Origin of the sequence: Nocardia sp. NPDC004568 (genome assembly GCF_040609955.1) — a bacterium.
GTDB lineage: Bacteria > Actinomycetota > Actinomycetes > Mycobacteriales > Mycobacteriaceae > Nocardia.
On record NZ_JBEXLL010000012.1, the window covers coordinates 56,813 to 109,723 of the forward strand.

At 66.9% G+C, this 52,911-nt stretch carries 22 protein-coding genes and 4 tRNA genes (1 of these 26 running past the window's edge); 12 read left to right on the plus strand and 14 right to left on the minus strand.

Translation table 11 applies throughout. The features are described from left to right. Positions 1-484, minus strand: the 5' portion of a protein-coding gene (locus ABZV91_RS08955) for an SIMPL domain-containing protein (RefSeq protein ID WP_355237708.1). Its footprint begins 182 nt before the window's first position; the window shows 484 of its 666 coding nt (coding positions 1-484); its start codon is at positions 482-484; its stop codon lies off the left edge, out of view. A 221-nt stretch (positions 485-705) separates the two neighbouring features. Here ABZV91_RS08955 and dxs point away from each other — a divergent pair, with 221 nt between their 5' ends. Then, positions 706-2,604: a 1-deoxy-D-xylulose-5-phosphate synthase gene (dxs, locus tag ABZV91_RS08960; RefSeq protein ID WP_355237711.1), complete on the plus strand. Its 1,899-nt coding sequence runs from the start codon at positions 706-708 to the stop codon at positions 2,602-2,604. A 42-nt stretch (positions 2,605-2,646) separates the two neighbouring features. On the opposite strand, the gene ABZV91_RS08965 is transcribed toward dxs, so the two are convergent. Both ABZV91_RS08965 and ABZV91_RS08970 read right to left on the minus strand, forming a co-directional pair. After that, a complete protein-coding gene (locus tag ABZV91_RS08965) occupies positions 2,647-4,002 on the minus strand; it encodes a ribonuclease D (protein ID WP_355237714.1) in 1,356 nt (451 codons plus the stop codon). Positions 4,003-4,040: 38 nt separating this feature from the next. After that, positions 4,041-4,676, minus strand: a complete 636-nt coding sequence (locus tag ABZV91_RS08970; RefSeq protein ID WP_355237717.1) for a DUF3000 domain-containing protein — start codon at positions 4,674-4,676, stop codon at positions 4,041-4,043. A 212-nt stretch (positions 4,677-4,888) separates the two neighbouring features. On the opposite strand from ABZV91_RS08970, the gene hemE reads away from it, so the two are divergent. The 3 genes from hemE to hemQ all read left to right on the plus strand — a co-directional run bounded on the left by hemE (position 4,889) and on the right by hemQ (position 8,201). Next, entirely contained in the window at positions 4,889-5,944 is a 1,056-nt protein-coding gene (hemE, locus tag ABZV91_RS08975; protein WP_355237720.1) for a uroporphyrinogen decarboxylase, read from the plus strand. Positions 5,945-6,058: 114 nt separating this feature from the next. Next, positions 6,059-7,411, plus strand: coding sequence for a protoporphyrinogen oxidase (locus tag ABZV91_RS08980; RefSeq protein WP_355237723.1), 1,353 nt, complete (start codon positions 6,059-6,061; stop codon positions 7,409-7,411). A 94-nt stretch (positions 7,412-7,505) separates the two neighbouring features. Next, positions 7,506-8,201, plus strand: coding sequence for a hydrogen peroxide-dependent heme synthase (hemQ, locus tag ABZV91_RS08985; protein WP_355237726.1), 696 nt, complete (start codon positions 7,506-7,508; stop codon positions 8,199-8,201). Positions 8,202-8,291: 90 nt separating this feature from the next. Here hemQ and msrB read toward each other — a convergent pair whose 3' ends face one another. The 4 genes from msrB to ABZV91_RS09005 form a co-directional block, all read right to left on the minus strand. Further along, positions 8,292-8,744 (minus strand): peptide-methionine (R)-S-oxide reductase MsrB, encoded by a 453-nt coding sequence (msrB, locus tag ABZV91_RS08990; protein WP_085995425.1) that lies wholly within the window; start codon positions 8,742-8,744, stop codon positions 8,292-8,294. Between the two features lie 38 nt (positions 8,745-8,782). Then, complete coding sequence (locus tag ABZV91_RS08995; protein WP_355237729.1) at positions 8,783-10,126, minus strand: glycosyltransferase family 87 protein; 1,344 nt, start codon at positions 10,124-10,126, stop codon at positions 8,783-8,785. A 107-nt stretch (positions 10,127-10,233) separates the two neighbouring features. Then, entirely contained in the window at positions 10,234-11,784 is a 1,551-nt protein-coding gene (locus ABZV91_RS09000; RefSeq protein ID WP_355237731.1) for an alpha/beta fold hydrolase, read from the minus strand. 82 nt (positions 11,785-11,866) lie between these two features. Next, entirely contained in the window at positions 11,867-12,631 is a 765-nt protein-coding gene (locus tag ABZV91_RS09005) for a pyrimidine reductase family protein (protein WP_355237734.1), read from the minus strand. Positions 12,632-12,666: 35 nt separating this feature from the next. Here ABZV91_RS09005 and zapE point away from each other — a divergent pair, with 35 nt between their 5' ends. Together zapE and ABZV91_RS09015 are read left to right on the plus strand one after the other, a co-directional pair. Further along, a complete protein-coding gene (gene zapE, locus ABZV91_RS09010) occupies positions 12,667-13,683 on the plus strand; it encodes a cell division protein ZapE (RefSeq protein WP_355237737.1) in 1,017 nt (338 codons plus the stop codon). 160 nt (positions 13,684-13,843) lie between these two features. Further along, entirely contained in the window at positions 13,844-14,653 is an 810-nt protein-coding gene (locus ABZV91_RS09015) for a tyrosine-protein phosphatase (RefSeq protein WP_355237740.1), read from the plus strand. 20 nt (positions 14,654-14,673) lie between these two features. Here the strand turns inward: ABZV91_RS09015 and ABZV91_RS09020 are convergent, their stop codons facing one another. After that, a complete protein-coding gene (locus tag ABZV91_RS09020; protein ID WP_355237743.1) occupies positions 14,674-15,207 on the minus strand; it encodes a GNAT family N-acetyltransferase in 534 nt (177 codons plus the stop codon). Positions 15,208-15,383: 176 nt separating this feature from the next. Between ABZV91_RS09020 and ABZV91_RS09025 the strand changes: the two genes are divergently transcribed. From ABZV91_RS09025 to ABZV91_RS09035, 3 genes are all read left to right on the plus strand, one after another. Beyond that, positions 15,384-17,951: an FAD-dependent oxidoreductase gene (locus tag ABZV91_RS09025; RefSeq protein ID WP_355237746.1), complete on the plus strand. Its 2,568-nt coding sequence runs from the start codon at positions 15,384-15,386 to the stop codon at positions 17,949-17,951. Between the two features lie 7 nt (positions 17,952-17,958). After that, the gene (locus ABZV91_RS09030; RefSeq protein ID WP_355237749.1) at positions 17,959-18,912 is read left to right on the plus strand and encodes a LysR family transcriptional regulator; all 954 of its coding nucleotides are present in this window, start codon (positions 17,959-17,961) and stop codon (positions 18,910-18,912) included. A 182-nt stretch (positions 18,913-19,094) separates the two neighbouring features. Then, positions 19,095-19,976, plus strand: a complete 882-nt coding sequence (locus ABZV91_RS09035; protein WP_355237751.1) for a hypothetical protein — start codon at positions 19,095-19,097, stop codon at positions 19,974-19,976. Positions 19,977-20,017: 41 nt separating this feature from the next. Here the strand turns inward: ABZV91_RS09035 and ABZV91_RS09040 are convergent, their stop codons facing one another. Next, a complete protein-coding gene (locus tag ABZV91_RS09040) occupies positions 20,018-20,602 on the minus strand; it encodes a helix-turn-helix domain-containing protein (RefSeq protein WP_355237754.1) in 585 nt (194 codons plus the stop codon). A gap of 77 nt (positions 20,603-20,679) precedes the next feature. Here ABZV91_RS09040 and ABZV91_RS09045 point away from each other — a divergent pair, with 77 nt between their 5' ends. After that, on the plus strand, positions 20,680-21,939 hold the full coding sequence (locus ABZV91_RS09045; RefSeq protein WP_355237756.1) for an FAD-dependent monooxygenase: 1,260 nt from the start codon (positions 20,680-20,682) through the stop codon (positions 21,937-21,939). 40 nt (positions 21,940-21,979) lie between these two features. Here ABZV91_RS09045 and ABZV91_RS09050 read toward each other — a convergent pair whose 3' ends face one another. Further along, positions 21,980-23,200, minus strand: coding sequence for a hypothetical protein (locus tag ABZV91_RS09050; protein WP_355237759.1), 1,221 nt, complete (start codon positions 23,198-23,200; stop codon positions 21,980-21,982). Positions 23,201-23,498: 298 nt separating this feature from the next. On the opposite strand from ABZV91_RS09050, the gene ABZV91_RS09055 reads away from it, so the two are divergent. Next, positions 23,499-24,605 carry a hypothetical protein gene (locus ABZV91_RS09055; RefSeq protein ID WP_355237761.1) on the plus strand — a complete coding sequence of 369 codons (1,107 nt, stop codon included), beginning with the start codon at positions 23,499-23,501 and terminating at the stop codon, positions 24,603-24,605. A gap of 66 nt (positions 24,606-24,671) precedes the next feature. On the opposite strand, the gene ABZV91_RS09060 is transcribed toward ABZV91_RS09055, so the two are convergent. The 3 genes from ABZV91_RS09060 to ABZV91_RS09070 all read right to left on the minus strand — a co-directional run bounded on the left by ABZV91_RS09060 (position 24,672) and on the right by ABZV91_RS09070 (position 24,935). Further along, positions 24,672-24,746: transfer RNA gene (locus tag ABZV91_RS09060), tRNA-Val, on the minus strand. Between the two features lies 1 nt (position 24,747). After that, positions 24,748-24,818 (minus strand) — tRNA-Cys (locus ABZV91_RS09065). Between the two features lie 44 nt (positions 24,819-24,862). Continuing rightward, positions 24,863-24,935, minus strand: a tRNA-Gly gene (locus ABZV91_RS09070). 320 nt (positions 24,936-25,255) lie between these two features. Between ABZV91_RS09070 and ABZV91_RS09075 the strand changes: the two genes are divergently transcribed. After that, positions 25,256-25,327: transfer RNA gene (locus ABZV91_RS09075), tRNA-Val, on the plus strand. Positions 25,328-25,771: 444 nt separating this feature from the next. Here ABZV91_RS09075 and ABZV91_RS09080 read toward each other — a convergent pair. Then, the gene (locus ABZV91_RS09080) at positions 25,772-52,876 is read right to left on the minus strand and encodes a winged helix-turn-helix domain-containing protein (protein ID WP_355237764.1); all 27,105 of its coding nucleotides are present in this window, start codon (positions 52,874-52,876) and stop codon (positions 25,772-25,774) included. Between the last annotated feature and the right edge of the window lie 35 nt (positions 52,877-52,911).

Sequence of the window (52,911 nt, forward strand, 5' to 3'; positions counted from 1 at the left end):
CGCGGCGGGCGTACTGCCGCGCCTTGTCCAGAGCGTTGTCCCAGGCGGCGTCGCGGGCGCGTGTCAGCAGGCGTTCCCGGTCGGCGAAGGTGTGCCGCAGTCCACCCAGGCGCGCGTCGTCGCCGCCGGCCGCCACGGCATGGGCCACCACCTCCGACGGGGCCGGCCGCGCGGGGTCGGCCGCGGCGGCGAGCGTGACCGTGAGCGTGCTGGTCGCGATATAGCCGATGACCCGCGAAGTACCGTCCTGCCAGGCCGTATCCGAGCGCACCGACAGCATGCCGGTGGCGATGTCGGCGCCGGGGACACCGTCTTCGCGCAACGCGGCCGTCAGCGCCGTCACACTCCGCCCCGCCCGATCGTAGGCCAGGCCGACGGTGCTCGCGCGACATTCGACGCCGATCGTGAGCACGATCAGATCGGGGGCGGCGCGGACGCTGCCGTAGCCGAATACGGTCAGCGTCCCCGCCTGCGGCTGGGTCATCCGATCTCCTCGCGGTCGGTGTCCGGCGCTCGACGGTGCGCCGCTGTACCGGGGCCCGCGGCCGGACGCGGTTCGCGCGGCACCCGTCATTCACCTTAGGCTGGACCGATACGCCGGACCGCGGTTCCGGCCCGGTGTTCGGCTCGCCGCCCGGGTGGTGCAGTCGGCCGCGGCTCCTAGACTGGTCGGATCAACTGCGCTATCCGGAGGGAGCGAATCAGGTGGGAGTGCTTTCCCGGGTCGATACGCCCGAAGACGTGCGTCGGCTCTCGGCATCGCAACTGCGGGAGCTGGCGGCCGAGATCCGTGAATTCCTGGTGCAGAAGGTCGCCGTCACCGGCGGGCACCTGGGGCCCAACCTCGGCGTGGTGGAACTCACCCTCGCCCTGCACCGGGTATTCGATTCGCCCGCCGATCCGTTGATCTTCGACACCGGCCACCAGGCCTACGTGCACAAGATCGTGACCGGCCGCAAGGATCGCTTCGACACCCTGCGCCGCAAGGACGGGTTGTCGGGGTATCCCAGCCGCGCGGAGAGCGAACACGACTGGGTGGAGTCCTCGCACGCCTCGGCGTCGCTGTCCTATGCCGACGGCCTGGCCAAGGCGTTCGCGCTCACCGGCCAGGACCGCCACGTCGTGGCGGTCGTCGGTGACGGGGCCTTGACCGGTGGTATGTGCTGGGAGGCGCTGAACAATATCGCCGCGGCCGAGGACCGCCCCGTGGTGATCGTCGTCAACGACAACGGCCGCTCCTACGCCCCCACCATCGGCGGGCTCGCCGACCGGCTCACCGCGCTGCGCACCCAGCCGGTGTACGAGCATATGCTCGACACGGGCCGTCGGTTCCTGAAAAGCATTCCGGGCGTGGGAGATTCCGCGTATTCGATGGTGCACGCGGTGAAGGCCGGGATCAAGGACGCGGTGAGCCCGCAGGAGCTGTTCAGCGATCTGGGTCTCAAATACGTCGGCCCGGTGGACGGCCACGATCTCGTCGCGCTCGAGTCGGCATTGCGGCACGCCAAGGATTTCGGCGGCCCGGTGGTGGTGCACGCGGTCACCCAGAAGGGGCACGGTTACGAACCGGCCGAAAATCATGTGGCCGATCAGATGCACGCTTGCGGTCCCATCGATCCGCTCACCGGGGAATCCGTGAGCAGTGGGACCGCGGTCAGCTGGACCTCGGTGTTCTCGAGGGAACTCATCGCCCACGCCGAACGGCGCGACGACATCGTCGCGATCACCGCCGCCATGCCCGGGCCCACCGGGCTGGCCGCGTTCGGTGAACGTTTCCCGGAACGGCTCTTCGATGTCGGTATCGCCGAACAGCACGCGCTGGCCTCGGCCTCGGGACTCGCGCTGGGCGGGCTGCATCCGGTGGTGGCCATCTACTCGACCTTCCTGAACCGGGCCTTCGACCAGCTGCTGATGGACGTGGCCCTGCTGAAACAGCCGGTCACCCTGGTACTGGACCGCGCCGGGATCACCGGTGCCGACGGCGCGAGCCACAACGGCATGTGGGATCTGTCGCTGCTCGGCATGGTGCCCGGTATGCGGGTTGCTGCCCCACGTGATGCCGCGACCTTGGCCGAGGAACTGGCCGAGGCGCTGGCGGTCGGCGACGGGCCGACCGCGCTGCGGTTCCCCAAGGACAGCGTGGGCGCCGAGATCCGGGCGATCGAGCGGCTCGACGGCGTGGATGTGCTGTGGCTGCCGAATCGGGAGGGGCCCTCGGCGCGGGCCCAGCGCGGTGATGTGCTGTTCGTGGCCGTCGGCGCCCTGGTCCCGGCCGCGCTCCAGGCCGCCGAGTTGCTGGAGGCGTACGGCATCAGCACCACGGTCATCGACCCGCGTTGGGTACTGCCGGTCTCCGATACCGTCGTCAAACTGGCCGAGAACTACCGTCTGGTGGTGACCCTCGAGGACAGCGGCCTGCACGGGGGGATCGGAGCGGCGGTATCGGCCCGGTTGCGGGCTGCCGGTCTGGACGTGCCCGCTCGCGATATCGGCATCCCGCAGGAATTCCTGGAGCCCGGCAGTATCGCGCAGGTACGTCAGGAACTGGGTCTCACCGCACCCGATATCACCCGCCGCGTCACCGGCTGGCTGGACGCACCCTAGCCGCCGCGCGGCCGGGCCTCGGGGGCGCCGCGCGGGCGGTCGTCAGCTCGGCGGCTGATCGATCAGGGCGGTGGCCAGCGGCCGCGCGGCGAGTTCGCGCTGCCAGGGGCGGGCGCCGTGACTCTTCAGGAAGCCGTCGACCGCCGCCGCAACCTCGCCGGCGGCTTCGGGCCCACTGCGGTAGTCGGGTAGCCCGTCCCAGCACAGCCGCCGCACCAGATCGGGCGACAGCAGGTTCTCCACCGGTACCGCCACCCGCTCGGAGATCCGGGTCATCACCGCGCGCGCCCGGGCCAGCCGGGCCGCGGCGGCAGGATCGCGACGTTCCCAGCGGTTCACCGGCGGCGGCCCGTCATAGGGCTGGCTCATCCTGGGTAGGTCCTCGTCCGCCAGAGCCCGCGCGCGTTCCACCGCGCCCAGCCATTCCCGGGAGTAGCGGCGCTGGCGCGGGCCACCGAACACCGGTAACTCCCGCAGCTGCCCGATCGAGGCAGGTTCGGCCTTGGCGGCCGCGATGATGGCGGAATCCGGGAGGAGCCGGGAGGGCGCGATATCGCGGCCGCACGCCAGGGTGTCGCGGGTGGTCCACAGTTCGCGCACGATCGCCAGCTGCCGGGCCCGGCGCAGCGTATGGATCCCGGAGGTCCGTCGCCAGCGGTCCGGTTTCGGCGCGGCCGGCTCGAGCAATCGGATATGTTCGAATTCCTGCGCGGCCCATTCGGCTTTTCCCTGCTCGGCCAGCGCGGCCGCCACGGCCGCACGGAGTTCGATCAGTAGTTCCACGTCGAGCGCGGCATAGTTGAGCCAGGCTTCCGGAAGAGGCCGGGTCGACCAGTCCGCGGCGCCGTGGCCTTTGCGCAGCGCCCGGCCGAGCAGCTGCTCGACCATGGCCGCCAGACCGACCCGGGGAAATCCGGCCAGCCGCCCGCCCAGTTCGGTATCGAACAGCTCCGCCGGACGCAGGCCCAGCTCGGCCAGACCGGGCAGGTCCTGGTCGGCCGAGTGCAGGATCCATTCCAGTCCGTTGATCGCCTCGGCCAGCGGGGCGAGCGCGTCGGCGACCGGAATCGGGTCGATGAGCACGGTGCCCGCCCCGGCCCGCCGCAACTGGATCAGGTACGCCCGCGACGAATACCGGAAACCCGAGGCGCGTTCGGCGTCGACCGCCAGCGGTCCGGAGCCGGCGGCGAGACGTGCGGCGGCCGCCGCCACGGCTTCGGCGGTGCGGCAGACCGGGGGAATGCCCTCGGCCGGGACCAGCAGCGGTTCCGCCGCGGGTTCGGCCGGACCGGGATCGGTGACCTCGTCGGATGGGCCCGGATCGGACGCCGGAGGCAGGCCGGTGCCACCATCCGGGTGGTCACCGGACAGGTGTTCGGGCTCCTCTACTACCGGCATAAAGGGCCACTCTACGTGGCCGCGGCTACGTCCGATATTCAACCACGGTCGGTCTCGCCGGCCGGTGTGGGCCGCAGATCGGTGATCCCCGCCGGCGGCAGGCCCGCCGCGTAGGCCAGGACTTCCCCGAACGCTTCCACATGGGGGCGCATCTCGGTGGTGCGGGCCGTCCACGAGGCCCGTAGTTCCAGCTGGTGCGCGCGGGGCGGACCGGCGATATCGCCGTAGCGCACCGAACTGGTGGAGGTCACCGTGCCGCCGAGCGCGGTGAACGGTCCGTCCCGGGATTCCAGGGCGTCCACCAGCCAGCTCCAGGCGACCTCCGGGAGCAGCGGATCGGCAGCCAGCGCGCCGTCGATATCGGCCTGGATATAGGCGACCAGCCGGAAGACGCCGTGCCAGGCCTCGTCCCCGCTGGGGTCGTGCAACAGGATGAGCCGTCCGAAGGCGTCGCCGTCGGAATCGATCGGTACCACGGGTGATTCCTCGTGGATCACCTCGGCGCCGAGCGCATAGGAGTACGGGGCGAGACGCTGCGGCGGCCGGATCGGGGACAGCTCGATCCGCGGGTGTACGGATGCGGTGCCCATCGCCGAGACGGCGGCACGAAACGCTGCGGGTTCGTCGCCGGGCCCGTCGTCGGGTGCGCCGTCGCGGATATCGAGCGGTGTCACGGGGAATGACGGTAGACCTGTAGCACCCGGGGCGCGCGGAGGCGCGCCGGGCGACCGTTGTTGCTGCGTGCGCGGGCCCGATCGTGGTAAACACCGCGCAACCCGGCCGGACGGCGGGTGCAGCCACCGCCCAGGACGGCGGATCGGTGGTCCCGGCGGTGCGGTGCGGCCTTGCGCGCCCGGCCCGGTGGGGCCGCATACGATGGCGGGTGATGAGCACATACACGCGCCGCCGGTTGTCCGATGCCCCGTTCCTGGCCGCCGCCACCGGCGCCACCCCGGCTCGGCGGCCGGTGTGGTTCATGCGCCAGGCGGGCCGGTCGCTACCGGAATACCGCGAGGTCCGGGCAGGTATCGGCATGTTGGAGTCGTGTTTCGATCCGGAACTCGTGTGTGAGATCACCATGCAGCCGATCCGCCGGCACGGCGTCGACGCGGCGATTCTGTTCTCCGATATCGTCGTTCCGCTCAAGGCCGCCGGAATCGACCTCGATATCGTGGCCGGCGTCGGCCCGGTGGTGACCACGCCGGTACGCACGGCCGCCGATGTCCGGGCGCTGCCCCGACTGCGGCCCGAGGAAGTGGGCGCGGTCACCGACGGGGTGCGGTTGCTGGTCGAGGAGCTCGGACAGACCCCGCTCATCGGTTTCGCGGGTGCGCCGTTCACGCTGGCGTCCTATCTGGTCGAAGGCGGCCCCAGCAAGAACCACGAGCGCACCAAGGCCATGATGCACGGTGATCCGACGGCCTGGCACGCGCTGCTCGGGGTGCTCACCGATATCACCATCGTGTTCCTCCGGGCCCAGCTCGAGGCCGGGGTGGACGCGGTGCAGCTGTTCGATTCGTGGGCCGGGGCGCTCTCGCTGGCCGACTACCGTCGCTATGTGCTGCCGCATTCGGAGCGGGTCTTCGCCGAGCTCGCCGAGGCCGGGGTGCCCCGGATCCATTTCGGGGTGGGCACCGGGGAACTGCTCGGCGCCATGGGGGAGGCCGGCGCCGATGTGGTCGGCGTCGACTGGCGGCTGCCGCTCACCGAGGCGGTGCGGCGGGTCGGGCCCGGGAAAGCGTTGCAGGGCAATCTCGATCCGGCGGTGCTCTTCGCGGGTTGGCCGGTGGTCGAGGCCGAGGCACGCCGGATCGCCGACGAGGCGGATTCGGCGCTGGCCCTGGGCGCCGCGGGGCATATCTTCAACCTGGGTCACGGGGTGCTGCCCGAGACCGACCCGGGTGTGCTGACCGCGCTGGTGGAGCTGGTCCACGAGCTGTGAGGCCGCGGCGACCGTCGTGAATCCCCTCCGGCACCGGAGGTTCCGGCACGGCCGGGTGCTCCGGGGGCGCGGGCCGCGGTCTCGCGATGTGCGGGCGCGGGATACGGTCGGAGGATGAGAATCGCGGTGGTCGGTGGCGGAATCAGCGGGCTGGTCGCGGCCTACCGGTTGCGCCGGTCGCTGGGGGCATCGGTCACGATCACGGTGGCCGATATCCGGGGCCGGGTCGGCGGGGTTCTGCGGACCGGCGAGATCGCGGGCGAACCGGTCGATCTGGGCGCGGAGGCGTTCGTCGGCCGTCGGCCCGAGGTTCCCGAGCTGCTGGACGAACTGGGTATCGCCGACCAGCTGGTACATCCGGCCGGACTGCGGCCGCTGATCTGGTCGCAGGGGCGGGCCCACCCGCTACCGGAGCGCACGCTGATGGGTATCCCCGCCGCTGCCGAGTCGGTCGAAGGCCTGGTCGATGCCGCGACGGTGAGGCGTATCGCCGCCGAACCCGCGCGCCCGCTCACGTGGCGGCCCGGTACCGATATCGATGTCTGCTCGCTGGTGGCCGACCGGTTCGGGGAGCAGACCGTCGCGCGGAGCGTCGATCCGCTGCTCGGCGGCGTGTACGCCGGTTCCGCCCGCTCCATCGGACTCCGCGCGGCGCTGCCCACCCTGGCCGCCGCGCTGGACCGCGGCGCCGGCTCGCTCACCGAGGCGGTCTCCGCCGCGCTGCCGCCGCCCTCCGGCGCGCCGGTGTTCGGGGCGCTGCGCGACGGTTACGGCGTGCTGCTGGACGCGCTGGCCGGCCGGACGGCGGCCACCACGGTCCGGGATACCGCTGTGACCGGTCTCCGGCGGATACCGGGGGGATGGGCGGTGGAACCGCTCGGAGAATTCGAGGCGGTCGTCCTCGCGACCCCGGCGCCGGTGACATCCCGGTTGCTGACCGATATCGCGCCCGCGGCGGCGCGCGCGGCCGCGGGAATCGAGCTGTCCTCCTCCGCGCTGGTCGCGCTGGAACTGCCGAAGGGCACCGCGCTGCCGCCGAATTCGGGCGTACTGGTCGCGACGGGGGAGTCGCTGCGGGCCAAGGCGTTCACGCTCTCCAGCCGGAAATGGGAGCATCTGGCGGCGCGGGAGACAGCTCTGGTGCGGGTCTCGTTCGGCCGGTTCGGTGACGACGCGGTGCTCGGTCTGTCCGATGCCGAACTCATCGATGCCGCCACCGCCGACCTCGCCGGCGTGACCGGGGTGCCGATCACCCCGCTCTCCGCGATCGTGCAGCGCTGGCCCGGTGGCCTCGCCCAGTACGCCCCCGGGCACACCGAACGGGTCGCCGAGATCGAGTCCGCGCTGTCCGGTTTCGCCGATCTCGCGGTGACCGGCGCCTATCTGCACGGGGTGGGCGTGCCCGCCTGTGTGGCGGCGGCGACGCGGGCGGCCACACATATCGCCGGCGGTGCGGCCCCGGCCTGACCGGCGCTCATCCGGGGTGGTGAGACCGGTCGGCCCGGGCCCGGATCGACCGGCCCCGCCCTCGCGACGATCCGGCGAGTGGCACGATGGGGCCATGGCGCGACTCGATTACCAGTCTCTCAACTCCACCATCCGCTATCTCATGTTCTCCGTGTACCAGGTGCGGCCCGGAGTGCTGGGGGAGGGCCGCGCGACAGCGCTGAAGGAGGCCCGCGAGTTCTTCGACGGGCTCGCCGATCGCGGCGTCGTGGTGCGTGGCGTCTACGACGTGGCCGGTATGCGCGCCGACGCCGATTTCATGGTGTGGAGCCACGCCGAGCGGGTCGAGGACCTGCAGGCCGCCTACGCCGATTTCCGGCGCACCACCGAACTGGGCCGGGCCAGCACCCCGGTGTGGAGCAATGTGGCGCTGCACCGGCCCGCGGAGTTCAACAAGAGTCATATCCCCGCGTTCCTGGCCGGTGAGGAACCCGGGAACTACATCTGCGTCTACCCGTTCGTCCGGTCCTACGAGTGGTATCTGCTGCCCGACGACGAACGCCGCAAGATGCTCGCCGACCACGGCAAGGAGGCACGCGGCTATCCCGACGTGCGTGCCAACACCGTCGCGTCGTTCGCGCTGGGCGACTACGAGTGGATCCTGGCGTTCGAGGCGCCGGAACTGCACCGGATCGTCGATCTGATGCGCGACCTGCGGGCGACCGAGGCCCGAATGCACGTCCGGGAGGAGACCCCCTTCTACACCGGGCCGCGGGTCGAACTCGATCAGCTCATCGCCGCACTGCCCTGACCGAGCCGGCGGCCACCCGGTGCCGGCCCCGTGGCCGGCGGCGTCGGCCGGGTGGTCGTCCTCCGTCCAGCTGCCGGGCAGCGGGACGGGTCACTCCGCTGTGCCGGTCGCGGGTTGCAGGCGCAGCGAGATCGAATTGATGCAGTACCGCTTGTCTGTCGGTGTGGGATAGCCCTCACCCTCGAAGACATGTCCGAGGTGGCTGTGGCAGTTCGCGCACAGCACTTCGACGCGGCGCATGCCCAGCGAATTGTCCTCGCGCAGCAGGACCGCGTCGGAATCGGCCGGATCGAAGAAGGACGGCCATCCGCAATGCGACTCGAACTTCTCCGTGCTCCGGAAGAGTTCGGCGCCGCAGGCCCGGCAGCTGTACACCCCCTCGGTGGTGGTGTCGGTGTATTCGCCGGTGAACGGTCGCTCGGTCCCGGCTTCGCGGAGTACCGCGTACTCCGCGGGGTCCAGCCGGGCCCGCCACTCCTGCGGGCTGAGCTGGATCTTCGGGGCGGGCAGGGAGGTATCGGTCGCGTCCGTTTCGGAACTCATGCCTCCACGCTAATACGTGTGCGGCGGTGCGTCCTCCATCAGCCGCGGACGGTCTGCGTCTCGCCGACGCGCGCACCGGCCGGTTCCCGTTCCACCGGTGTGGGCACCGGCGGGCGGCCGGGCCGGGCCGGCGCCGCGAAATCGTCGGCCCCGGTGTCCCGGGAATCCGGGGCGTCGGCCATCCACACCGGGTCCAGCCGCGGCAACCGGCCCGCGCGCCGGGCGGCCAGATACCGGTCGCCGAGTACACAGAACACGACGACCAGCAGCAGCCCCCAGCCGAAAGTGATCCGCAGGTATTCCAGGTTGCGGCCGATATCGGGCCAGCGGTCCGACAGCCATTTGTCGTAGGACAGGAAACCGAACACCGCCAGCCAGGCCGGCCAGTTGCGCAGGACGGAATTGCGCAGCACGACCGACATGAGGAAGGGGAACAGCATCATCGAGTAGTACATCTGGCCCAGCGAGGCCAGCAGCCACGAGGCGGTGAGCAGTACCCCCGAGGCGGTGGTGACGAAGAACAGCTCGTCGTCACGGTAGTACCGGTACAGGATCCACAGCGAGACCAGGACCAGGACCGCCATGGTGAGCCGGATGGTCCAGGTCAGCCAGGGCGGCAGACCGTAGTACTCCGCGTTGCCGGGAATAGCGCTGTTGAAGTAGTCACGGGTCTCGAACAGGTATGGCGCGGTCCGGGTGAAGAAACGCTCCGGATCCCGCGACAGCGGCCAGGCGACGGCGGTCAGCGCGATCGGCACGGCCACCGCGGTGGCGACCAGCGTCCACTGTTTGCGGACCACGGCGATCAGCAGCAGCGGCGCCAGGGTCGGTTTGACGGCCATACTCAGGCCGAGCACCACACCTGCCCAGACATCTCGTCGCCGCAACAGCAGAATCAGGAACAGCATCTCCGCCAGCAGCAGGCATCCGTTGACATTGGTGAACACCAGCGTGTTGATCACCGTCTCGGACAAGAACATCGCCAGCAGCAGGACCGGGGCGGCGATCGAGCGCAGCGTGTAGTTGAACAGCCGCAGCAGCAGGTACCAGGCGATCAGGATGGCGACCGCGTTGAGCAGGATGAACAGCCACCGGGACTTCTCGTAGTCGATCACCGCGATGGGCGCGATCAACAGGGTGCCGCTGGGCGGGTAGAGGTAGTGCGGGTCGACCGAATCGAAATTCGCCGTGTAGACCTCGCGCCCATTCAGGAAATCCAGCGAGGCCTGGTAGACCGGCTTGTAGTCATCGGTCACGAAACCGTTGACAGCCTTGATGAACACCCGGTTCAGCACGGTCATGACCGCCAGCGGCCAGAGCGCGAACCGGATCACGTCGGCGGTTGTTCGAGCAGTGCGGGGCTCGAGCTGTCGAAGGAACACCACGGCACGGTACACCGGGCGGTGCCGTGGTGTTGCCGGGACCCACCCTCGCCGCGCCGGTCAGGCCCGCCTCGGGCCGTGCTCGAGGCGCTGTCGTGCGGTGCCGGTCAGGCGGGGCAGGCGGTGCCGTCGCCGGGCAGCCGGCCGTCCTTCAGATACTCCACGAGCGCGGTCTGCGCGCATCCGGAATGCGCGCTCACCGGGTGACCCCATCCCTGCCAGGTCATGGTCGAGGTCCGAGCGCCCGCGGCACCGAGGGCGCCGGTCACCGAGGCCTGGGCGGTGCCGGTCACCGGATCGGCCACGCCGGTGAACACCAGCACCGGCAGCTCGAGTTTCTTCAGCGCCGCCGGCGCCTCGGTCACCGGCCACGCCGAGCAGGCCAGCATCGACAGCGCGGTCGCCCGGCCGAATGCCGGGTACTTCTGGGCCCAGATACCGGAGAGGTCGGTGACCTGGGGCGCGGGCGGGGTCTGCGGCATATCGGTGCAGCCGTTGACGAACTGGCCGTCGGTCGCGGTGGCGGTCTCCTGCTGATCGATCAGCGTCTGCAGACCGCCCGGGTCGCCGCGACCGGCCGCGGACAAGGCGTCGGCGAGGGCGCCGACCCGGCCGGTCTGGTCCGCACGCGGGCTGCCGAGAAAGCCGGTGACGGCCGTGCGCACCGCGTTTGCCGAGATGTCGCCCAGCTGCCCGTCGGCCGCTTTCTGCACCAGCGCGGTGACCGCGGCGCGCGGATCGGGTCCGAGCGAACACGCGAGACCGGCGCACTGCTGGGCGAACGCCGACAGCGCTGCCTCCGCGCCCTGGACCGCGGTCTCGGTCCGGGTGACGGTGTCCACGCCCACCGGTGTGGGGGAATCGAGGACGAGCCGGGCCAGCCGGTCACCGTACTTGCGGGCGTACTCCAGCCCCACCAGCGCACCGCTGCCGGTCCCCAGCACGGCGATATGGTCGACGTTCCACTCGCGGCGCAGCTGCTCGATATCGTCGGCGGCGTGCGCGGCGTCGAAGGTGCCGTCGTAGGGCTGCAGGAAGTCCCGGCAGGAGATGGTCCCGTTGCGGGACAGATCGGACATCCCGGTCACCGCGTCACCGCCCGGGGTGAACTGGGCGTTGTCCTGCAAACCGCTCCGGATATCGGCGGGCAGGCAGTCGATGGCCTGGGAGGTGCCGATACCGCGGCGGTCCACCGCCACCAGGGGGTGCGCGGCGAGCAGGGCGCTCGCCGGACCGCTGGCCAGCCCCGCGAGGGTGGCGCCGGAGGCATGGTCCACCCCGGAGGTCAGCACCAGGGGCGCGGCGTCGGGCGGGGTCTGCGGCAGCCGGGCGCGTACAGCGCCGGTGCGGAAATTGCCCAGCACCGAACCAGCGCTGTCGATCGGGGTGGAGAAGTCCGCGCATTCCAGCACCAGTCCGGCGGGTCCCGGGCCCATCCCGGTCCGATCGAACGTTTCCCGGGTGCATTCGCGCCACGGGAGGTCCTGCTTCGGGACCTCGGCGGCGGGCGGCGGCGGGACCTGGGCGGAGGTGGTGGAATCGCCTGGTACAGGCGGACGTTCGACGGCGACGTGCGGGCGGTCCGACGGTCCGGCCCCGCATCCGGCGATCATGATCAAGAGTGCCGAGGCCGGCACCACTGCCCGAGTCCAGCGCATGCGCTATACCCTGCCAGGTCCGGATCGGATCCGCCTGAGCGGGACGCCCCGCGCCCCGCCGCACCCGCCCGGCGCCCGGCTCTCAGGCGCGCACCCAGCGGGTGAGCACGGTGCCGTCCGGATCCAGCAGCACATGCGCCGGGGCCATGCGCATCGCGAATTCCTCGTGCGATACCGAGATCCGGCGCGCCGCCCCGCCGACCAGCAGTGGCGCGGTGGTCAGGCAGAGTTCGTCGACCGCCCCCGCCCCGGTCAGCGAGCCGAACAGTTGCGGTCCGCCCTCGCACAGCACCCGCCGCAACCCGCGCGCGGCGAGCGCCTCCGGAACCGCCCGCGGCGCGATCACCTCGTCCCCGATCTCGATCACCTCGGCACCGGCGTCGGCGAGCGCCCGTACCCGCTGGGCGGGCGCCGCCGCGGTGGTGAGGATCAGCGTCGGGGTCCGGGCGGTGGTGATCACCCGATGGTCCGGATCCAGCGCGGCCGAAGCGGTCACGATCGCGATCGGCGGTGGATCGCCCGCGGGGTGGCCGCCGATGCCCCGGGCGGACAGGGCACGGCGCAGGCCCGGGTCGGTCTGCGCGCCCCCGTAGTTCTCCGCGCGTACGGTGCCCGCCCCGACCAGCACGACGTCGCACAGTTCGCGCAGCAAGTGGAACACCCGTTTGTCCGCCGGGGTGCCCAGGGCACCCGATACGCCGCCGGGCCCGGTGACGGCGCCGTCGATACTGGAAACGAAATTGACCCGCAACCAATTGTCTTCCGGGTCACCCGGATAGGCGTACAGATCGGCGAGCGCGTCGTTGTCGAGGTCTGTGAGCTGGATCGCATCGGGGATACGCTGCATACCAACAGCTCATACCACGTCACTAGGCTACGTCCATGCCAGATCGCCTCGTCGACCGCCGTCCGGAGGTCCCCGCCGACCAGCTGGTCGCCCAAATGGTACCGCCGCCCATGTTCGACGAGGTCGGTTTCGATACCTACATTCCCGATCCGAACGAGCCCAGCCAGGCCGCGGCGGTCGCCTCGGCCCGCTCCTTCGCGGAGAAGGTCGCCGGTATCCACAAGGCCGGGCAGAAGAAGTCGTTCTTCGGGAAGAAGAAGCCGGCCCAGGGCGCGGGCCTGTACCTGGACGGCGGGTTCGGTGTCGGCAAGACCCACCTGCTGGCCTCGATCTTCCACAGCGCGCCGGCGCCGAAATCGTTCGGCACCTTCGGCGAGCTCACCAACCTGGTCGGCGCCCTGGGTTTCGGTAACGCGGTCGAGCGGCTGTCGGCGAACAGCGTGCTGTGCATCGACGAATTCGAACTGGACGATCCGGGCGACACCATGCTGGTCTCCCGGCTGCTCACCGAACTCTCGGCGAGCGGCGTCTCGGTCGCGGCCACTTCCAACACCCTGCCCGGTCAACTCGGCGAGGGCCGGTTCGCGGCGCAGGACTTCTTGCGCGAGATCAAGAAACTCGGCTCGATCTTCGACACGGTGCGGGTGGACGGCCCCGACTACCGGCACCGGGATCTGCCGCCGGCGCCCGAACCCAGCAGCGACGCGCAGTTGACCGAACGGGCGGCGACCATCCCCGGCGCGACGCTGGACGAGTTCGACGCCCTGCTGCGCCATCTGAGCACCCTGCACCCGTCGAAATTCGGCGCCCTGATCGAGGGAGTGCCGGCGGTGTTCGTCTCCGGTGTGCACCCGGTCAACGATCAGGCGGTGGCCCTGCGCCTGGTGGTGCTGGCCGACCGGCTCTACGACGCGGGCACCCCGGTGACCGTCTCGGGAGCGAAACTCGACGAGATCTTCTCCCAGGAAATGCTCGACGGCGGCTACCGCAAGAAATATCTGCGGGCGATCTCCCGGCTGCTGGCGCTGTCCCGGTTCGAGGTGCCGGCCTGAGCGCGGCCCGGAGGTAGCCGGGTCGTTCCCGGCCGCCGGACCCGGATCCGCGCGGCGTGCCACGACGCGCCGTTTTCGGGTTGCCCCCGGACTCGGGGGTTGGTTTGCTGGGTCCGGCACGCCGCGCGGGGGTGCCGGCGAGCACGATGGGAGTCCGCTCATGGTTCATCGTTCGGCGCGCGTACCGGCCGCTGTTCTCACCGGTGCCCTGATCGCGTTCGGCCCGGTGGTGGCGGCGCAGGTCACCGCGGCGCCGGCGGCCGCCGACGTGCTCACCGTCGACCGCTCGCTCCACCTGGCCGGCGCTCCCAATGCCCGCGATCTCGGTGGCTATCGCACGGTGGACGGGCGCACGGTACGCGCCGGTATCGCCTTCCGCACCGATCAGCTCAACAATCTCACCCCCGCGGATCTGGCGGAACTGACCCGGCTCGGGGTTCGTGAGGTCGACGATCTGCGCACGGTCTACGAGCGCGCGCTCGGCCCGGACCGGATTCCCGCGGGTGCGCGCGCCAACTGGTACGACATGATCGGCGCCGCCCCGCTGCCGGAACTCGTCTCGACCCTCGCCGGGGGTAGCGACCTGTACCGGGCGTTCATCACCGCCCCGGGCGCGAACCAGGCGGTGGCCGGCGTATTGCGTGATATCGCCGAGTCCGGGCAGGGGCCCGCGGCCGGCGCGGTGCTCTTCCACTGCACCGCCGGTAAGGACCGGACCGGCTGGACCGCCGCGGTACTGCTCACAGTGCTCGGTGTGGATCGGGCGACGGTCACCGAGGACTATCTGCTGTCCAATCACTACCGCGGTGCCGCGGCCGGTGATCCGGTGGGCGGGGTGCAGCGCGAGTGGCTGGACGCCGCCTTCGATCAGGTCGTGGTCACCTACGGCGGTTTCGACCGCTATGTGCGCGAGGGCCTCGGGCTGAGTTCCGCGGAGATCGACGCCCTGAAACAGCGCATGCTGGACTGAGACCGCGGCGCGGCCGGCGCTCAGAATTCGAGTCGCAGCAGGTAGTCGTGATGCACCTGGCGCCCGACGGTGAAGCTCCGGGTACCCACCTGCTCGAAGCCGTACTTGGCGTAGAAACGTTGCGCTCGCAGATTCTCCTGGTTCACACCGAGCCAGACACCGGCGTAACCGGAGCCACGGGCCTGATCCAGCGACGCGTGCATGAGCGCGCTCGACACCCCGGTGCCGTGATGGCCCGGCAGTACGTACATCTTGCTGATCTCCAGCACCGGATCCAGTGCCACCGCAGCCGCCACGGCCGGATCGGACGGCGGCCCACTGTGCAGGATGGCGTAGCCGACGATCTCGTCGTCGGCGACCGCTTTGAGGACCGTGCGCGCCGGATCGGACAGGTATTCGCCGAACCGTTCACCGGAGAGCACCTCCGCCAGGAACACCTCGATATCTTCCATGGCCGAACCCGGTGGGCAGGCCAGCGGGAACGTCGCGGCGGCGACATCGCTGAGCGCCTCGGCGTCCCACAGTCCGGCCCGGTCCACGGTGACAGTGGTCATATTCCCATGAGACCACAGCGGTGCGGTTCCCCGGCGTGTCCGCTGGTCCGGCGGGCGCGGGGCCGCCCCGCGGACAGCTGGTCCGGGCTTCCGGCGGAACTCCGGCGACCTGCGGCGATAGGCGTAATGGAGCCTTCAGCTTTGCTGCCGGACACATCCGACGTAATCTCTCGCCCATGAGGAGCGGGAACCGCATCGCGATCGTCGGTGCGGGTATCGCGGGTCTGGTCTGCGCGAAGGTCCTGAGTGAGGATGGGTTCGCGGTCGAGGTGTTCGACCGAGCCCCCGATATCGGCGGCGTGTGGAGCGAGACTCGCCGTTACCCGGGCTTACGCGCGCAGAGCAGCAAGTACACCTACCACTTCTCCGACCATCCGATGCCCGCCGACTATCCGCGGGTGCTCGACGGAGCCCGGATGCAGGAGTACCTGGCGAGCTATGTGCGCGCCTTCGGGCTGACCGAGCGTCTCCGGCTGCGTACCGAAGTGGTCGCGGCCGATCCGGTCGACGGCGGCTGGCTGCTCGAGATCCGCGATCTCGACGGTGTGCACCGCACCTCCTGCGATCACCTCGTCATCGCCAACGGTTTGTTCAGCGAACCACAGCTTCCCGATTTCGCGGGGATGACCGAATTCGGCCGTGCCGGAGGGCAACTGGGTCACAGCACCCAGTTCCTGGATGTGGACGCGGTGCGCGACCGCTCGGTCGTGGTGGTCGGCTACGGTGCCGCCGCCTGCGATCTGGCCACCGAGATCAGCCGGGTGGCCGCGGAGACCACCGTGGTGGCGCGTCGGCTGCTGTGGAAGATGCCGCGCCGGCTGGCCCCCGGGCTGGACGCCGAACGGGTGCTGCTCACCCGCACCGGTGCCGCCCATTTCCGGCATCCCGAGCCCGGCCGGTTCGAACGTCTGCTGCGCGGTCCGGGTCGTTCCTTCCGGGAGAGCAACCTCGATCTCGTCGAAGCGCTGGTGGCCCAGCGGTCCCGGGCCGCGGAGCTGGGGCTGGTGCCGCCGGTGCGGTTCGAACACGCGCACGAGGCGGCGTTCGGGCTGGCCGCAGATGATTTCGCCGATCAGGTCGCGGCCGGCCGGATCACCGTCTGCGGCGGGACCGAGGTCGCCGCGTTGGGCGGCGGCCAGGCCGGGCCGTACGCCGAACTGTCCGACGGCCGGCTGGTCCGTGCGGATATCGTCGTCTGCGCCACCGGTTTCCAGCAGCGGGTCCCCTTCCTGACCCCGTATGTGCAGCGCCAGCTCACCGACGATCACGGTAATTTCCGGCTGTACCGCCAGATCCTGCCGTTGCAGGTACCGCATCTGACCTTCGCCGGTTACAACTCGTCGCTGCTGAGCGCGGTGGGGGCGGAAGTCGGCGCGCACTGGACCTCCGCGCTGCTCACCCGGAGCCTGTCCCTCCCGCCCGCGGAGACGATGAGCGAGCGGATCGAGGCCCGCCTGCGCTGGATGCACGAGTACACCGGCGGTCACCACGCGCACGGTGCCTCGGTGACGCCCTACGCCCTGCGCGATATCGATGAACTGCTCGCCGATCTCGGGGTGAAGTTGCCCCTCGCGGCCCGCACCGCGCAATGGGTGCGGCCGGCCCGGCCCGCCGACTACAAGGTGGTGTCCCGCCGGAAACGGGGCCCCGTGGTCCAGCCTCTCGGGTCGGCCTCCTTCGGCGCGCCCTCGTCGGAGCCGCACCCCCAACCGCAGCCATCGGCGTCACCGCGGACCGGCGCGACCGAACCGATCCACACGGGCGCCGCCCGCCCCGATTCCTCCGCCGGACACCCGGTGGCCTCCGAATCTCCGACGGTGCAGCTGCCCGAGTCGGCGCTCCCCGGCGCCGACGAGCGGACCAGGATTCTCGCGATGCCCGCGGCCCGCCCGGCCGGACCGGGTCCGCAGCCGGCCCCCGGAGAATCTCCGCAACCGGCGCCTCCGCCCCGGCCCGCGCCGGTGGACACCCGGTGGCCGGGGAACGCCCCACAGCCACCGAACACACCGCAGACACCGAACACACCCCTTCCGGAGAACGCGGCGTCGCCCTCCAACGGACACGCGAACACGCCCCCCGCGGCACCGCAGCAGTCGGCCGTGGACGTCGCGCGGGACGCGGCGCGACGGGCCGCGGCCGAGAAGCGCGCGGCCGGTATCGCCGCCCGCTCCAACAGCCCCACGATCCGCCTCGATATGCGTGCTGCCCAGGCGGCGGCGGCCGCCGCGGCTGCCGACAGCTCCGAGCCGCCGGTGACCGGGCCGGGGACGTCCCCAGGTGCCCCCACGGGCGCGGAACCCGGGCCCGCCGCCGGGCAGGCGACGGCTCCGGATACGGCCACCACGGATCCGGAGAATGCCGAACCGGCGCAGGCCGACCGGGCACCGGCAAGCGGTGCCGCGGAAACGGAGTCGGTGGTCACCGACGCGGCACCGGCCGGTGCCGCGGAGTCGGGTGCCGCCACCGGTCCGGCTTCCGGGACCGCGGATCCGGTGTCCGCTGGGAGAACCGATCCGGCACCGGCACCCGGAACCACGGAACCGGTGTCCGCCGAGAGGACCGACGCGGCTCCCGGGACGGCCGAACCGGTGTCCACCGAGAGTTCCGGGCGGCCGTCGGGTACCGGAGCCACCGGTTCGCCGTCCGCGACCGATCCGGAGACGCCGGGAACGGCGACCGCCGGCGCGGAATCGGCGACCTCCGCACCCGAGACACAGGCCACCGGCGCATCCTCGCGAACCTGATCCGGCCGTGCCGGATCTGGATCTGAACCTCCTGGTGGCCCTGCACGCCCTGTTGGAGACCAACAGCGTCACGCAGGCAGCCGAACGGCTGAACACCTCGCCGCCGGCGGTGAGCCGTACGCTGGCGCGGTTGCGCCGGGTCTACGACGATCCGTTGCTGGTCCGGGCCGGGCGTCGGCTCGTCCCGACCCCCCGCGCACTCGAGTTGCGTTTCGAGGTCGGGGCGCTGGTCGAACAGGGACGGGCGCTGCTGGCCACACCCGATACGGTCGACCCGACCGCCCTGGTACGCGAGTTCGCGCTGCACGTCGACGACGCGGTACTACCCGAACTCGCCGCCCGGCTGCTCACCGAGGTCCGCGCCCGGGCGCCGGGAGTGACCTTGCGATTCGTGCCCGGCGAGACGGCCGGTTCGGCGAGTGCGCTGCGGGACGGCCGGATCGACGCACAGGTCGGGGTGATCGCGCAGGCCGATCCGCAGACCCGGGTGGAACGGGTACGCGGGGACCGGTTGATCGGTGTCGCCGCGCCCGGGCATCCGCTGGTCACCGAGCGGGTGACCGTGGCCGCCTACGCCGCGGCGGCGCATATCAGTGTGTCGGCGCGTGGTATCGCTCGCGGCCCCATCGACGACCGGCTCGCCCTGCACGGCCGCACCCGCCGCGTCGTGGCCACTGTCCCCGATCTGACAACGGCGTTGCTGGCGGTGCGTTCCGGTGCCGCTGTATGTCCGGCCCCCGCGGTCGTGGCGGCCACGGCCCTGCCCGCACTGGGCCTGTACGCGTTCGAGATCCCGTTGCCGCTGCCGGAAGTGACGATTTCGCTGGCCTGGCATCCACGCAATACCCCCGACCCGGCGCACGCGTGGTTGCGCAGTCTGGTGCGTTCGGTCCTGACAGCCGCCGATCCGGTGACCGGGACACCGCCGGGGGTGAGAGTCGAGTGGGTCCCATCTGGGTAACTGCTGGGCAGAAACCTGGCGTCGACCGGCCTCTGTGGAGCACCCTGGAATACGTCGGTGTGGTGTCGGGCCGGCATTGTGGGACGGGTTAGATGGGTGGTCGCATGCAGACGAAGCGGCGGACTGATATTCGGTGCGGGCGTCGGACGATGTTGTCCGAACTGGGTATATCCGACGGCCCGATGAGTACGGACACCGCGGAGAAGACCACCTCCGGGTACGGCTGCGGCTGCGCGCGCTGTGTGGAAGCGCAGTGGGACGCACAGCGACTCAAGTATTGGCTGGCGAGCCGGCTGCTCGCGTTCGGCGCGGACGAGGCGGTGGTGGACCGGCGCTGCGGCCCGGTCACCGTCGACGTGTGGTGGCGGCGCGGCGCCGAGCAGTTCGCCATCGAGGTGCGCACCGGTCCACTGACCCAGGAACTCGCGCAACAACATACCGACCGGCTGCGTGCCCTGGGTTGCCCGAACGTGCTGTGGTTGTGCGCGCCCGGTTTCTGGGTGTCCCAGTTGCCCGCCCTCGGTATCGCCGATCTCGCGCCGCCCTCGTGTGAGTACCGCGCCGTGAGCGGCATGCTGGAAACCGGCCCCACCGGTCTGGTCGTGCCGCGCGCGCGACCCTACGAATTGCGGGAGTTCTTGCGGGAGTGGGTGGCCGGAGAGGTCGCCTGGGGCTACCGCGATCATGTGCGGAAGGGATGGGCGGCCGTGACCGACTGGGAGAAGCACACCAGGACGCAGGCGCTGCTGCTCGAACAGCAGCGGCTGGAACTGATGTCGCAACGCACCGCGCTGGCCGTGGCCAGGCAGGCCGTGCGGGAGAAGCAGCGGCAGATCGCCAGGACCGTCGCCCGGATGGAGCGGACGGCGCAGCGGGCCCGCGCGCAGGCCGAGGAAGTGGCGGCGGTGGATCGCCGGATCGCCGATGAGCGGCGGGTACACCGCGCGTTGGAGGACACCATCCGGCGCCTGCACAAAACCATCGACAACTGGCAGCTGATCACGGTTTTCGTCATGCTGTTGCTCGCGACCTTCATCGCGGCGACCATGCTGGTCAAACCCTGACGTCGACCGCCCGGCCCGGTTCCGTACCGGCCGGGCGGATCTCAGCGGACGGGGTTCGCCTCGTCCGCCGCGGGGTTTCCTCTGTCCAGGGCGGCGCACGCCGCGTCGAGCGCGGCGGTCCGCAGTTCTTCCACCGGCGTATCGGCGAGCAGGACCAGGCAGTCGCCGAGTCCGCCCAGCGCGACGAGGGCGCGGGCCCGATCGCCGAGTCCGGCGTCGGGACCGACCAGCAGGGTCGTGAGCCGACGGCGCCAGTCGACGACACGATCGAGGAATCCGAGTTCGGCCAGCGGCGCGATATCGCGCAACAGCAGCGCGGTGACCGCCCGGTGCCGGTAGGACACATCGAAATAGCGACCGAGTAGTTCTCGCGCGTCCACCGTTCCCTCCCCGGCGCGGGTCTCGTCCGCGGCGATCGCGGCCTCGGCCTCGTCGAACAGCGGTTGTATCAGGCTGCGCAGCAGGTCCTCGCGTGAGGAGAAGTGGTAGTACAGCGCGGGTTTGGTGAGTCCGAGTCGTTCGGCGATCTGGCGCAGGCTGGTCTCCCGGATGCCGTGCGCGGTGAACAGTTCGAGCGCGGCGGCCTGTAAGCGCTCGCGGGTTTCGCTGGATCGGGGTCTCGCCACCTTGTCACCCTAGCGTGTTGACCGCCCGGTAAGTAAACTCACTTACCTTCCGATAAGTAAACAAACTAGGGGATCGTATGGACGTCCTGATTTCCGGTGCGAGCGTGGCCGGGCCCGTCCTCGCCTATTGGCTCGATCGGTTCGGTTTCACGCCGGTGGTCGTCGAGCGCGCCGCTTTCCCGCGGCTGGGCCTGGGCGGTCACGCGGTGGATCTCTTCGCCCCGGCGACGGCGGTGATGGGTCATATGGGTTTGCTCGAGACGCTGCGGGAGGCGAGTACCGAATCGACCGCGCTCCGGCTCGAACGGCCGGGCAAACGGTCCATCACGGTGGACCTGCGCGATATCTCGGATGCTTTCGCCGACGGGCGGCACCTCGAGATCATGCGCGGCGAGCTGGCCGCGATCCTGCACGCGGCGACCGCCGGCCGCGTCGACTACCGCTTCGGTGATTCGATCGCCGAACTCGGCGATCACGGCGACGGCGTGGCGGTGCGGTTCGACAGTGGCGATCGCGCTCGGTTCGATCTGGTCATCGGGGCCGACGGAATGCATTCCAGAGTCCGGGAACTGGTTTTCGGACCGGAGCGGCACTGGCGGCAGCACCTGGGCGGCTACTTCGCGGTGGGCACCCTCCCGAACCATCGGGAACTCACCGGGCTGACACTCCTGTACAACGCCGTGGACCGGATCGCCGCGATGTATCCGGTCCGGCAGACCGGTCTGGCTCGTGCGGTGTTCCTGTTCCGGCGCGGGGAGGAACCGGAGTTCGACCCTCGTGACATCGATGCCCAGCGCCGGCTGTTGCGCGCGGAATACCGCGACGAAGGCTGGGATATACCGCTGCTGCTCGACGAGATGGACCGCGCCGAGGATTTCTATCTCGATTCCATCGCCCGGATCCGGCTGGACAGCTGGTCGCGTGGCCGGGTGGCGCTGGTGGGCGATGCCGGGTACGCACCCGGGCCGGCGGTCGGGGGCGGTACCTCGCTCGCCGTCGTCGGTGCCTACCTCCTCGCCCGCGCTCTGGCCGAAGCGGATGGTGATCACTCGGTGGCCTTTCCCGCCTACCGGGCCCCGGTCGAGGCGTACGCCCGGCGCTGTCGCGAGGTGGCGCCCGCGGTGCTGCGCCGGGGTATTCCCCGCTCCCGGGCCCAGTTGCGGTTCAGCGAAACGGCGATGCGTCTGCTCCCGCACATCCCACACTCGATCCGGACCCGTCTGATGGCCGGCAGCGCGAGCAGTACGCTCTCGTCGTTCACCGTGCCCGATCCGCCCGCGCGTACTCCGCCGCCACGGCCCGGTGGTTTCCGCGCCGGTCCCGCGCCGCTGCCGTGAAGCCTTCCCGCCGGGGCGAGGGCTCCGGACGGCGCGACCGCTACCCGGCCGTCAACCGGAACGGGCCCCGATCCCACCGCCATTCGTTGCGGATCACCAGGGCGATCAGGTCCACGATGTCGAACCCGCTGTCCGCCCGCAGCTGTCGCAGCGCGGGCAACCGGACCGGTCCCTCGGCGAGCATTTCGGTGAGCCGCTTCTCGACCCCCGTGGGCACGGGGTGGGCCGCCAGCTCCGGTTCGCCGAGACGACTGCCGGTCCAGAGCAACCAGCCCCAGCCGTTCTCGTGCGCCCGGGCGCGAGCCGCCGCGGATTTCCTCCGGTTCACATGAAAACCGATATGTCCCAGCGGTTGTTCGTCGATCAGTACCAGGCGGCCGTCGGTGAGCTCGGCGACCACGGTCGGGAAGTGCAGCTGTTCGGTGCCGTCGACCCGGTACCCGACGGCATCGGGATACTCCTGGAAGTTCCGGATCCGGTCGTCGGCGTCGAGCAGACGGAGCAGCCGGGCCTCGAGCCCGGAGTCGAAACCGATATCACGTCCGGGTTTGGCGAGATAGAACCGGCCGCGACCGTCGTCGTCCACATCGAATGTCCGTGCCGGGCCGGTGGGCAGTGGTGCGGGCGAAGCGGTTCCGCTGGGCCAATCGATCCGATCCGGCCAGGGTGCCGGCGGTCCGGCGGGTTCTCCGTCGGTGCGCAACCGGGACAGCAGATGGTTGGTCTTCTTGCGCCAGCCCACGATGCGCTGGGTGACGAAACCCGCGATCCGTTTCGCATCGGCCGCGGTATGCCCCGCCAGCCGCAATTTGAGATACGAAAGATCGTTGACCGCGATATCGGTATCGGTGGCGTAGGTTTCGGCCAGCAGTGCGCGAGTCAGGGCCGAATCCCGGGTGCCCACCGGGTAGCGCCGGGCGTACTCGGGAACCGGCAGCCGGCCGGCGCGTGCGGTGTGCCGGAGTAGTTCGCCGACCGCCTTGGTGTGCAGCTGGCGGGCCCGGTCCCGCGCGAAATCCAGTCGCGCGCCGATACGGGTGAGCGTTTCGGGGCGGTCCCCGGTGATGCCGAGCCGCAGGCGCAGAATCGTCGCGGCTCGTTCCCGGTCGGCCGCGTAATCGTCCACCAGTTCGGCCAGGGCGTGGCCGCACTCCTCGAGCTCGAAGGACAGATGCTCACGGAGATCGTCCGGGAACGATTCCCCGGTGTCCGTGGCGGCCGGACCGTCCGGCATCACGTCGCGGGCTGGTTCCGTCTGCACACACACCCCCTGTCGGGACCCGGCGGACCGGTCGGCTCGAGTTCGTGCGGGTCAGCTTAACCTTGTCCGCCGACAACCCCTGTGGTCGCGGTGACCGCCCGGCCGATGGTCGCGTACCGGCTGCTCGTGGTCCTCCTGTGCTCTAATGAGGTCTGCCGAGTAATCGCCCTGAGCAGTACCGGACCCATCGGCCGACGTGCGCGACGCGCACTCCGCCGGCTGAGCCCGCCACGACCCGCCGCCGCGATCCCCGGTTCCACCGGATTCGGCGCGCCGACCCCACGATGTGGAGGATTTCGTGCTGCACACCGATATTCCGACTCGCGGCGAGATCGAAGCGCTCGCCACCCTCACCGACGACTGGTGTGTATCGATCTACACCCCCACCGAATCGGACGTGGCCGATCCGGACCGCAATCGGATCGCTTTCTGGGATCAGGTCCGGCAGGCACTCGACCAGGTCACCGACGCGGCGGCGCGAACCGCCCTGGAGGAGGAATTCGACGCCCACATCGACGACGCCGAGTTCTGGCGCTACCAGTCGCGCACCCTGGTCGCCCTCGCCACACCGACCCGGATCCGCACCTTCCGGGTGCCCAACGAACTGAACGCCTCCCTCACGGTCGGCGATCGTTTCTACCTCAAACGCCTGCTCCGCGCGGTCACCTTCCCGCAGGTCGCGTTCGTCCTGGCGCTGGCCGAAGGCAGCGTCCGGCTGGTGGAGGTCACCGCCGACAAACCCGCGTACACGGTGCGGATACCCGGTCTGCCGGCCGGCGCGGCCGCCCACGCCGGCAAATCGAGCCTGGGTGATCGGGCGCCGAAGCGTCGTGTCCAGGGCGAAGAGGGTCGCAAGATGCGCGTCCGTCAGTACGCCCGCGCCGTCGATACCGAGCTCCGCGATTTCCTGTCCGGCCGCCACGTACCGCTCATCCTCGCGGCCACCGAACCGATCGACTCCCTGTTCCGCTCGGTGAACAGCTACGACGGTCTGCTCGCGGAGAGCATCTCCGGCAACCCGGAGCACGCCTCCGACCAAGAACTGGCCGAACGTTCCCGTGCGGTGCTGGACCGCCACTACGCCGCGCAACTGTCCGAACTGATCGAACTGCTGGACCGCCGGCGCAGCGAGGGCCGGGCCGCCACCGATATCTCCGATCTCGCCCGCGCGGCCACCGCGGGCGCCGTCGACACCCTGCTCGTGGATATCGACGCGTCGGTGCCGGGCACCGTAGCCGCCGACGGCGCGGTCACATTCGCCGAACAGGAGCCGATCGACGCGCCCGGCATCCTGGACGAGATAAGCCGCCGCGTTCTGCTCACCGGTGGCCGGGTGCTCGCCGTCCGTGCCGCGGACCTGCCCGCCGGGACACAGATCGCGGGCATACTCCGCTACGCGGCATAGCCGCCCCGAAAGGCAGTAGAGGCACTTTCCGAAGTGTTCGGAAAGTGCCTCTGAAGTGCTTTGAACTGGTGCGCGATACTGGGATTGAACCAGTGACCTCTTCCGTGTCAGGGAAGCGCTCTCCCGCTGAGCTAATCGCGCGAGGTGGAGACGGGAATCGAACCCGTGTGCACGGCTTTGCAGGCCGTTGCCTCACCACTCGGCCACTCCACCGCGCAAAGGGGGAAGGCATTCTATGCGCCTGGCCCTACCTCTCGAGCGGATGACGGGATTCGAACCCGCGACCCTCACCTTGGCAAGGTGATGCGCTACCAGCTGCGCTACATCCGCATTTTGCATCCCCGGTGGCCGTTTCCGTCCTCCGTGGTGCGAGACAGAACATTAGCCGACGTTCGGCGAAACCTACAAATCGCCTGGTAGATGCGGGTAAATAACAGACTTGTTATTTCCGTCGGCGTCGGCGCCGGCTCCGGTCTGCGCCGACTCGGCGGGCAGGTCGGGGACCGCGGCGACTGTCGCGAGTGTGCCCGAAGGTTCATCCCCGGCCCACCAGGGGAAGGGCAACCGGCTGATTTGGTGGCGAGCGGGTGGTGCGTGTTAAGGTTCCTACTCGTTCGGAGGTCTTCGAAGCCCACCGAGCGGTACGTCCCGGTCTCATAGCTCAGCGGGAGAGCGTCCGCCTCACACGCGGAAGGTCGCTGGTTCGATCCCAGCTGGGACCACCGAAATGCCCCCTGACGTTTTTAGTTCAGGGGGTATTTCATGTTTCAGCTGCAACTGGACGAATGTCCAATTTCGGCCTGTATTGGCCACTGTGTGCCGGTGTCAGGGCACGCGGGGCAGGGCAGGGACTCCACCGGGAACGGCGCCGTCATAGCGCCGTGGCACGGTAGTTTCGGAGTGAGCGACCATCACCTGGGCTCGTATTGCGCCGTCCGTCACCAGGTGGGCACGGTCTTCGTCGGCACCACACGTCATCGTTGGCATCGTGTGTTTGCGAAAGGGGTCGTGGGTGCGGAGTCTCGGTCTCGAGTGGAGTGGTGTCCGACATCGGATTCTACGGACCGTTGTCGTCTCTACTCTGGGCGGTGGTCACTGCCCAGGTGGTTTCGAGGGGCGCCCGGCATTGTGTGAACCCGGGGGAGACCCGTGGGTGCCGCCGGATGCTACTCGAATGTCGGCAGCATCGCCCGGCCCGGTAGCGTTTGGATCACCCCCTCATGGTCGTACAGAACCGCAACCTTGGTGGTCAACGGTAACGGGATGGCGTAAGGACGCAGTCCGTGCTCGTAGACCTGTGATTCTCCATCGGCCGGATCGTAGTATTCGAGCCGGCCTTGGTGGTCCTTGCTGTGCGACAACACCATGGAGCGGGAACCTCGCATGATCAGGTAGCTTGATCCCGGCGGCATCAGCAGCAGCTCGCGCTCGCGCAGGTCCCACGAACCGATGGTGCAAAATTCTCCGCCGCAGGCGCGTTGCGCCGCTTCCGAAATCGGCGTATCGAGCTCTTCTATCTGCAGTCGACCGAATGTCCTGCCGGTCTGTTCACTCACCTGTTCCAGGCATTTGCTGAAATTCTCGACTGCCGTCGCTAGGGACTCCGTGTCCGATGGCGTGTCCGGAGCAGGGGTCTGCGATACATCGGAACTCTCATCTCCCACCGAGGTATGGGGCGCTTGCCGGGGGACAGCTGTCGGCTCGACAGGTCGATACAGGTCGGGGTTCACCCCGCTCGGCGTTCTCCGCTCCTGTGCCGCCTGTTCGTACGCATAGGCGAAGGCGAGCAGGGAAGCCTCGCTATAGGGCTCTCCTACCAGGGTCATTCCGAAGGGACGGCGGGTCTCGGGATCATATCCGATGGGTACCGTGACCGACGGATACAGTGCTCGGGCCGCGAACAGGAATCCGGTATCGGCAATGAAAAGGAGGGCGTCGAGCCGGAGGTTGATGAGCTGAGCAAAGATCAGGCTCCCGGCGCCCTGTATACCGAGCCCGCGGTGGACCCGGTGCACCGTGGCGACCGTGGGGTCATCGAGGTCGACAGCATTGGACGCCTCCAATAACAACTGCCCGAAATCCATCGTGCCCTCCTCGGCATGTTCGCGGTTGAATCGCAAGATATCGTCGAGCGTCTTCATCGGCGCATTCGCGGGCAGCCGGGCGAGGTATCGGTTGAGGTCGCGTTTGAACTCGTGCATCAGAATGCCGGGCGCTCGGTGGGGGACGAGCGGCTTCAGTTGTACCATGACAGCACCTCGGTCCTGCAGGACAGCCTGGGCGTTCGTGAACGCGGTGAGCATATTGCCGGTTTCGTAGGTGGGAACGGCTCCGATCCGTTTGCCCTGCAGCGCGTCGATGGACAAACCGGCAGCGTAATCGATTCTGCGTTTCTTCGCGATATTCGGGCTGCCGGAAGGATGATTACCGTAGAAGTCGAGGAGACGCTGGACGGACATATTGAGATATTTTATTTCGTCTGTCGACGGGTCTTCCGGGTCGTCTCCGGCCATGGCGTTGAGGAGCACAGCTGCGTCCTCCACGGAGGTTGCCATCGGGCCGGGCATGTCCTGCGTGTCCGAGATCGGCAGCAGTCCGGCCCGGCTCACCACACCGACTGTGGGCCTGACGCCGACCACTGAGTTCCATACCGCTGGACTGGTGATGGAGCCGAAGGTGTCGGTACCCACGCTCGCCGCCGCCAGACCGGCCGCAACCGCTACCGCCGACCCTGAGCTGGACCCGGCGGGGGGCAGGCTCGAATTGTACGGATTGACTACTTGCCCGCCGAGGGAGCTGTACCCGGGCGGCATATCGTCGGTGGTGAAATTCGCGAACTCGGTGAGGTTGGTCTTGCCCAGAATCACCGCGCCGGCCAGGCGCAGCTTCCGCACCAGGAATGCGTCCTCGTCCGGGACCGAATCACGGAGCGCCAGTGCGCCACCTGTGGTCGGCAGGCCCGCCACATCGATGTTGTCCTTCACCACGATCGGGATGCCGTGCAGGGGACTATGGACGATGCCGCGCTGGCGTTCCGCATCCCGCCACGCAGCATCCGACACCGCATCCGGGTTCAGCGTCAGAATCGCATTCAGGCGGGGGCCGTCCCGATCCACGGTCTCGATCCGATGCAGGTACGCGTGGACCAGATCCACGGAAGTGACCTGGCCGGCGGACATCATCTTCTGCAGTGTGGCAATATCGAGACGCTCCAGGTCGATTCCCGCACCCCTCAAGTAGTCGCCGATATGGGCATAACCCTCGGGGTAGAGCGGGCTGCCATGAGCCAGGGCATCGAGATACGCCTCCACCGTCGCCTTCGACGGCCGGTGTAGTCCCGCCTCGAGATCGCCGACCACATCCGACGACACGCCTGACCTATCAGCAAGTTGCTGCTGGGTGAGACCGGCGTTCTCGCGCAGCCGACGAAGATCATCCCCGATATGGTGATGGCCCTTCGTATTCCCCAACGCCGCTGATGTCAGGGCACGAAGATGCGCCTCCCACACATCCACCGACCGCGCTCCGTGCCCGGCCTCATGGCTGTAGACGGAGTACGCATCCAACCCTGCCGCCTCGACCAGTTGCGTCTGAGTCCACCCAGCCTTCTGACGCAGATCCTTCAAGTATGAGCCGCGGTGCGATGGGCCGACAAGGTCGGGGTGGAAGCGCAGGGCAATCGGAATATAGAGCTGGCGAGCGCCGGGAACACTCCGCAGCAAGGCCCGCCACTGTCCGGTGGTCGGATCCCGATCGCCACGCTCAAAGTCATTCCAGCTGCCTTGTGGAGCGTTGATGAGATAGTCCATCTGCTCCGGCGTCAAGGCCAGATAATCGCGCATCGCGGACAACCACTGACGGGCGTCATCGAAGGAACGGGGATGCGGAGGCGGTGCATCGGATTCCGTGGCATAAAGATCGGGATCGGCCCCGATCGCTTTCAGCCAGCGCCGCACCTGCTCCTCGCTGAGGTGCTGCATGCGCGCGTACTGCGCCGGGCTCTGGGTCACCGCCCGCGATACTCGCGTCCAATACCATTGCCGAAACCTTCTCTCCTCGAGAGAGACAACCCCGATCTCTGGCTCTCGTTCGACACCACCGCCCGAGGCGGGAGTTGCGGAGGCAGCGCCGGAACCGGAACCGGCCTGTTCTGCGACGGCAGGCACAGGCCAACCGAGTGCGACCGGTAACCATTCGATCAACTGCAACGCAGCACGCCGATACGAATTCTTCACGGTGGTTTCGGTACTGTTCAACGCAGTCGCCATCTGAGCGAAGCTCTGATCCTCCAACGCCCGCAATTCGATGCATCTGCATTCGTATTCGGTGAGCCTTTCGAGGCAATGCCGCAGTGCCTCCGGATGCTCGGTCGCCGCGTCACGGATTACCATGGACATCTCCTGTGAAGACAGCGAACGCCCGTGGGCGAGCAACTGCGACAGAGTGGTCGGGCTGGTCAGCTCTTCGGGAAGCAACTTGGCCAAACGACGCAGTACCCGACGCTCGGCCCGCATGACCGTATCCATCGATTTGCCCAGCATGTGGACCATCTCGTCACGACTACGCCCCCGCAGATATCGCAGCTCGGCATACCGACGCTGCTTTCTGGGAAGCCTTGCGATACAACGCCGCATTGCCTCCGGATGGAGGAATACAGCATCGCTGACCAGTATCGATGCGTCCTCGAGGTCCAATGCTCCGGCACGAGTCAGCAAGGCAGCCAACCGCGCGGGGCGATCGAGCTCTGTGGAAAGCTTCAGATATTCGTCGATCTGCTCCGACCAATCCCTGCCGTCGATCGACCTCATCGTTTCGAAGTGAGTGGTGCGAATAGTCGCCATATGTGCGATCGCACTGGGCAGTATCGCGCTTTGCAGGCGGGATGAGCCGGGTTCTTCCCGTGCGGCCGCCGACAACTCGTCTGTCATTCGCCGGAGGTGCTCTGGAAAGTGGTGCAGAAAGTTCAGGAAGCCGTCCCGGTCGCTGTCCCACTGTGACGGCAGGCCGCCAGATACTTCGATGGGTAACGCCCTGACGAGTTCGACCACAATACTCGCCGCGCGATGTAATTCATCGGCGTACGGAACACGGGTCGTGACGTCACGTTCCAGTTCGGTCCAGCCCGCGCGGTCGGATCGGTCGTTCGGCAGTTGTGGTATGTCGTGCAGGAACCGGTGGCTTTGTTCCCACACCAAGACATTGAGTATTCGCACCGTGTCGATCATGTTCTGGATCGGCAGTGGGTCGCCGCGCCGAAAGGCCGCCAATTGCGCCTCGGCCCGCACGTGCCGGTCGATCATGAGCTGCCGGGCAACCTTATCGTCGAGTTCGGCGGCCCACTCGAGAAGCAATTGGTAGGAGACGCCTACCGGCACGCCTTCGTCAGACCATGGTGTCGACCCCTGCCATGCCGTCACCGGCTTGCCCGGCTGCTCACGCGCGCGCTTATCCGGGTCATCGGCGGACCGGGACCCGACCAGCGGACTCCCGTCGTCGCCCGGGGTCGGCCTATCGGGCGCCAGTTCCTCCAGCGCCTCCGCAGGTGTCGCCTGGTTCGACGGAGACCACGCTGTCACGCTCCCCGCGGGTACCGGTCCGGCCCATCGTGCAGTGCTGGATGAGCCGGCATCGAGGAGTTCTGACGCGTTGTGTCCTGCCGCCAACGGTGCGACGTACTCCGTCGTGCCCTCTTGGTCCGGTACTGAATCGGCATCCGGCACCTGCCCTGCCTCGGGCAACTCGTGTCCGTCACCCTGATCGACGTTCCCGGCTTCGTCGTCCGAGCGCGTACCGATCGCCGGACCTTCCTGCGTATCCCCGTCTTCCTCCGTTTCCCGGCCCGGCCCACCGGGCAGTGACTCGTCCGGCGCCCCGCGCAGCTCGCCGCCGATCGATGCCGGCGACTCGGCCGCTGCCGGCAACATCGCCACACGATTGAACCGATAGCCGGGTGCGACCGTCTCGACAAGCTGGGCATACTCCTCGCCCGCCTTGCCCAGTTTCTTCCGCAGACCACGAATCTGAGACCTGAGTCGATCGGAAATCCAAGAATCGAGCCCATCGGATCTATCCGCTACATCGCCCCAGACCGCCAGTTCGATCTCGGGCCCCGACAGGACTTTTCCAGCATTTTCCATCAGGATCTTCAGCAGATCGAACTCGATCCGGTCCAGGTCGATTTCTCGCCCGCCGGCCTGCACCCGCCGGGCGTCCGGCGACAGGCGAACGCCACTCCACTCCACCAGCGCCGGATCCGACCAAACCATCTCATCGATCTCTGCCCGGTCCGATGGCAAACCGTCGAAACGCCAACCCACATCCTTGAGATGCGTGATGTAGGTCTGATCATTTGTGAGATTCTGCAATCGCTTGATGTAGATATAGACGGTGGACCGGTCCACCGACCGCCCCCAGACCAGCTCTTGGAGACGTTCCGTCCGTACCACGAAACCGGCTCGCTGCATCAACACCTGCAGCACATCGGCGTCCCTCGGGGAGACCTGGGTCTTCTCCCCGTCGATCGACAGCGTCTGCGTCGCAGGCAACAGGTGGCAGCGACCCACCACGATCGCATCGGGCCACTCCAATCGGTAGCCCCTGCCCGGGACGGCTGCGATGAGCGAAGCATCCCCCAAAAGCTCTTGCAATTTCCGCATATGTTGCTTGATGGTGTTCGCCCGGGCGGATCCACCCCAGAGCTGCTTATTGATCTCTTCCGGGGATACGATCCGCCCCGCCTTGTGCGCAAGCAATTCCAGCAGGTCGAATTCCAGCTCAGGAAATTCAGCCTCATTCCCGTCCACCCACACCCGCCGCGCCGCCGGGGACAAGGCGACACGGCCCACCTCGAGTATGTCCGACAGTTCGACCGCGGCCGCCGCCTGGCTCAATTCGTCCTCGAATCGGTAACCGATGTCGGTTACCGAAGTGATCAAACCACCCACGCCCAGTTTCTTTTTGAGTCTGTGGACGAGCACGTGAACGGGTTTCTCATCGTCGAGTTCCTTTTCGAACACCGCCAGCTGGATATCCCTGGAGGAGACCACTTTCCCGCGTTCCAGCCACAGAGCTTCGAGGAGTACAAACTCTTGTGGCGTCAGGTGGGTCTCGTCACCTCCGATCGACACCCGACGCGCCGCTCGATCCGCTCTGATCCAACCGGCCAACCTACGAACAGCAGTCCGCTCCAGGTGCGCGACATAGTCCGGGGGCAGTCCAAGCGCGGTCGCCGTGTCTTTCACCGACGATCTGCCCAGGAAGCGACCAGCCAGACAGCCCCTCAACTCGGAATCGAGACTCGGATACCACCTCTCCCACTCTGCCGGTGTCATTGATCGCAACACCCAACGGAAGGTGTCAGCATCGCTGCCGGCGATGAACCCGGCCGCGACATGGGAATCGTGGGCGGACCGGAGACGGTCGCGCAGCCGTTCGAAAATCAGACCATCCGCGACCTCGAACAACCAGGCCGACACTGCCTGATCGCCACCTCCGGCCAACTGACGACCCGCCGCCCGAGCGACCGTGTCGTCAGTAATAGCCTCAGCAACCCCACGGTCCCCGACAACATCGAGGACGCGCCCGAATACCGCACGAACCACCCGCTGATCGATACGGTCCACCGGCAACCGGCCACCACCATCGGCCCGGGAATCGATCAGCGGACCCTCTTCGGCCTCCGGGACCGACCCACGACCCTCGAAACGCCAGCCCTCACCGACCCACGTAATAAATCCCTTATCCCCCAACAGGCTCCGCAGAACCAGCACATAGGATCTGATATTTTTTGGTGGGACAGAATTATTCCAGATTTGATCTCTGATCTCTGCGGGCGATATGACCGCCCCGGTCCGCCGCATGAAATATTCCAGCAGCTCGAAATTTTTCCCGACCACCGGGACCTCGGACTCGTCGACCGACACCGTCCGCGGCGCCGGCGTCAGCGTGACCCGCCCTACCTCGAGCGTATGCTCATGCTCCACCGCGCTCTGCTCGGCCCCGAAACGGTAGCCGCCCGGCGCTCCAGTGATCATCGATCCATCAACGCCCAGTTTGGCCTTGAGCCTACGTATGAGAACCTCAACCAGACTTTCCGGAACGTTGGCCGAGCGCAGCGACCTACGCCTCAGCATCTGCGCGATTTCCCTCTTGCTGACCACGCTTCCTCGTCGAAGCGTCAGTAAATCGAACAGCGCGAACTCGTTATCGCTCAATCGGATTTCATTGCCGTCGACCCAGACTATCCGTGCCGCCGCATCCAACCAGAAGCGACCGCGACGCTCCGCAACAGACATCGTGGAATGCACCGCTCGTGCCTGGGGAATCAGCGAGAAAAGCAACTCCAACTGCATACCCGCCGTGGAACGCAACGGCAGCCAGACCGGATCTTGGTCATCGCGCTGGAACTGAATCCACTCGAGTAAATACCTGTTCACCTCCTCCCGCAGATCCAGCAGATCAGCACGAAGTGGATCAGCCGCCAAAGTCTCGTCGATTTGCCGCAGCAAACCACCCATACGACGCAAGGGCGGACGGTGCACTACCCCGGGATCGAATAATTTGTCCGGATCCCGCCGCAAGGCTTCGGCTTGACCTCGTAGGAACGACATGGCGTACTCGGCGCCACGACCGAATTCACTCGCGGTGATATCCGCCGGCAAACGCTGGACCAGGTTGTCGAATACCGCAGCACGTTGCTCCAGTAAATCGATTGCCTCGGACCTGGTCACACTCGATGGCCGAACAGACCACTCCGGCACATCCATCATTGTCGACAAAGCGCCGAACCAGGAAGCGAATCTCCCGGTAAAAGCACCATCCGGCAGATCCATTTCGGTGTATATGCCGTGTCCGACCTTTTCCGCCAACCCCGGATCGACAGCGATATCGGGCGGAGCCGACGAAATCGGGATGCCGTGCCGCTCGGCGACCTCGGCAAACAAACCAATAACCCACCGGCCCAGTACGCGCACGAAGCGGTCTCCGGATGTGCCGAAGAACATGTACGCGCCGCCGAAGTCGATATTGTGTCCCGACCACCGGAAAAATGGCTTCAGCGCTTTGCTGCTACTCATCAATGTCAAGGTCTCCGGCCCGGGAACAGCCGAGGAGAACCTCTTTCCCGGCACCGGAACAGCGTCAGGGACCATCCCATCGGGTCCCGCCAGCGAACGGTGTTGCCCGGTGTAATGTTCGAACAGATCCACTGATCCCTCGCTCCGGGTCGGCGGCGCATTCAATACGGCACTATCGGGATCCGCGCTCACCACAATATGAAGCGAATACACTGACCGTAATTCCGGACACGAACTGAAATACTCTGCGAACGCCAACGCCGTACTCCGCCCCATCGGTTCCATCGGATGCGGATCGACAGCCAACTCGATATTATTCGGGCCACCATATATCGACAACCTTTCGATCAGCCGCCCTTCTTTGGAACGACCGATCTCCTGGAACAACGCCTCCTCGTCCGGATATCGACCCGCCAGCGCACGCAACCGCTCCCGCAACTGCTCATATGTCGGCGACGTATCACCCACCGACGCATCGATCAGGCCAGCGGTATCGACCCGCCACGCCTCAACCGGCTCATCCGGCAACGCCTCGACACCACCCCAGCCATCGAAACGCCAGCCTCCACCGGCCCGCTTGATGAATCCCTGGTCCCCCAACTGGCGCTGCAGGACATACACGTAGGAATTGACGGATTCCAGCTGAATCGAATCGTTCCAAAGGTCTCTTCTGATCTCTGCCGGCGACACGTCCTCACCGGCCCGCCGCATGAAATACTCCAACAGGTCGAACTGTTTCCCGACTATCGGCATCTCGAGTTCGGTGTCGTCGACCCACACCATCCGCGCCGCCGAATGCAGCTTTATTCGCCCCACCTGAAGTGCATCCTCTGCTGTCCTTATTACGGTCCCGAAGCGATATCCGGTACCGGATACGTAAGTTATCGAACCGGCCCCGCCCAGCTTTCGGTTGATTTTGCTGATGATCGGCGGAACCGTGCTATCGGCTATCTCGCCGGACCGTTCACCCCACAACTCCTCTTTGATTTTCTTTGTCGATACCGGCTTGCCGCGCTGGCTCTTCAGAAATTCGAACAGAGCGAGTTGCAGGGGCTGTTCCCTTTTGCCACGGACCCGTAGCCGTCTCGTCTGCTGATCCAACGTGATATCGCTCTCGGAGCGAGCCTCCCGGACACCATCCGCCGCTCGTCGCGTTTGATCGACAATCTGCCCCAACGCGTGAACAGCAGCCCGCTCCAGGTTTTTGATGTCGTCTGGGTGGCACCGTAATTCACTCGCCGCCTTCTTCCTGGGCAAGCCCTGCAGAAAACGAGTGACCAAACATCTCCTCATCTCGCGACTGAGAGACCCACGACCTCTCTCCCACTCCTCCGGGGTCATCGTATGCAGTACCCAACTGATCACGTCGTGGTCGATCTCCGCGGCTGGGCCAACCCGGGTGTGGGCGTGGGCAGACCGGAGACCCTCCCGCAACCGGTCGAACAGCACACCGTCCGCAATCTCGAACAGACGCTGCCGAACCCGCCGGTCACCCGCATCGACGCCCCTGACAACCGCCCGACGCACGGTTTCCTTGGTGACCTTCCGGGCAACCTCCCGAACAGCCTCCGGAGCAACCCGGGAATCACCGACAATTCTCACCGTCCGCCTGAACACCGCGCGCAGCGCCTGTTGATCGAACGGCCCACCCGGTACCTCTCCACCACCACGCGAACCCCGGGTCGAGGCGTCCACGGCATCGGGTCGACCAGCATCACCGCGCTCCTGGGCTACTCCTCCATCCTGGTCGCCGGAATCGGGTTTCTTCTGTCCGAGGGTTGCGTACGCCCGGTTCTTCTTCGCCGCCCATGGTGAGGGCTGCCGCCCGGAGCCGGCGGTAGGGTCGGCTTCACCGTGGTCGGCCCGCTCCTGCGATTCCTGTACAGCAGGATTGACGCGCTCGGTTGTGCGAACCGGCCGGGTCTCGGCCGAACGCCCCTGACCGTCGCCCCCCGGCTCACCACCGTCGGCGACCGCCTCACCGGTTCGGTCGACGCCGTCGCCGACCGTGGCTCTGGCTGGTTCATGTTTGTCCCACGGGGACCGGCCGACCGTAGCATGGGCACTGGACGGGGCCGATTCATTCGGCACCTCCATCGTCTTGTCTTCGTCGTCCGACCGGGAACCGATCGGCGCACTCCCGCCCCACAGTCCCTGCCCCCGTCGTTCTTCCGCCGATTCGGTGGAAGCCCTGGGGTCCTGGTCGCCGGTGTCGGTTGTCTCACGTCCGATCTGATCGGCATCGTCCACGGAAAGGCGCCGGCTTCGCACCTGCCCATTACGCTCCAAGGTGAGATTCTCGTATTCGACCCGCAGGCGACCACCATCGCGCGGAACGGTCGTCAGCAGGTCCGGGCGGGCGGCGAGCAGATCGCGCAGGACCCGACGGTGCGCGCCCATACTCGCGATCTTCAGCCCGAGCGGCGTACCGTCCTGATCGACAACCATCGCGACCTGCGGATGCTCCTCATCGACCGCCATCATCTCGGGCGCACGCAACGCTCGCTCTATATACGCGGCCGAAACTACGGTATCGACCATTTCGGCCAGCCGCTCCACCTCGCCCGCGTCGCCCTCGGCCCGCTCCCAATCCGCGAACGCACCGGCCAGTTCCCGCCGATCGGTCCGCTTCGTCATCCACTCGGCGAGCCCGGGAAACTCATGTCGCCACTGTTTCCTGTGGACGGGCCGCGAGACACCCGATTCCTGCGCCGCCGACAGCCGGATTTCCGGACCGTCCTCCGGTGGCAGTGCATCACTGTCCGGCCCTGCGCTGGCAGGTTCCGGCCGGTGACCGGTCGGGGCGCCCTGTTCCACCGGCCGCGCGTCGGCCAAGCCGGGCGGGAGACCTTTGCGGCTCTTCCCGGTCGGCACCCACAAATCGATGTTCGGCGGTGCGGTTTTCGCGACGTACTCGTGGATCGCCCACTGCGGGGTGCCGAAGACGAGGCCGTTGATCTCCACATCGGCGAACCCGACGGCGATGGCCTCACCTTCGTCGAGCTCGACCTTGGCGGAAGTCGTGAAGGCACCCGATCCCAGACGTTTGAGCCAATCGTCGTAACTCTCGGTGAGGCCACGCTCTTCCAGTTTCGCGTGGACGCCCTTCAGTACCTCGACCAGTTTCCGGCCGAGTTCGTGCCCGGTAGCTTGGTTGATCGCGTGAGCAAACTCGTGATAGACATTGTCTACATGCAGTTTCCCGCTGCTCGGATGCACGCCGCGCTCCAGTCTGAGGTTGCTCTGAACCTCAGCCTGCTTCGGATCGGCCGCGTGCCACATATCGAATGTCAAATGTGTCCGGACGATGGTGACCCCACCGTCTTTGCCGTGCGTATCGTCCCAGCCCTGCGTCAAGGCGGTCGATGCGCGCAAGAAGTCGATCTCCACCCGGCGAATGTTGGTCATGAGTATCCAGCCGCCGGGGGCGTATCGGTACTTATCGAGCAGATTGTCCAGTGTGGTCAGAATTTCCCGGACCGTTTCCACCGGCACATAAGGACTGGCGAACGCCGACGACAACTCGATATACGGGTGTTTACCCTCGAACTCCCCGATCAGCCCGAGCTTGGCCTGTGTATCGCGGTACAGCCCAGCCGAGCGCAGCGGGTGCTCGGAGTGGCGGGCCACCTCACCCAGCGCGAACATCGCCGCTGTATGCGCGTCGAGCATCGCGTTATATATGGGCTCGGGAGACGGTTCCCGCTGCAGGGTCTCTCCGAAAGCCGCCAACTGATTGCCGATAGCGACGATATCCGACCGGCGGAGGTGATGTTTCTGCCACACCCTACGACCGTCGACACGGCGCGCGAAGACATCGGCAAAAGCGCTCGCTTTTCCGGTGATGGCGTGGAAAATACCCAGCACGTCGGCCGCTCGGGGGACGCCGAGACCCGATCTCCTGGGCAGATAATCCCGGTACAGCACGTGGTAATCGGGCACATTCGGTGCCGCCTCAGCGATCGGGGCACCCATCTCCCTACCGATCCGCGAGTTGACCCACTCCACCGCGGCCTCTTCGACGTCGTCGTAGGTTTCACGCAGTACCCGGTGACCATCGGAGAAGGTGATCCGCTCGATCGTGACTCCCGGGCGCCCGCGTAGTGGTTCGATCAGCACCACATCGCGTCTCGCTTCGGGCTTTCCGGGCGGCCGGCCACCGGCATCATCATCGGCCGGCCGGGAACCGATCAGCGGATCATCCTGCCGCGACTCCTGGTTCGAATCAGACCGACCGGCAACGCGGCCTTCGGAGTCCAGGGCGCCCGCCACGGCGGAGTCGGCACCGACCGTATCGGACGAACCAGCCAACCAGCCGACGAACCATTCGATGAAATCCGATTGGCTCCGCGTCATGGCCTGCAGATCGAGATCGTGCGGCAGCTGCACCGGCCCGCCGAAACCGAAGGCGAATGTGGCGGCAACGAACATCCGGATGGTCGCATCGCTACCGCGCGGCGTCACCGGCGCCTGGTACAAGAGATAGACCGCATTGGCGAAGCGCCGGAGCATGTCGTTCGACGACTCATGGCGCCGGTCTTCGAGAAGAGAGGCGAGTTCGTCGAGCGCGGAAGCAAAGATCGTTTTCCGGTCACTGTACTGCGCAGTCTCGGTCGCGAACTCGAAGAAACCCAGCGCAGACAGCATATTTCCGTCGATACTGCTCCCGTCGGGAAGGTCCACGACATTCTGTAGCACATCGCTACCAGGTGCCTCGGCCGCCAACCGGGCTTTGATCAGGTCACCGATTTCCCGAGCGGTCCGGAATGCCGGGGTGTCCTCGCCATGGGCCAACGGCCGCCCGGTCTCCGGATCGCGAACGACGCCGTCCCGCAGATTGAATACGGTCCCGAAGGTATCGACATTGACTTCGTCGACACCGAGTACGGCCCGGAAGTTCTCGGGACTCCCTTCTCCCTCGGAGCCCACCAAGCTCGGATCGCGCTCGACTGCCCGCACCTGATGCAGGTATCGCTGCTGCACCATCCAGAAATAGAGCGCCGACAAGGCCGCCCGACGCTCATCCCAGGAGGATGTAGCGGTCAAGCGCCCGGACAGCCGCTGCAACCCGGAGTCGGCGATATATGCCTGCCATAACGAGAAGACCCAGAGCGCGGCGTTCTTGTCAGGATCGTTCGACCGCATCTTCCACTGTGGTGTCGTGAAATGCTCGCTGCGGAATATGCCCGGCGCGACCTGCACAGGCTCGATATGGAACCGGTCGCCACCTGCGGTAAGGAGGTCACTCTGTCTTTCCGGCAGGTCATCTCGGCCGTCACCGTTCCCAAGATCGTCCGACGCTGCCGGCCGCCCATTCGATCCATCCACGTCGTCGTCCGACCGGGAACCGATCGGCGCACTCCCGCCCGACAGCTCGTCACCGGGTGCCTCGTCTCCGTCTACGCCGGGTCCTGGTACCCACACACCCCGTTCAGCGGCTGTCCTGACTTTCCGTAGCGCGATACGGGACGCTACGGCGGCGAACAGCTTGTCCAGTTCACTGTCCAGCGTCTCGAGTTCGGCTTCTCGGTCTCGTGCTCCGCGTCGGTCTTCCGTCGCCGGTCGAGCCGCCAATGCCCGAGCACGCGCCCCCGCCCGTTCGCCGAGCGTCTGAGCCTGTTCGGCCAACTCACGAGACCACCGCATCAACTCGCGGAGCTCCTCGTCGGCAGCGTCCCGCTCCCGGCGTATATCGTCGGTGGCGTCGGCGCGCATCCGCAAATCGGCCAGCCGCACCCGGCTCCCGGCCTCCTGCTGCCGAGCCCGGTCGATCGCCTCGTCCAGCATATCGATGGCCCGGACCCAGGCGTCGTACCGGTGGAACGACTGCGCACTGTTGATCACCGACTCGCTGTCCCGGAACAGTGCGAGTTCGTCGACCTCCACCGAGGCGTCCGGGGCACTGTCGAGTTCCGTGAGACGCCGCTCGGCTTCCACCGAGGTCACCGATCCTGGGTCGGCTCCCCATCTCCGGGCGATCGAGGCGCGCAAATCCGCGCGCTCGAGGCCCAGCACCACACGTCGCCGGGAACCCGGAGACACCGTCCATACCGACGGGACAGCGAGCTTTTTGCCTTTCCGCGCGACGTCCCGACGAGCGACTTCACTGACGCTGAGGGCGTTCTCACGGAGTTCGACCAGTTCGGGGCCCAAATTCATGACACGCGCCGGGTCGCGGGCGTCGGCGAAAGCGGATCGCACACAGCCGAATTCGAGGGCGATCGCCGCGAACTGCCTGTCCAGTTCGTTGGCAAGCACACGGTTCTTCTCGACGATCGCGGCCGCGGCGAGCAATTCGCCGCGTTCGATGATCTTCCTCGACAGCGGTGACTCGCTCTCCCTCTCGACCGGCTCGGCGGGCACGAATTCGTCGTCTTCTACGAGTGGTATTTGGGCTGCTTGCCGCACCAGTTGTTCGAACTGCTCAATGGACAGAGTCGACTGATCCCCCAGGAGGCTCGACCGAAGCAAGTCACGGGCGTGCCGGATTCTGTGTTCCAGCGTCTCGTGCTCGAGCGATCCCGGACGCAGCTGCCAGAACTTCAGCTTGTGCTTCTGCCCCAAAGCCTCGAAATAGCGGATGTCTGTTTCCGACTGCTCCCGATAACCCTGTGCCATTTCATCGAGCCGGCGAGCTGCAGCGGCCAATCGGTGATACATCGCCGCGAACTCAACGGAGGGCATGCCCTGCGCATCTGCCTGCCGCCACCAGCTGCGGATATCGCGCAATGCCGCCTCGATTGCGTCGAGCCGGCTTATCCGCCGATCCAATCGTTGAATCTCATCGACCGTCGCCATCACCGAGTAGACCGCGTAAAGCCGCGAGTAAGGCCCCCACAACTCAGTAGCCAGTCGATCCTGATCGAGCCGATCGGACAATTGCTCTAGAATCTTCCGGATCTTCTCGAGGGAGCCGAAACTTTCGAGGGGGATGTCCATCGCCTGCGCCAGCACTCGGCACGCGGCGTCCAGCTTTTCCGCCCATTCGGACTGGGCAGGTGAACCTTCGCACAACAGCTCGGTCGGACCGGTCTGCGACCTGCCGGGCAACCTGGACAGAAAATCCTGCTGCCGTAAGGATTCGGCTTCGGCCTGATCCCTGAGCCTGTGCAGTTCGCCACCCAGTCCGGCGTTTTCGTGATCTCCGATTTCTTCGAACACGATACGTAGCCGGGTGTCCAGGACGCGCAGAACTCTGTTCAAACGGTCCCGATCGCTGTCCAACGATCCGGGCGGCACATTGTGCGCCTCAGCAAGTTTCGCGCGTGTGCGGTGAGCCTCCTCGATCCAGAGGTCGAACCCGCGCGCTCGTTCGACCAGACCCGCCAGCCACGCGTCGTGGTAGTCGAACTGCTCGGTGGCGAGGACAACCGCGTCGAGTTCCCGCAATCGCTGCAAAAGTGAGGCTGTGCCCGGGTCCTCGAGCTCCTCGGCGGAGCTTTCCGCACGCAAGTGCTCAGCCAGTGCACTCCGGACCTCGTCCCGGAGACCGGGTACCACTGTCAACTCTTCGGAACCCGGATGGACAGTCGATTCGTCCAGGTCCCGACACTCGGCAATACGTGCGATCAGGTGTGCTGCTGCCCTCTCACGCCACACCCGCGCATCCTTCAGAGCCGCACCCAGCGCATCGATCCGCTCGACACGCTCCCGCAGGCGGCCGAGCGACACCCCGTCGACCTCGAACGTCCAGTCGATGCCGGATCCCGGCCTCTCGGTATCAACGGTCACACCATGACGCTCGAGTGCGGCCACGGCCTCGGCGCGCATCGTGGTCAGGGGTTCACCCGGATCCAGGTCGGACGAATCGAAATCGGTGGACGAATGCCGCCCCGGAGTAATCCCCGATCGTCCCGTGGCAGGGTCCGGCTGCTGCGCGGTGTGGTCGATCGGTCCGCTGACCACACGGCCCGGTTTCGACACCTGGATCTCGTATCGACCACGAGGTTCCGAAGGAATGGCATCGAGCGTGAACGGAATACCGTTGTGCAGAAAAGTAACGCCGGCGAATCCGGCGTCCGTGAACCGATCCGCAATCTCGCGCGGACCGTTATCGGACGCGAACAGTCCCACATTCGTATCGATTGTCGCCACACCACCGGGCTTCATAATGCGGGACAGCTCCCTCACCAACGCATCCGAGCGGTTCAGAAGCTTTTTGTAAGGGACGCCATACAAGAATACCGAAGCGAGCGAGCTGTCCGGAATCACTCCGATGTGGTCGGGAAACACGACAGTGGTTTCGAATCCATACAGCTTCGCGTCAGCTATCCTATCGATCTGCGCGATGGCTTCGGGGATAACCGTCAGCTGCTTATCGATTTCCGCTAGGTCGGTGTCGATATCAGCCGCCAGATCGGTGTCGATATCAGGGGATGACCTCGATAGATTCAGTTCCGATCGAACCTTTTCGAGACCGTCGCGCGTTCGTGCCAGTCGAGCCTTTCGGGAGGCCAATTCCGTCAGCTCGTGTCGCATTACGTCACCCATGGGTTCGAGTGGCTCCACGCCCGTTTCGGTTGGGGAAAGGACGTAGCCCGCGAGACTTCCGACGACGAAGCGGCCTTCCGGCGGGAAGAGGTGCAGAAGTCTCCCGTTCCAGTCGCTGACCAGGATCAGCCCACGATAGTTCGTCATCACATATGCGTGTCCGCCGGCGCCCGGTCGCGCATTTCCTTCATGCACCAGAGCAGTCGCGCCGTGACCCTCGCCGATCAGGTGCTCGGCAATCTCGGTATGGTCGGTGTAGTCATGTGGATAGACGCCCAATGCCGCGGCGAATTCGAAGCTCCACGTGCCATCCGTAGGAGTAACATCGCGATCTATGAGTCGAATTCTGTCGTACCCGGTGATTTGATACATTTCCATCACCGCGGCGGGCCCACAGTAGTTATCCGGTTCGGACGGGTCGATGAATACCTGTCCGGGTATGTTTTCCGAAAGCTTCATATCCAGAAGTTTGCCGAGCAGACCGAGATCGGCCTCCGCTCGGTCGCGACGCTCGGCGATCTCGGAAAGTCCGAATACTGCCTCCGGAACCGACAGCCGCAGGGCCGTGCGGCGCTCGTATTCCGTCTGGTGGTAGAAATAATCCAGCAGCGCCCGCTTGTATTTTCCGGCCAGCGTATGCAACTCGGCCGACTTCCGCCCGATGCGATCACGCCGTTCCAGCATTCGGCGCAGCTCATCGGATACCTGTGACCGCCGACTCCAGTCGCTCAGTATGCGCGGGTCGATTCCTTCCTCCACCGCTGCCGCGATAGCTTCGTCCGTAACGGTACGCAGTGTGATATCGGTCGTATATATCCCCATGAAACGCTGCAATCGAGAATCCGAACGCGGGTGCTCTGTGTGCGGTAGCACATGGACACCGTCCTCGAGTGGATGCAGCACATCGAAATCCGAGTCGAAAAGTACAGCATAAGGTTGGCCGATCGCCGTAGCCGGATCGAATACATGCGGCGGCAGGCCACTGTGCGGGTCGATCTTGATCACCACACCGTCACGTGCGGTCAGCACGTAAGGCCGGCCGGCTTCACCGTCCACTACGAGCGCCGCCTGAACTTGCTCGGTCGGCTTCGCCAACCTGTCGGCCAACGCGGCATGACTCGGCTGCCGAACCATTCGGCCGGCAGTGTTCGCCTGCAACTCGGCCGGAGTCATCCGAACCGAACTCGTGCTCGCGATTTCGGAGACGATATCGCGACCGGCCAGATCGTTGACAACCCGTAGCGCGGTGACGCCCTCGTTGAGCGGAGTCGTCGGACCATAGCGCGACGGAGTCCGGTCGAGTGCCGCCCCGAGCAGCGCCACCTCCCTCTCCCAATCACGATATTCGTCGTCGGGTGCGCCAGTCGAGGGTTGGTTCATCCAGGCCAACAGAAGCTTGGAACGCAGCGCGGGATCGACCCCGTCGGCATAGAACCGAAGGAGCCCCGTGGAGAAAGACCCGGGACTGTCGCCGACCGGGCTCGCCGCCGCGGCCGACCGCGTATTCGGTCCCGTCGGGTCGTCGTCCGAACGGGAACCGATCGGCGCAGTGCCACTCCCTCGCTCATCACCCAGGGACTCGTCGGTAGCATTCGGGTCCTGGTCGCCGGTATCGGTTATCTGGCGCCCCGATTCGCTACCCGGCAACGCGTCTCGCGTCGGATCGCCGGTTACCGACACCCCTTTCTGCGTCGCAATGTTCTGGGGGACAACTGTGCCGGAATGAGAATTGCGATCGAGCGGGCGCCCGTCGATGAGCCGAAGGGGCATATCCCGCCCGGGAACGCCGCTCGGCCTCCGACCAGGCTGCAACGGTCTCTCGGGCGTCCCATCGGCTTTCCACGCCATCACGTGGCATATCGCCTGCGGCCCCAGTTCGTGAGTCAGATTGGCGGCCCAGGCGTCGGCCGCCTCGTCTCCGCGCACGGTACGCACTTCGGGAACGATCATGCCGCGCCGGCGACGGCCCACTGGTATCTCGATGGTGACGGCGTCGCCGTCCTTCCGGGCGGTGAACACGATGCGATCGGCCACGCCCACCGCGGTTCCGCCGGTCCGGCGTACATGCGCGACTATTGCCGCGGCGTCCGGATAACCACCCGGATGCCAGTTCGCCCCCGCCCACCGTGCCGCATCTGTCCCGGCGACTCCCCACGTGTGGATGGCTGCCACCCGATCCTCGGGAACGTTGATCGCCGGGCTGCCCGGCCCCTGCCCGGCCGAGTCGAAGGCGGCGAGCAGACCCGTCGCCGGAAGGCTCGGGTCCGCATGCATCCCGACATCGTCCACCGGTGGCCGTTCGCGCAGCAGAGCTACTACCGACTCGGCGAGTGCTCGTGGCGTTTCCCCGGTCAGATCAGGGAAATGTGTGGCCAGCACATCGTTTATCACGAATATGGTTCCGCGAGCAATACGCCATTCGTGTCCATAGCGCTCGGCCAGCAGTTCGGTTGGTATACCTTCCAGCGTTACGGACACCTTGCTGAGGTCGAACAGGTGTCGTGGCTCGCCCCACACAAGCGGCGGTACTTGGCGGGTCATCAGCCGGTGCAGGACGTGTGCCGGATGCCGAGGATCGAGTGTGGGGTCGGCCAGCACTGTTCGATGCCCCAGCTCGACGAGGTCGTACATCGAGATAAGCCATTCGAGCGCGATGCCTTTCCACCCAACCGGTATCGGGACGCCGGCGCCTCGTTCCTCAGGCATGAATGCGTCGTCACCGAGTTGACGCAGCCACTCGCCGAATCCGAGAGGGGTTAGGCCGGCCTCCCGGAAGACCAGGTACTGATGAAGCAGGAAGCGATACGCCTCCCACCTCCGGTCGCGATCGCGGATATCGTCGGGCTCCACGACGAGCCGAGTGATGGCGATCCGCCCGTTGGGCTCCACGTCGACCTGCAGATAGCGTTTCTGGAATTCATCGCGCCACACGGCGCCTGCGAACTCGGGATGCTCCGCTGCCAGTGCCGACACAGCCGCCGAGTGCCCGCCGGGCGGAGCGACCACCACCAGGACGCCTCCAGGTCCGGCCAGGTTCGGGTGGAACGCGATGCCAGGTCCGAGTTGTCTGCTCCGGGACCGGCCCTCACGTTCCGCGGCGACGACCGGGCCGGTGATGGCGGCGTCGCGGGCCACTCGAGCGCGAGACGTGGCAGCGGCGAGTTCTTCCTGGCGAACGAGTAGCTCGGCCAGCGCGTGGATGTCAGCCTTGCGTCGCTCGATTTCGTCGCGCCGCAGCCTGTGTTCGGAGTCCGTGATCGAAATCGAGTCCAGCTCGAACCGATCGACGCCGACCGCGGCAGCGAGAGTGGTGCGATCGCGCTCTACCGCGGTGTGCAGATCTGCCATCACCGCGTTGCGGACGGCAGGATCGGCGTCCATGCTCAACTCGTCCGGCGAGGCCACCCCGAGCCGACGCGCCAGCGCATCCCGCCGCTGCGCGCAGAGGCGCGACTCGACGGCGGCGGCCTCGGCTTGCCGGACGAGATCACGGTATGCATCGTTCTCTTCCGGTGACAGCGAGACCTGCAACGGTCGCGGCTGTTGGTTTTCGACATCGAGATTGCTGATGCGCAGCTGGTCGGTGAGATGCCGCGCCAGTCCGGCGAGCGTCCGATTGTGGAACGGGGTACTCAACTCGGCACGACCGGAAACCACCCTGTATTGCCAACCGCCCTGTTCTGGCACCAGGTCGATCTGCACGGGTTCGCCCGCCGCCAAGCCCCGCAGAAGCCAAGGGTGGTGGCGGGTGCCGCTGCCCGGGTGGGCCTCGATGCGGCCGAGCGCGACCGACTTGTCACCCGGCGTGAAGTCGGAGATGGTTCGGGCCAGGCGGTACATGAGCCGATCCGGATCGGGATCAGACGATCCGGCGAACCATCGGTTGAGCACATCGCCTGGGTGTCCATCCCCGTGCGGCGGTGCCACGCGCCAGGATCGACCGTCATCGACGATCTCGACTTCCGCTGTCATGCCGCCTATATCGATCACACCCACCAAAGAGGCGATGCCCGTGGTGGGGCCGAGTCTCGGGTTGAACAGGTCCGGAAGCGCGAATTCCCGGGTGGTGATGCGAATAAGGACCGCGGTCGGGTGGGCAAGATCTCTGCTCACTGTCGGCTGTTCCCTGGCCGCCGCGACGGCGAATGTCTGGACCGTGCCATCGCGTTTGAGTGCGCCGCGGTCGAAACACTGGTCGCCGAGCTGGGCGAGCCAGTCACCGAACCCGATGTTCACCAGACCGAGTCGGCGATACCGCAGATACTCGTCGAGCAGAATACCCTCGGTCTCGATTGGCAGGGCGGCACGATGCGGACCCTCGGCCGCCGGAGCCGAAATCGTGGTCACGACCGGTCCTTCGATCCCGGGCTCCACCGCCCGATACCGGCAATCGAACTCCGGCCGCCAGCGGGCACCCGCGAAACGCGGATGCGCCGTGGCCAATTCGGCCATCGCGCGATTGTGTCCCCCAGGTGGCGCGGCAACGACCACGAGACCACCGCCGCCTACCGGGTCGGGAAGGAAAGCGGCATGGTCGGTGAGCCGGTCGCCGGTGCGGCCGTCGGCCTCCCACTCCGCGAGTAGGTCCGTGATCGCGTCGTGCGCCGAGCGCCGGTCATAGTCGCCCCGGGCGACGCGAGCGGGCGCCACCGCAGGATCGGGCTCGGGCCCCACCTCCGTGCCCGGCCGGCCCGCGGAACGCCCGGCACGCGTCACTTCGTGGACGAACACCCGGCCGTGCTCGTCGACCACAACGTGGCACCCACGCAGCTCCACCCCGCGGCGAATCAGATCGTCGAATTCGTCGGAATCCACGCCCTCGAGCACCTGCTCCAGTCGCGACACCGGCCCGGCTACGAGCAGCTGCGGCGGCTCGCCGTCGACTTCCAGGACACCGATTCCCGATCCCAACCGCCTGCCGCCGCGGGCGAGGATCTGGTCCCGGATCACCTCCTCGGCAACGGCGGTTGCCGCCTCGATGCGCAGACGCTGCTCTGCCATCTGCGCAAAGCCGTCCAGAACCATACGGCTTTCCAGGTCGACCGCACCGTTCTCGATGTCGAAAGCGTCGGCCTCCGCCTCGGTCCGTTCGCGCAGCAGCAGCGGCAAGTCGCGTAGCGCGGCGGCTCGCTTCTGGTAGCCGTCCCTGTGAACACCGACGGCCCGGGCCAATTCACGTGTGCTCGCGGTCGCCGCCTCGTCGATGCCGAGCCTGCGAGCACGCGCCACTGTATCGGCAACGAAACGGCGACGGGTTTCGGCCGCCTCGGCAATCCACTGCCCCCAGCTCGATACTTGCGCGGCAGCCGACGGGACAGGTGTGAACTCTCGTGGTGCGCCTACCGGTTCCCAGCCCGAAGCGTGCTGCCACGAATCCGGTGCCCCCTCGGCGACGAGCCGATCGCGGGCCAGACTGACCTCGTCGACCCGGTCGTTCACCTCCGCAACCAGCCACTCGTACCGGTCGGTGTATCGAAGCAGGGACAGAAGCCGCCTCCACCGGGTCGCTGCCCGCAGCAGCTCGTACAGTTCGGCCATGCGGGCCTCATCGCTCTTGCCGCGGGTAGCCAGTAGCTCGGCTTCCCACTCCGCGGCGATCTGGTCCACCCGGCTCGGAGTCGGCCCGACGTCGGCGCGCGATCTTCCCTCCGGTGCAATTGCCTGCTGCAACCGGTCCCCGAGCTGTGCAAACTCACGGCGTACCGATCTGAGCCGACCCGCTGCCCCGGATCTCCGGTCGCCCAGGTCACTCACCGGAACGTGGCACAGGTCGGCCCATTGATCACGCAGCGTCACCACCCGACTGAGCTCGTCGAGCAAATGATCACGGAGCGTCACCATCCGACTGAGCTCGTCGAGCAGCTGCCGCGCCCCGTTTGCATCGGCGGCGGGTTCTCCGACGGGTACTCCGGATTCCGTCATCTCGCCGACCTGCCGGAATTCGGTGACCCGCTCCACGTTCTCGGTGCGCTGCCCGGCGGTTTCGAGCTGTTCGTGAGGTGTGGCGGGCTCGGTCAGGCCATCCGACGGCCCGAGGGAGCGAGCGAAGTCCGTTCGCGCACTGACGACCCCGTGGGCGAGGTAGGAGAGGAGGCTGGTCTCGAGGTAGGAGGTCACCGTGGTGATGAGCTCGCCGAGGGCCGAGCCGGTCCCCGCCCTCTCGCCGAGCAATCGCCACTCGATCAGCGGATCTGAATCCGCCATTGCCTCGGCCTCCGGATCGGACTCCGGGGTTCCGATCATGGTCATCAGATCGATGTGCTGAGCCGCGGGCGTACAGTCGATCTGCTCACGAACGTTCGGCAGATCCTGGTCTGTGGGATTCTGTAGCAGAATCCCGCGCAGGATCCAGGAGCCGAGCACCTGAAGTTTCCCGGTCGACATCCGTTGCCCCAGCCGCTGCCACCCGTCACGGTCCAGCGTCCGCAAGTGGTTCAACAGCGGCTCCAGTACTTGTTCCACACGTCGATATCCATCCGGCTCTTGCCCGTTCAACCGGATGAGTTCCGCCTCCAGCACATCGCGCTCGCGTTTCCACTCCGCCGGGTAGCCCGGGTCGGAAATCCCCTTCAACGTGTCCTGGTGGACTGCGTGCGCAAGTAGCCGACTCAAACTCCGCACCAGAGCATCCCGATGCTGTCGCAAACCGACAGACACCGTGGACCCGATGGTTTCCTCGAATAATCGGTTCATTTCGGCGGCCCGGTACGAGACCACTTTCCCCGACCGCCCATCCGATCCATCCAGGTCGTCGTCCGACCGGGAACCGATCGGCGCACTCCCGCCCCGCGGCTCGTCATCGGGCGTCTCGTCCGCCGTATTCGCGTCTGCGCCGGGACCGGGTAGCGACACCCCTTGGCCGGCGGCTGTCCTGGCTTTCCGGAGCGCGATACCGGCAGCGACAGCGGCGAACCTCTCGTCCAGTTCCATGTCCAACGTCTCGAGTTCGGTGTTTCGGTCCTGCGCCCCACGTCGGTCTGCCGACACCGGCCGCGCTGCCAATGCCCGTGCTCGCGCACCCGCCTGTGCACCGAGCACGTCAGCCTGTTCGGACAGATACCGGGACCACTGCTCCAGCTCGCGGTGCTCGTCCTCGGCGGCGGCCAGCTCCCGTAGCGTCCGGTGCCGGTCATCTGCGGTATCGGCACGGTCAGCCCGCAGCTGCAGGTCGGCCAGCCGCATCTCGCTCTGGAACTCCTGAGACCGCGCCTCGTCGATCGCCTGGTTCAGTACATCGATGGCCCGGACCCATGCGTCGTATCGGTGGAACCAATGCGCATTGCCGAGGACCGATTCGATGTCCCGGTACCGTTCGAGGGCGGCGACCTCCGTGGTGGCATCCCGTGCGCCGGTGAGTTCCGCGATTCGCTGCTCGACCCGCTCCAGAGTCACCGCCGTCGGATCGGCTCCCCACTCCTGGCTGATCTGGGCAGCCACGTCTGTGCGCAGGGAGTCCAGTCGCACCGGTGCATCGGAGTCGGGAGCTAGCGTCCATACCGACCAAACAGCGAAACCGGCGTGTCTGCGGGCGATCTGGTCGACCTCGGTGCGCGCGACTTCACGCGTTTTGGCGGCGTTCGCACGCAGTTCCACCAGCTCGGGGCGCAAACCTTCGGCCACCTCCGGGCCGATATCCGTGAGACGCGCCGGACCGCCTGGTGCCTCGAAAACAGTTGGCACACAAGCGGGCTCGAGGGCTATGAGGGCGAGGCGGCGGTCCAGCTCGGCGGTCAGCACACGATTCTGCTCGACGACCGTGGCTGCGGCGGCCAGCGTCTGGAGTCCGGCGAGGTCGTGCGCGGCCCCCCATACTGTTTCCTCTTGGCGCAGGTGGGACCAATCGGGCGTTCCGTCCGCTTTCAGCGGCGGTAGCGCGCTGATTTTTCGCTCCAACTGTTCGAGTTGATCGCTGGACAGCGGCGTCTTCCAGCCGATCTCCGACCGCAGCGATTCACGGGCGGCCCGGAGTTTATCCTCCAGCCCGGACTGTGGCCGCCGGAAATCCATGCCCAGATGGTCGGCCAAATTGTCGAGGTACCGGTCGCGTTTGCCCGACAGCTCTCGGTCGTTCGACCATTCCTGGTATCCGTGTGCGATGTCATCGAGCCGATGGGCCATCGTCGCCACTCGCCGATAGATCGCCGCGATCTCGCCGGCCGGGCGGTTGTGCGCGTGTGCCTGCCGCCACCAGGTATGAACATCACGCAACGCCGCCTGAAATGCGTCGATGCGACTCACCCGCAGGGTCGTTCGATGGATCGATTCGATCGTCTCCATCACAGTGTAGGCCGCACAGAGCTCGTCATAAGGCTCGTCCAGCTCGGAAGGCAAGCCGGAGTAGTCGAGCTGGCTGGACAATTCCTCCAGTATCGTCCCAGTCTTCTCGAGAGAGCTGAAATTCTTGATGGGGATATCCAGTTCCCGCGCCAGCACTCGACACACGGCGTCCAGTCTTTGCTGCCATTCGGTGACGATCCGTGAATTTCTGTTCAGCAACTCCTTCAGCGCGATCGGCCCATCCCCGAGCCGCTCCGACAGGTTATTCCGCAGCCGTTCCGATTCGGCTTCGGCGGCATCCCGGACCCTGAGCAGTTCCTTGCCGAGTCCGGCGGGTTCTCGTTCGCTGATCTGGGGGACCGCGACGCTCAGCAGCTGGTCCAGGTCACTCAGTGCGGTGTGTAGGCGGTCCCAGACGTGGTCTGGAGACTCGTCCGACCTATATTGTGCTGCACCGAGTTCCGAGCCGATACGGTAGATCTGTTCGGCTTTCGCGTCGATTTCGCGGATTCGCTCGATGAGGGTCTCGTGCCATTGGTCGTGATAGTTGAATTGTTCGGTGGCGAGGGCCACTGCGTCGAGCTCGCGCAATCGCTGCTCGAGTGTGGCCGTATCCGGGTCTTCGAGCTCGTCGGCGGAACTGTCCTGATCCGACCACTGAGCGAGTGCGGTTCGGACTTCGTCCCGCCGCCGGGGTATGTCCGTCAATTCGTCGGACCCTGGCTGTGCCGCCGATTCGTTCAGGTCCCGGCATTCGGCGATTCGTGCAGTCAGGTCCGCTGCCGCCTGGTCGCGTCGAACCCGTGCGTTATCGAGCGCCGCGCCCAGCGCGTCGATTTGCTCGACGCGTTTGCGTAGCCGGTCGAGCGTTACCCCGTCGGGTTTGAGGGTCGGGTCGATGTCGGACCCTGGTTTCTCGGTATTGGTGGTGCCGCCGCGCCACTGGAGTTCGGCGGTATCGACGGTTACACCGTGGCGCGCGAGCTCGGCGGCGGCCTCGGCACGCACCCACCGGAGAGATTCGGTGGGGCCTATACCGGGGTCGGGTGTCGTGGGCTTGGGCCGGTAGACGTCTCGGGGTTGTTCATGACCGGATTCGGCGGCGTGATCCGTGTGGTCGGGTTCGGGTGAGTCCTCTGGTGGCCGGTGGCCTACGTTCGCGAACCGGTATGGTTCTGTTGGATCGCGTTCGGGTTCTGCCTGTGCTGCTGCGGGATGGAGCCGGATAACGTTGGATTGGTCCGCAGGCGCGTCACTGTCTTCGTGCGATTGAGCTGCAGAGTCGTGATCCGCTGGATCGCGGGAGAGGGCGACGCCTAGTTCGTTGAACAATACGGCGCAGACCTTGCTGTGAGCGGTGCCGCGGAGAGGGTCGATCTGCCGTTGTGTTTGTTTTATATCGTTGTGGAAGGCCTCGCCTGTCTTCGCTGTTTTGAGCAGCGCCTCTGGGTCGGCGAGGTCTTCGGGTGTGAACTTCAGGCGCTGGGGTCCGGCGGCGATATCCAAGGTGGCCATTTCCGGGTGCCCGTGTTCGTGATTCTGGTTGAAGTACGTCTTCACATGGGCCTCGAGCCACGGGTGGGATTTCTGTTCCTCGCGCCAGGGTAGGTCGTATTTGTCCGGGTTTGTCTTGGGTCGGGGCAGGCCCTGCAGCGCCGATACCAGATCAGCGACCTGGGTAGCGTTTCGTACTTGCGCGATGCGTTGCTGGTAGTCGGCTTTCTCGATACTGGGCTGGAAGCGGTGGCTCGCCAGGAGGTTTCTCGCGTACTCGAGGTCGGTGTCGGAGGGCCGGCCCTGAAGCCACGGGTGGGATTTCTGTTCCTCGAGCCGGGGCAGGCCCTGCAGCGCCCACATCAGGTCGACAATCCGGGTGGCGTTTCGTACCTGCGCGATGCGTTGCTGGTAGTCGGCTTTCTCGATACTGCGCTGGAAGCGGTGGCTCGCCAGGTGGTCTCTCGCGTACTCGAGGTCGGTGTCGGAGGGCCGGCCCTGAAGCCATGGGCGGGATTTCTGTTCCTCGAGCCAGGGCAGGCCCTCCTGCTTCGGATCGCTGTCGAGCCAGGGCAGGCCCTGCAGCGCCGACATCAGGTCGACAACCCGGGTGGCGTTTCGTACCTGCGCGATGCGTTGCTGGTAGTCGGCTTCCTCGATGCTGCGCTGGAAGCGGTGGCATCCCAAGAGGTTGCTGGCATATTCGAGCTCGGCAGCGGAGGGCTTGCCGAAGGCGTTGGCGATACGGTTGTGGATGCCCCAGGCGGAGAAGCCGGGGTGCTCCTCCAGGTAGCGGACCAGTTCGTAGAGGTTGTCGAATTCGTGTAGCGTGCCGCCGCCGGAGGCATCGATGACCGTCTGTCTCGTATGGCCGGCCAGCGGGGTGTATTCGGGCATGGTGTCGGCGAGTTCCGAGTTGCGGTCGCTGTAGAGCACCCGCCGGACCGTGACGGCGTTGTTGACGCAGCCGT

Bases quoted from the DNA above. Each gene is read 5' to 3' on its own strand.
- ABZV91_RS08965 (WP_355237714.1), bottom strand. From the start codon at position 4,002: ATGCCGGTAGTAGAGGAGCCCGAACACCTGTCCGGTGACCACCCGGAT.
- hemE (WP_355237720.1), top strand. From the start codon at position 4,889: ATGAGCACATACACGCGCCGCCGGTTGTCCGATGCCCCGTTCCTGGCC.
- ABZV91_RS08980 (WP_355237723.1), top strand. From the start codon at position 6,059: ATGAGAATCGCGGTGGTCGGTGGCGGAATCAGCGGGCTGGTCGCGGCC.
- hemQ (WP_355237726.1), top strand. From the start codon at position 7,506: ATGGCGCGACTCGATTACCAGTCTCTCAACTCCACCATCCGCTATCTC.
- msrB (WP_085995425.1), bottom strand. From the start codon at position 8,744: ATGAGTTCCGAAACGGACGCGACCGATACCTCCCTGCCCGCCCCGAAG.
- ABZV91_RS09000 (WP_355237731.1), bottom strand. From the start codon at position 11,784: ATGCGCTGGACTCGGGCAGTGGTGCCGGCCTCGGCACTCTTGATCATG.
- ABZV91_RS09005 (WP_355237734.1), bottom strand. From the start codon at position 12,631: ATGCAGCGTATCCCCGATGCGATCCAGCTCACAGACCTCGACAACGAC.
- zapE (WP_355237737.1), top strand. From the start codon at position 12,667: ATGCCAGATCGCCTCGTCGACCGCCGTCCGGAGGTCCCCGCCGACCAG.
- ABZV91_RS09015 (WP_355237740.1), top strand. From the start codon at position 13,844: ATGGTTCATCGTTCGGCGCGCGTACCGGCCGCTGTTCTCACCGGTGCC.
- ABZV91_RS09020 (WP_355237743.1), bottom strand. From the start codon at position 15,207: ATGACCACTGTCACCGTGGACCGGGCCGGACTGTGGGACGCCGAGGCG.
- ABZV91_RS09025 (WP_355237746.1), top strand. From the start codon at position 15,384: ATGAGGAGCGGGAACCGCATCGCGATCGTCGGTGCGGGTATCGCGGGT.
- ABZV91_RS09035 (WP_355237751.1), top strand. From the start codon at position 19,095: ATGAGTACGGACACCGCGGAGAAGACCACCTCCGGGTACGGCTGCGGC.
- ABZV91_RS09045 (WP_355237756.1), top strand. From the start codon at position 20,680: ATGGACGTCCTGATTTCCGGTGCGAGCGTGGCCGGGCCCGTCCTCGCC.